Source organism: Streptomyces sp. NPDC007983 (assembly GCF_042958345.1).
Lineage (GTDB): Bacteria > Actinomycetota > Actinomycetes > Streptomycetales > Streptomycetaceae > Streptomyces.
In genome coordinates this window covers 379,824-437,494 of record NZ_JBIBJI010000005.1, presented here as the reverse complement: position 1 = coordinate 437,494, position 57,671 = coordinate 379,824, and the positions used below count along the sequence as shown (strand labels likewise).

17 protein-coding genes and 7 pseudogenes (1 of these 24 only partly in view) are annotated in these 57,671 nt (G+C 72.5%); 10 read left to right on the top strand and 14 right to left on the bottom strand.

Going from position 1 to position 57,671, the window contains the following annotated elements; translation table 11 throughout:
• Positions 1–98, bottom strand: partial view of an ankyrin repeat domain-containing protein gene (locus tag ACFZCY_RS18775; RefSeq protein ID WP_391174208.1) — the 5' end (the start) only. 514 nt of this gene lie to the left of the window's left edge; the window shows 98 of its 612 coding nt (coding positions 1–98); it begins with the start codon at positions 96–98; its stop codon lies beyond the left edge, outside the window.
• 720 nt (positions 99–818) lie between these two features.
• Positions 819–1,166, bottom strand: a pseudogene (locus ACFZCY_RS18770) (transposase); the annotation flags it as partial.
• Between the two features lie 923 nt (positions 1,167–2,089).
• Here ACFZCY_RS18770 and ACFZCY_RS18765 point away from each other — a divergent pair.
• The 3 genes and pseudogenes from ACFZCY_RS18765 (at position 2,090) to ACFZCY_RS18755 (ending at position 4,121) form a co-directional block, all read left to right on the top strand.
• On the top strand, positions 2,090–3,205 hold the full coding sequence (locus ACFZCY_RS18765) for a zinc-binding dehydrogenase (protein ID WP_391174212.1): 1,116 nt from the start codon (positions 2,090–2,092) through the stop codon (positions 3,203–3,205).
• A 24-nt stretch (positions 3,206–3,229) separates the two neighbouring features.
• Positions 3,230–3,816, top strand: a pseudogene (locus ACFZCY_RS18760) (helix-turn-helix domain-containing protein); the annotation flags it as partial.
• Positions 3,786–4,121: a hypothetical protein gene (locus ACFZCY_RS18755; RefSeq protein WP_391174449.1), complete on the top strand. Its 336-nt coding sequence runs from the start codon at positions 3,786–3,788 to the stop codon at positions 4,119–4,121. The pseudogene ACFZCY_RS18760 and the gene ACFZCY_RS18755, both read left to right, overlap by 31 nt.
• Before the next feature lie 15 nt (positions 4,122–4,136).
• Here the strand turns inward: ACFZCY_RS18755 and ACFZCY_RS18750 are convergent.
• Positions 4,137–5,186, bottom strand: a pseudogene (locus ACFZCY_RS18750) (lyase family protein); the annotation flags it as partial.
• Positions 5,187–5,235: 49 nt separating this feature from the next.
• Between ACFZCY_RS18750 and ACFZCY_RS18745 the strand changes: the two are divergent.
• Positions 5,236–6,618, top strand: coding sequence for an FAD-dependent oxidoreductase (locus ACFZCY_RS18745; protein ID WP_391174215.1), 1,383 nt, complete (start codon positions 5,236–5,238; stop codon positions 6,616–6,618).
• 29 nt (positions 6,619–6,647) lie between these two features.
• Here ACFZCY_RS18745 and ACFZCY_RS18740 read toward each other — a convergent pair whose 3' ends face one another.
• A complete protein-coding gene (locus ACFZCY_RS18740) occupies positions 6,648–7,598 on the bottom strand; it encodes a WYL domain-containing protein (protein ID WP_391174218.1) in 951 nt (316 codons plus the stop codon).
• Positions 7,599–7,661: 63 nt separating this feature from the next.
• On the opposite strand from ACFZCY_RS18740, the gene ACFZCY_RS18735 reads away from it, so the two are divergent.
• On the top strand, positions 7,662–9,896 hold the full coding sequence (locus tag ACFZCY_RS18735; protein WP_391174220.1) for an ATP-binding cassette domain-containing protein: 2,235 nt from the start codon (positions 7,662–7,664) through the stop codon (positions 9,894–9,896).
• Positions 9,897–9,949: 53 nt separating this feature from the next.
• Here the strand turns inward: ACFZCY_RS18735 and ACFZCY_RS18730 are convergent, their stop codons facing one another.
• On the bottom strand, positions 9,950–10,687 hold the full coding sequence (locus ACFZCY_RS18730) for a winged helix-turn-helix domain-containing protein (RefSeq protein ID WP_391174222.1): 738 nt from the start codon (positions 10,685–10,687) through the stop codon (positions 9,950–9,952).
• A gap of 383 nt (positions 10,688–11,070) precedes the next feature.
• On the opposite strand from ACFZCY_RS18730, the gene ACFZCY_RS18725 reads away from it, so the two are divergent.
• The 4 genes and pseudogenes from ACFZCY_RS18725 to ACFZCY_RS18710 form a co-directional block, all read left to right on the top strand.
• Positions 11,071–11,568 (top strand): hypothetical protein, encoded by a 498-nt coding sequence (locus ACFZCY_RS18725; RefSeq protein WP_391174224.1) that lies wholly within the window; start codon positions 11,071–11,073, stop codon positions 11,566–11,568.
• 821 nt (positions 11,569–12,389) lie between these two features.
• Complete coding sequence (locus tag ACFZCY_RS18720) at positions 12,390–13,430, top strand: aldehyde dehydrogenase family protein (protein WP_391174227.1); 1,041 nt, start codon at positions 12,390–12,392, stop codon at positions 13,428–13,430.
• Positions 13,431–13,661: 231 nt separating this feature from the next.
• The gene (locus ACFZCY_RS18715; RefSeq protein WP_391174230.1) at positions 13,662–15,071 is read left to right on the top strand and encodes an amidase family protein; all 1,410 of its coding nucleotides are present in this window, start codon (positions 13,662–13,664) and stop codon (positions 15,069–15,071) included.
• Between the two features lie 163 nt (positions 15,072–15,234).
• Positions 15,235–15,352, top strand: a pseudogene (locus ACFZCY_RS18710) (transcriptional regulator); the annotation flags it as partial.
• Between the two features lie 56 nt (positions 15,353–15,408).
• On the opposite strand, the pseudogene ACFZCY_RS18705 reads toward ACFZCY_RS18710, so the two are convergent.
• Together ACFZCY_RS18705 and ACFZCY_RS18700 are read right to left on the bottom strand one after the other, a co-directional pair.
• Positions 15,409–15,974: pseudogene (locus ACFZCY_RS18705) on the bottom strand (aldehyde dehydrogenase family protein); the annotation flags it as partial.
• A 138-nt stretch (positions 15,975–16,112) separates the two neighbouring features.
• Positions 16,113–16,583: a DJ-1/PfpI family protein gene (locus ACFZCY_RS18700; protein WP_391174232.1), complete on the bottom strand. Its 471-nt coding sequence runs from the start codon at positions 16,581–16,583 to the stop codon at positions 16,113–16,115.
• Between the two features lie 96 nt (positions 16,584–16,679).
• Between ACFZCY_RS18700 and ACFZCY_RS18695 the strand changes: the two are divergent.
• Positions 16,680–17,651 (top strand): annotated as a pseudogene (locus ACFZCY_RS18695) (integrase).
• Here ACFZCY_RS18695 and ACFZCY_RS18690 read toward each other — a convergent pair.
• The 7 genes and pseudogenes from ACFZCY_RS18690 to ACFZCY_RS18660 form a co-directional block, all read right to left on the bottom strand.
• Positions 17,635–19,974 carry an ATP-binding cassette domain-containing protein gene (locus ACFZCY_RS18690; protein ID WP_391174236.1) on the bottom strand — a complete coding sequence of 780 codons (2,340 nt, stop codon included), beginning with the start codon at positions 19,972–19,974 and terminating at the stop codon, positions 17,635–17,637. The pseudogene ACFZCY_RS18695 and the gene ACFZCY_RS18690 overlap by 17 nt on opposite strands.
• A gap of 129 nt (positions 19,975–20,103) precedes the next feature.
• Positions 20,104–20,274: pseudogene (locus ACFZCY_RS18685) on the bottom strand (electron transfer flavoprotein subunit alpha/FixB family protein); the annotation flags it as partial.
• Between the two features lie 58 nt (positions 20,275–20,332).
• Complete coding sequence (locus ACFZCY_RS18680) at positions 20,333–20,488, bottom strand: hypothetical protein (RefSeq protein WP_391174239.1); 156 nt, start codon at positions 20,486–20,488, stop codon at positions 20,333–20,335.
• Between the two features lie 356 nt (positions 20,489–20,844).
• Positions 20,845–24,270 (bottom strand): ACP S-malonyltransferase, encoded by a 3,426-nt coding sequence (gene fabD / locus ACFZCY_RS18675; protein WP_391174242.1) that lies wholly within the window; start codon positions 24,268–24,270, stop codon positions 20,845–20,847.
• Positions 24,267–26,426 carry a beta-ketoacyl synthase N-terminal-like domain-containing protein gene (locus ACFZCY_RS18670; protein ID WP_391174245.1) on the bottom strand — a complete coding sequence of 720 codons (2,160 nt, stop codon included), beginning with the start codon at positions 26,424–26,426 and terminating at the stop codon, positions 24,267–24,269. The genes fabD and ACFZCY_RS18670 overlap by 4 nt, the downstream gene beginning before the upstream one ends.
• Complete coding sequence (locus tag ACFZCY_RS18665) at positions 26,423–48,262, bottom strand: amino acid adenylation domain-containing protein (protein WP_391174248.1); 21,840 nt, start codon at positions 48,260–48,262, stop codon at positions 26,423–26,425. Before ACFZCY_RS18665 ends, ACFZCY_RS18670 begins: the two co-directional genes overlap by 4 nt.
• A gap of 77 nt (positions 48,263–48,339) precedes the next feature.
• The gene (locus ACFZCY_RS18660) at positions 48,340–57,444 is read right to left on the bottom strand and encodes an SDR family NAD(P)-dependent oxidoreductase (RefSeq protein ID WP_391174441.1); all 9,105 of its coding nucleotides are present in this window, start codon (positions 57,442–57,444) and stop codon (positions 48,340–48,342) included.
• Between the last annotated feature and the right edge of the window lie 227 nt (positions 57,445–57,671).

Genomic DNA, 57,671 nt, shown 5'->3' with positions numbered 1-57,671 from the left:
ATCGGGGCATCCACCTCGGCACCGGCACCCAGCAGGTGCGCGACCAAAGCTACGTCGCCATCGCCTGCAGCTCGTGCCAGCTGATCCGCTATGTCCATACCTTGATCATGCCTGGCCTCCAACTTCGCTGACGAACGGTCCGGGCTCGATGGCACAGGACACTTAGCACGGACGCCGTGCCGTGGACACCGACCTGCTGCCCAGCGCGCGAGGGTTCGTACAGCACTCCTGCGAGTGAACGAGGGCCCGAGTAAGCCGTGGGCGAGGCCGAATCACCGGTACCGTACGGAGCAGGAGCCGAGACAGCCATCCCGGGATCGTTGTCCCTGCCACCCCAACGCGCGGAGGGCCATCAATATCCGCGGCACGGAACGACCCCCGCCGACAGAATCACGTTGTGGGGCCATCGCCTTGGAACCGAAGGAGCCGCCGTTGCGACCGCAGGCATCGGCGATGCTGCGGGTGGTGGTGACGTTCCCGGTGAGGCCGCCGTCGGCGGCGTCGGGCATCGGCATCAGCACGATGTTGCTCCGGCCGGCCCTCAGCATGCGCGCCGAGCCGTGCGGGGAGTAGCCCAGTTCGGCGACCGCGCTCAGCACCCGGGACTGGCGAATGGTGCCTGTTCGAGCTGCCTGCGGAGGATGTCCTTGCGCGGTGGCCCTTCCACGGGCCTGACGATTTCCGTTGCTCCACGCCCGCATTGGGCCCAGGCCGTGGTGCTCATCAGGACGACGAGACAAGAGATCCCTCGGGCAGCCTGTCTGCATCCTCGACCAGTTCCCGGCCGAAGCCGGCCGGCGCCGGTCACGCCGGTGCGCGAGCACCACAGCCAGACCGGTTTCGGGGTTGCCGGAGTCCATGACGATCAGGATCTCGGGATCTCCCGGCTCCCACTGCCCGGCGTGGATCAACCGCTCGACAGCATCGCGGGCTGCCATGACGGCGGTCGCGTCGTCGGTGGGCCCAGGACGCACGGCGTCCAGTAGCGCGACCCAGGAGGTGCGGCCCGTTTCCAGGGCGGCGACGAAGGAGTACGGCCATCCCGGCACGAACTGGTCCCTGCTGCGGGCACCGCGTCCGCAGACGTGGCAGAACAGCCGGTCGTCGCTGGTCGGGGCGCCCCGGTCCAACGCCGCGTACGTAGCACCGTGCCCACGCCGGTGCTCAACCGCCGGCGGGGAAGCGCGACAAGGCGTCCAACGCCTCGCCTGCGGGCCCTGGGACGGGGAGACTCATACGCAGCGGCCGTTCTCTCATGCTTCGTTACTCGACATCTCGAAGCGTGGAGAACGGCCGCCTCCGCTGTCGCGGAAAGAACCGCAGATCAGCAGGTCGGTTGACAGGCGAGGCTGAACGTCAGGCTCAGGCAGTCAGGCGAAAGCCGCCAACTCGCGAGGCCGGCAGCCGTGCATGGATGCACCCCCGCCCGGCCACCGTTCGGTGCACGGCACCGCCAGGACGCATCCGAAGGGGGGTGGGCGTGACGCGATCCTGCCCCGGTATACGCGGTTCGCTCCGGGGTAGACGCGGGGCAAATGCCGCTCAAGGGCGGCGAGTGCGATGAAAGAGCCCTACATGGTCATTCCACTTGAGAATCAGGCGGCAGACGAGCAGGGCCTGGGTGAGCACGCCACGCTGCGCTCTGACGTGGCCTGGGACAGCGGAGTGGCCCACGCCGCTGAGGCACGCCGCGTTGTGCGCGCCTTTCTCGCCCGCGTCCCGCTGAGCGGCCCGCCCGCCCGTGCCGGCCTTTCTGGCCCTGGACGCAGAACTCGTCGTCAGCGAACTCGTCACGAACGCGATATGTGCACCCGGCCCATGCGGGCCGATCCTGCAGTTGTGTGACCGCGAACTGGCGATCACCGTGTGAGACACCTCCACCGCCGAACCGACGGTGAACCAAGGCGACCGGCACCGCTTCGGCGGTCACGGACTGCACCTGGTGCACGCCGTCAGCGACAGAGCCGTCCTCGCATCCCGTGCCCCGGGAAAGCGGATCACCGCCCAGACGCTGCCCCGTTCCCACAGGGCCCAGGAGGCAGGCCCTCATCCCATCCACGTGTAACGCAGCAGAGAACAGGACGAGCAGATGACCAGAACCTTCGCCGCCGTTTTAGAGGCACCATGTGCCGCTTTCGCTCTCCAGGAGATCCAACTCGACGAACCGCACCCGAACGAGGTGCTGGTTCGCATGGTCGCGGCCGGGCTGTGCCACACCGACCTCACCGTCCAGGCCGGCCACCTCCCGTTCGCCCTTCCCGGTGTGCTCGGTCACGAGGGTGCCGGAGTGGTCGAACTCGTCGGCGGCGATGTGAACCGAGTCAGGCCGGGCGATCATGTCGTCCTGTCCTTCACCTCCTGCGGGCGGTGCTCCCACTGCCGCGCCGGCCACCCCGCCTACTGTGCGACCTGGATCCGTGCCAACATCTTCAACGGCGGAGTCCGCACCGACGGAACCCATCCGCTGAGTCGCGACGGGCAGCCGATCGGCGGGCGATTCTTCGGCCAGTCCTCCTTCTCCACCCATGCCCTGGCCGACGAACGCAGTGTCGTGCGTGTTGACGACGACATGCCGTTTGAGCTCCTCGCCCCCTTGGGCTGCGGTATCCAGACGGGTGCCGGGACCGTGCTGAACGTCCTCAAGCCGTCTCCCGGCAGCTCGCTGGCCATCTTCGGAGTGGGCGCGGTGGGCCTCGCGGCACTGATGGCGGCAGCCCTCAATCCCCTGGGTACCGTCGTCGCCGTGGACAGGGTCAAATCCCGCCTGGCCCTGGCCGAGGAACTCGGGGCGACGCACACGGTGAACGCGGCCACCGACGACGTGTCCGCGGTGCTGCGGGAAATCACCGGCGGAGCGGGCCTGGACTACGCGATCGACACCACGGCGAACATGACCGTCCTGCGCTCCGCGATCGACTCTCTCGGCCCCCTCGGTACCTGTACCGTAGTCGGCGCGGCTCCCAAGGGGACCGAGCTGCCCGTGGACGTGACCGACATCCTGGCCGGCAAGAAGATCGTCGGAGTGACGGAGGGCGACGCCGATCCGGAGGCTCTCATCCCGCTGCTCATTGGCCTGTACCGGCAGGGCCGCCTGCCCCTGGACAAGTTGGTACGCCAGTACTCCATCGCCGACATCAACACGGCGGCGGCCGACGTGCACCACGGCGAGACCATCAAGCCGGTTCTGGTCTTCGACCACGAGTGATCGGCCGGGGCGTGCCCTGAGCCTCAGGGCAGGAAGAAGCTCACCCGGGGGCGGGAGACATACTCCCGGCTCATGCAGCAGGGTGTGAGCAGCCGGGAAGCGCGCCGGATCGTCGGGATCGGCAAGCGGAGCGGCCAGAAGTGGCACAACGGGCGTCACGCATACGGAAACCGGAAGGCGCTGCCACCGATCAACGCGGCGGCAGCGCCTTCCGGACCGTCCCGATAGTTACGCGAGGAAGACCGCATTCACATCGCCGACCGGCCGCGGGAGAAGGCGACCGTGCGGTCGATCGCCGCGGAGCTGGGGCCGCAGCCCGTCCACGGTCAGCCGGGAGATCCGCCGTAACCGGCACCCGGCAGGCGGCCACTGCCGCCCTCACACGGCCCGGGCCCGAGCCGATGCCCACCGGCCCCGTCCGAAGCCCGGAAAGACCGGCCAGAACCCGCAGCTGCGGGACTTCATCCGTCTGCCAGGCTCTCTACGTCCAGGGCCGGGGTGAGCTGCGCGGCGAACTCACCCGCGCTCTGCGCACCGGACGGGCCCGACGCCAGGCCCAGCAGCGCCACATGATCAGTGAATGGCCGACGGAAGCGGCGGATCGGGCCGTGAGCCATTCCACCCGTCCGGGCTGGACCTGTCCAGCTCTGCCCTGCGCTTCCTAACTGCTCGTCTGCGGGAGCACCGCCGCGTGCTCGGTACCCGCTGGCGGCGCCTGAGCACCGGCTGGCAGGCCCTGCTCACCCTCGCCCACCTGACGTTCGTCCTGTGCCTGCGTATCCTGCAATCCGCCCTGGTCTATGTGAACCCCCTGATGCTCCAGGGCATCCTCGGCGAACCGGAGTGGCCGGACCTCCTCACCCCTGCCGACCGGCGCGGCCTGACCGTCCGCTTCGAACCCATCGCCGCGGCTTGAGCCGGGGGCCTCACGTCATTCTTGTGTCAGCCCCATCCCGGTCCGAGAGGTCATGCAGTTGGCGAGGAGGGCCGCGAGTTCTTGTGCGGCGAGCAAGGTCGGATAGCGGTCCTTGATCCAGTGAGGGCGGAGCCGGACGCGGGCGACTTCGGCGAGGATGTCGAGCCCGGTCTCCTCCCTCCTGCCGTTCGGAGTCGGGGCCGGCATGCCCTCGAAGCTTTGGGCCCAGACGAAGCAGGCGTGTGCCAGGGCGGTGCGGCGGGGCCCGGGAGCCGCACCGAACAGTTTGTGCAGCAGGCCGAAGGCGGTGCCGTCGGCGGGGGTGCCGTGAAGCATCGCGGCGATTTCCTGCTCGGCACCCTGGGCTTGCTGTCTGATGCGCTCGGTCAGCTGGTCGAGCGCACGGTCGAGGAGTGTCCGGTCCGGGGCGGGGCTCGTGAGGAGTTCGGGATCGCACAGGATGTGCGCGGTCGCTGGGTCGGCGATGTTGAGTTCGACCGTTGCCTCTTCGATTGTCCGGCCGGTGGCTGCTGCGAGGTGGGCGACCCGGGCGCCGGCTTCGTGGCCGTAGAAGGCGGCGACGATTGCGGACAGGCCCAGGGAGCGTTCTGGTTCCATGAGGTGGTCAGGGCGCATGCCGTGCACGCAGCGGTCGGTGAGCAGACGGGCGGCGGCGGTGAGCAGGCCGCAGGAGTCCAGAAGGTTGGCGGCGATGACGGTCTCCCAGACGTTGAGGTCCGGATCAGCGGCGGCCATGGTGGCTGTGACCGCTTGGTCGTTGCCGCGGACCTGGAAGCCGATCTGGATCACGGTCTCGGGGACGGCGGGGTTGACCTTGCCGGGCATGATCGAGGAGCCGTCTTGGAGGGCTGGTAGCACCAACTCGCCGAAGCCGCCGCGCGGGCCCGAGGCCAGCAACCGGAAGTCCTGGGCGATCTTCGCGAGCTGGACAGCAGCGTTCCTGATCGTCGCAGCAGTGCTCAGGTGGTCACCGTGCTGTAACTGGGCCAAGGGGGCGGGGTGGGCGCGTACCGGTAGCCCGGTCACCTCGCCGAGGTGTCGGTGTACGGCTTCGTCGAATCCCGGCGCGGCGCCGACGCCGGTGCCGACGGCCGTGGCGCCGAGCGGTCACGTCGTCATCGTGGGGGCGGGTCTGGCCGGCCTCGGCGCCGCGTACGAGCTGACCAAGCAGGGCACGCGCGTCACGGTGCTGGAGGCGTCCGGCCATCCGGGTGGCCGGACCAGGACCCTGCGCGCCCCGTTCGCCGACGGTCTCCAAGCCGAGGCCGGCGCGATGACGGTGACGAACCAGTGCGACGACTACACCGTGCACTATCTGCGCGAGATGGGGGTCGAGACCGAACCGAGCGACCTCGTCGGCACGGACTTCTCGTACTACCGCGACGGCACGCGCATCCGGCCGGACCAGACGGCGGACCACGCCGCCCTCCTGGGCCTGCACCCGGACGAGCGGGACCTGACCATCGAGGAGATGGTGGCCAGGTACGTCACAAAGCCGAACAAGGACATCGGCCCGGAGGTCCTGGCGCCGGTCTGGAGCCCGTCGCCGCGGCTGCTGGAGCTCGACCAACTCTCGGTGCGCGAGGTGCTCCAGGCCCGGGGCGCCTCCGCCGCCGCGATCAGCCTGATCGAGCCGTACTTCCTGGAGATGCGCGGGAACGAGCTGGGGACCGCGTCGGCCATGGCGTGGGCACGCTACGAGTCGGGCCCCTGGTCCCTGTCGGCGCCGGGTGCCGATTGGCGCAAGATCAAGGGCGGTACGGACATGCTGGCCCGGGCCCTGGCCGACAGGGTCGCGGATCATGTCCTCTACCGGGCGCCCGTGATGCGGATCGCGCAGGACGACCACGAGGCGCGGGTGACCTTCCTCGACCGCAACCGGCTCCAGACGCTCACCGCGGACCGCGTCATCGTCACCGCGCCCTTCGCGAGCATACGCCACATCAACCTGGGGATGGCCCGGCTGTCCCCGGAGAAGCACGCGGCCATGCGCCGGATGCGGTACGTGTCGGCCACTCGCGTCTTCCTTCAGATGCGCAGGCAGTTCTGGCCGGAGAAGCAGCTGATGCTGTCCACCGACGGCCCGGTCCACACCGTGCGTGACGCCATGCCGCGGCGGCCGGCGGGACGGAAGATTCTCGAGTGCTGGTTCAGTGGTTGGTCCGCTCAGGCGGTGGCGAGCATGGGCCCGGAGGAGCGCGTCGATTTCGCGCTGGACGAGGTCGAGCCGCTTCTCCCCGGCACGCGCGCGAACTTCGAGCTCGGCACGTCCTTCTCCTGGGACAACGAGCGGTACATAGGGGGTGCGTACGTGCTCCCGGAGCTGGGCCACCACGCGGTGATGGAGCACGCACGGCGCCCGGAGGGACGGATCCACTTCGCCGGCGAGCACACCTCCTACGAGCCCAATGGCGGGTCCATGAACTACGCGCTGGAGTCCGCCGTCCGGGTTCTCCTCGAACTGTCGGGCTCGTGATGTCGCGCGCCGCCGGGACGGCGGGCCGGTCACGCACGGCCGAGGCGGGCGCCGAACCGCCGCAGCACCTCGCGGAACTCCGCGGGCTCCTCGACGCGGAAGTCGGCGTCGAGGAAGGCGAGACGCGGCAGGAGCCACTGCCAGGAGTCGAGCATGAGGACGGCATGGGTCCCGCCTCCGGCGGCCGCCGTGAGGTCGATGTCCTCATGCGCGAACGCGTCCGCCACCTCCGTCATCGGGGCGTCGATCGTCACCACCACACGCTGCCGGTTTCTGTTGATGCCCTGGCGGAGGTAGTCGACGCCGGTCCCCGCGGGCAGCGCGTGCGGTGCGAACGTCCTGCTCTGCGCCTGGAGTTCACTGACGCGGTCGATGCGGAACACACGCCAGTCCTCCTTGTCCGTGTCCCATCCCAGCAGGTACCACCTCAGGAGCAGGTGGATCTGGCGATAGGGCTCGACCCTGCGCGAGGTGGCCGTCCCGTTCGCGTCGACGTAGTGGAACGTCACGACGCGCTCGTGCGTGATCGCTTCGGCGAGCGTGCTCATCGTCTCCGCGCTGATGCTCGGCGTCGGCGTCGGCGTCGTCTCCAGGCTGGTGCGCAGCGCGGCCACGCGGGGGCGCAGCCGCTTGGGCAGGTACTGATCGACCTTGCCGTAGGCGCGGATCGCCGCGTCGTCGACGCTGCCCTCGCGCGCGTTGCCGGTCGCGCCGAGGGCGGCCAGGCCCAGGAGGGTCGCGATGGCCTCGTCGTCGTCGAGCAGCAGCGGGGGCATGGTCCGCCCGGCCGTGAGCCGGTAGTAGCCGCCCGGGCCCGGCTGCGTCTCGACCGGGTATCCGTAGCCGCGGAGCCGGTTGATGTCGCGCCGCAGGGTGCGCGGGGGGACGTGCAGCCGGGCCGCCAGCTCCTCACCCGTGAACGTCTTGCCCGACTGCAGCACCACCAGCAGAGCGAGGATGCGTTGCATGACATCGGCCATGACCGCATCGTCGCAGACAGTCGCGGCCACTTTCCGTCCACATCTCACGGTACGGTCCTGAATATGTCCAAACGAGCGATCCAGATCAGGCGAGCCCGTACCCACAACCTGCAAGACCTCGACGTGGACGTGCCCCGCTCACAAGTCGTGGTCTTCGTCGGCGTGTCGGGCTCGGGCAAGTCGTCGCTGGTGTTCGACACGATCGCGGCGGAGGCGGGCTACCAGCTGCACGAGACGTTCCCGCCCTACATCCGCAACCGGCTGCCGAAGTGGCCCCGCCCCGAGGTCGGCGAGATCGAGGGGCTCTCCCCGGTGGTGGTGATCGACCAGCGGCGTCTGGGCGGGAACGCCCGCTCCACGGTCGGCACGATCACGGACACCTGGACCTACCTCCGGCTGCTGTTCTCCCGGGTGAGCACACCGCACGTCGGCGAGTCCAGCCACTTCTCCTTCAACGACCCGGCCGGCATGTGCCCCACCTGCTCGGGCATCGGCGAGGTCGTGGCCAGCGCCGTCGACCGTTTCATCGACCTGGACAGGTCGCTGAGCGAGGGCGCCGTCCTGCTGCCCGGGTTCGCCGTCAGCGGTTACTGGTACACGAACTTCGCCGACATCGGCGTCTTCGACGTCGACAAGCCGCTGCGCCACTGGAGCCGGACCGAGCGGGACGCGCTGCTGTACGGCATCGGGTCCGCCGGGTCGCTGGCGAACCGGCTTCCGAAGGGCTACCAGGGCATCGTCGAGCGGTTCGAGCGCATCTACCTGCGTACCTCCGACGACATGAACGACCGCAAGAAGGAAGCCCTCGCCAAGTTCACCCGTTCCGAGGTGTGCCCGGACTGCTGCGGGGACCGCCTCAACAAGGCGAGCCGGGCGGCCACGGTGCTCGACCACACCATCGGCGAGATGGCGCGGATGGAGGTCGATGAGCTCGCGGAGCTGGTGACGGGCGTGACCGACGCAACCGTGGCACCGGTGGTGGCCGCGCTGACGGAACGGCTCCAGGCGATGATCACCATCGGGCTCGGCTACCTCCACCTCGGCCGCGCCACCACGACGCTCTCGGGGGGCGAGTCCCAGCGGATCAAGACCGTCAAGCACCTGGGCAGCAGCCTCACCGAGATGCTCTACGTATTCGACGAACCCACCGTCGGACTGCACCCCCACGACATCGCCTCCATGACCGAGCTGCTCAAGCAGCTCCGGGACAAGGGCAACAGCGTCCTCGTGGTCGAGCACGACCCCGCCGTCATGGCCATCGCCGACCAGATCATCGAGGTCGGGCCCCTCGCGGGCGCACACGGCGGAACGCTCGTCTACCAGGGCAGCTTCCGTGGCCTCCGCACGGCCGGCACCGCCACGGCGGCGGCGCTGTCACAGCGCCGCCGCGTCAAGGACGATCCCCGGACGCCGCGGGGACACATCACCGTGGCCGACGCCACGCGCAACAACCTCAAGAACGTGACCGTGGACATTCCGATGGGTGTGACAACCGTGCTCACCGGCGTGGCCGGCTCCGGGAAATCCAGTCTCGCGAGCGAACTCGTCGCCCAGCACGACGCGGTCGTGATCGACCAGAAGCAGGTCAGCACCAACCGCCGTTCGACCCCCATCACCTACACCGGGATCGCGACCCCCATCCGTAAGGTTTTCGCACGCCACAACCAGGTCCCAGCCGGCCTGTTCAGCGCCAACTCCGATGGCGCCTGCCCCGAGTGCAAGGGCCTCGGGTTCGTCACCACCGACCTGGCGTTCATGGAGGATCAGGAGACGGTCTGCGAGACCTGCCAGGGGCGCCGGTTCACGCCCGAGGTCCTGAAGTACCGGGTCGACGGGCTGTCCATCGCCGACATCGACGACCTCACGATCACCGACGCCATCGACCGGCTCTCCGATCGCACGGTCACGAAGGCGCTGCGCCACCTCGACGAGGTCGGCCTGGGCTATCTGCGGCTCGGCCAGCCCCTCACGTCTCTCTCCGGAGGTGAATGCCAGCGCGTGAAGATCGCCAAGGAGCTCCGGGACTCCACCGGGCCGACCCTCTACATCCTCGACGAGCCCACTACCGGCCTGCACCTACGCGACATCGACACCCTGCTGAGCCACCTCGACAGCCTGGTGGACCACGGGCACACCGTCGTGCTGATCGAGCACAACCTCGACGTCATCCGACGGGCCGACTGGATCATCGACCTCGGCCCCGGTCCCGGGAAGCACGGCGGGCAGATCCTCTATCAGGGGCCCGTCGCCGGCATCACCTCCACGGCCACCGCCGACGCGCTGTACGAAACCGTCTGACCCCGTCGCCACGGCACCGCCCGGGACCACTGCACGACCCCGAAAAGGGTCTTCTAGTCACCTGTTCTCAACTCACCCGATATCATCTCATTGCAGAATCTGAAGCCGATCCCGCGCACCGTGACGATCCACTGCGCAGAACCGAGCTTCTTGCGGATGCTGCTCAGGTGCGTGTCTATCGTCCGGCTGGCCAGCGACGTCACTTCCGGGTCCGTGTTGTCGTAGGCCCACACGCGCCGCAGCAGCTCGGACCGGGAGAAGATCTTCCCCGGCTCGCCCGCGAGAAGGTGGAGGATCTCGAACTCCGTGCGGGTCAGTGCGATGAGTTCGCCACCGACCCGGACCTCACGCAGGTTGGGATCGATCTCCAGTTGGTCAGCGACCAGTAACGGTTGGGGTTTGGCCCGCACTCTCCGCAGCAGTGCTTCAAGACGCGCCATGAGCTCGCGACTGGGATAAGGCTTCGTAATGCAGTCGTCACACCCTATTTCCAGAGCGAGCACCCGGTCGAGCTCGTCCTTGGAGAAACCGATCATCGGGACGTGACTGGCCTCGCGGATCCTCTTGCACAGCGTGAGTCCGTCGAAATCCTTGAGGTCGAGATCAATGAGAACGACGTCGAAGTCGTGGGCGGTAGCCATTGCCTGTACACCCGTCTCAGCCGCTTCGGTACCGAAACCGTGGCGTTCAAGGTCCTTGACCATCACCTCTGCACCTTCGCAATCCGCAACGACCAGTAATCTCACTTCTTGGTCGATCAACACTTCCTCCTGTCTCGTCGATGCGATCATGACGGACCGACCCTCTGACATCGGGTTCGCGGCACGCGATGATCGCGGCCCAATGACACGTACCCCGCCTAGCGGATTTCGAACAATCCCGTCTGACCGTGCGTTTCTTGCCACCCTGACGCGCCATATTCCAAGATCTCTTGCCGCAATCGACAGCCAGTGGAGGAACGTGAACGGCATCGGAAGATTAATTGATCACGGACACACTTCCGTTACGAGGTGCACAATGGCGACACGAACGCACACTTTCCAAAAACGCATTCTCGCGACGCAAAGACGGTTGCTTCTCCAACCGGGCCAGCGATAAGCTATCACTGGCATCAGGATGGACTCCGGCCAGGCATGGAAGAAACTGACTTCAACTGTCGGCCTCATAACCACTCTTGACCAACGAGGCGTCAACATCATGTCGGCTGAGTGGTCCTACTACGTCAACAAGAACCCCTCTCTACGTATCCGTTGCGCACAGTCCGCGTGCCGACACGCGCGCAGCCCTGGAAGCCGGCGGTGAATTCGGGCTGACACTCTGCTCGGCGGGCCAGGCGGCCCTCGCCGACTTCGCCGGCAGCTTCTCGACGCCCGATGTGGACAAGTCAGCCGGCGAGCTGATCAGCTTCGGGCAGCCCGCCGGCACCGCCACGCCCTGGACCCAGGGCGTGGCGGTGCCGGCACTGGAGTGCGACGAGTGGCACGTGTGGCTACTGCCGCCGGACCGCACAGAAATCGACCTCGGCACGCATCCGTCGCCGGCGTACGGAGACTTCCTCGGCGATTTACCCCTGCCGACTTCCCCTGACGCCCAGCCGGGCACCCGGATCCGGGTGGAACGCCCGGGCGCGCAACCCGGCTACGCCACCTTTGGCCCTTTAAGTCACGGCTGACCGAAGGCGGGTTTGAGCCTTGTCGTGGCAACACTGTCACGACTTTGTCAGCGCCGTCAGGCCGCTCGGCATCCTGTGAAGGTTGCCGGTGAACTCCCGGACCCTGCGGATACGATTGAGAGATCTACTGATGGAAGAATTCGAGGCCACATCATCCGCACATCCATGATGCGCTCTCAAGAGGAAAACCACAGACCAGGACGGCTCAGCAGCAGGGATAATTCTCTGTAGCCGTTGACAGGTCAGAGTCGCGGCAGAGGAGAAGAGAGACATGGCACGACCACATTATTTTTTGGCGTATCTTATTTCTTTACACCTCAGGCCTGACATATTTTTCTTGAGGCTAGCTCCTCCCACTCTGCCAGGTCAATCTTCAATCAAGATGTTGGCTTGGATTGTTCGCCTGCACTCAACCAACGGAGCTTCTCCAGTTGGTGCAGAACCTCAACGACGCCCGCCATGAAGGGCGGCCTCACCCCGATCAACCTGATGAGGACCGCCTGGGGCACCCGTGTGACGCGACCGATGTCGAGCGCCGCGCACCAGCTCACCGGCGGCGCCGACGACCCGATCCCCGTCGAGTCCCGGCCGCATCGACCAGTCCTTGGCGACAACCAAGTACTGGAAGGCAACTGTGACCACCTTCGACCTCGATGGCCACACCCGCCCGGATGATGACCGCCCCAACATACGGAGTCCTGCCATGAGCCGCACCGCCCTCCCCCTGCCCGTGCGCCATCTGGCCCAGATCCACGCCGACGGCACGTGGAAGACCGCCACCAACACCGAGACGTCACCCTGCTGGACCCGGTTTCTCCCTGATGAACAATGTCGACGCCCCGGCGATGGTCCTCCGCTACTACGCGGGCCTGTCCCGTGGGCTGGAACAGGAGGAGACCCGCATCTCCGTCGGGCCCGGCAGCCGGACCGTCGTACGGCGTGAGCCGATCGGCGTGGCGGCTGTCATCCCGCCGTGGAACTACCCGGTGTTTCTCGCCATCACCAAGATCGCACCGGCGTTGGCGGCAGGCTGCACTGTCGTCTTCAAGCCCTCGGTGGAGACCTCGCTGAGCGGCGCCCTGCTGGTCCGGATCGCGCAGGAGGCCGGGCTGTCGGCCGGCATCGACAAGGTCGCCTTCACGGGCGCCACCTCCACCGGCCGCCTCATCGGTGCCGAGTGCGGCGAACGCCTCATCCCGGCCAACCTCGAACTCGGCGGCAAATCCGCGGCGATCGTCCTCAACGACGCCAACCTGGAACACACCCTGCAGGGGCCGGCGTTCCTGTCGTTCCTCAACACCGGGCCCGGCCGCTACGACCGGATCCTCGACGGTCTCGTCGAGATCACGCAGCAGCAGGTGATCGGCGATCCCCTGGGCCCGGCGACCACGACCGGACCGCTGATGAGCGCCCGCCGGCGCGAGAAGGTGGAACAGCACGTGGCTTTGGGCGTTGCGGAGGGGGCCAGGCTGGCGACCGGGGCCGCCGCCCGGACAGCCCGGCCACGGGCTGGTTCTACGAGCCGACCGTCTTCGGGCACCTTCGGAGTCAACGGATACCCGCCCGACATCGTATCCAGGGTTGCTCACACCAGTGACCACGTCCACGACCACGGCGGTGATGGCCGACGGCGCCGGTGCCCTCCTATGGCGCAGGAAGAGGAGCGGGAGGGTGCGATCGTCGGCCTGGTGACGCGGTTCTGCGACACGTCCTGGACGGCTGTCAGCCATGCCGCCGGCAGCTGTGACCAGTGGGACATAAGCGCGACAGCAGTGCGGGTGCCGATAAATCATCCACGCAGCTCAGGCCGCGTGCTGGTACTCGTGGAGTGCTCCGCCGAGTCGCGGCCTGGCGTCGCCTGAGCAGTTCACGATGCCAGCGCAACACCGTGTCGGGCCGGACCAGCAGCAGGAGGTGCCGCAGCCTGTCTCGGACCTGCTCTCTTTCGGACCCGACTGGGATGGTTTCGCGGAGGACCTGAAGGCCCGAGCCGCCCGCCTGGAGAGCTGAACTCCCCGACCGGTGCCGAAACGGCCGCGACCGGCCATCCTGCGGGTACCTTGATCTTGGCGGCTGGTGGAAGGGGCAGGTAGATGTCCGAAAGCGACATCTGTTATCTGGACGCGACCGCGTTGGCGGAGCTGATTGCCACGCGGCAGGTCTCCGCGGTGGAGGTGGTGCGGGTCTTCCTGGCTCGCATGGAGGCAGTCAATCCGCAGGTCAACGCCGTGGTGACGGTCCTTGGCGAGCAGGGGCTCGCCGCGGCACGCGCCGCGGACGAGACCATGGCGGCCGGCGACGCGGTGGGTCCGTTGCACGGTGTGCCGTTCACCGTCAAGGACTCGCTGGACGTGGCGGAAGCGGTGACCACGCGCGGCTCGGCACTGTTCCGGGACCATGTCCCGGTGGCGGACGCCACCGCGGTGGCCCGGCTACGGGCGGCCGGTGGCATTCCTCTGGCCAAGACGAACCTGCCCGAGTTCTCCTACTGGACCGAGACCGACAACCTGATCGTCGGCAGGTCCCGCAATCCGTGGAACGGCGAGCGGACTCCGGGTGGCTCCAGTGGCGGTGAGTCAGCCGCCATCGCCGCCGGGATGTCGCCGCTGGGACTGGGCAGTGACGTGGCCATCTCCGTGCGCGGCCCGGCCCACGACACCGGCATTCTCGCCCTCAAGGCGACCAGGGGCCGGGTACCGATCACGGGGCACTGGCCCCGGGTTCCCAGCCGCTACTGGCACGTCGGCCCGATGGCGCGCAGTGTGCGGGACATCGCCACCGCGTTTCGGATTCTCGCCGGGCCCGACGGTGTCGACGGTCACGTACGGCACTCGCCGCCACACGCGGAGGGGCCGCGGGCCCTGGCCGGGTTGCGGGTGGGCTGGGCGGGCGAGCCCGCGTTCGGCCCGGTGGACCACGAGGTGATGGCCACCGTCACAGCCGCCGCCGACGCGTTGCGGGAGCTGGGCTGTGCGGTCGACCCCGCACCGCCGGCCGGGCTGGAGGCGATCGACGCGACCGAGTTGAGCGCGGTGCTGTACACCGCCGAGGTGGCGCCGTACTTCCGGCAGGTGGTTGCCGACCGCGAGTCCGAAGTACACCCCGTCATCCGGCGGACGATCAGCGCCCCGGAGGTGGCACCCGCCGACTACGTCACCGCACAGCAGCAGGTCGACGCGCTCAGCTCGCTGTTCGCCGCATACTTCGAGCGCTACGACGTGCTGCTGTGCCCGGTGTGCCCCGTCCCCGCCCCACCGCATGCCCAGTCGACGTTCCGCGTCGGAGACGTGACCGTTCCGGCGCGCGGCATCATGCGCGCGACCGTTCCGTTCAATCTCACCGGCCTGCCCGCCCTGTCGTTGCCGTTCGGGACCACCACCGACGGTCTGCCGATCGGTGTTCAGCTCGTCTCGCGCTGGTATGACGAGGCGAGCGTCCTGCGCTTGGGCGCAGCTTTGGAGACGATCAGCCCCATCCGTCACCGCCGTCCTGACCTGGGCTGACGTGGGGACTGTGGCGTCGCGCGCCACCGCGAGGAGGCACTCCTGGACAGGCCCGATCTGTGGGTGGGACCATCGCACCCACCCACAGGTTCGTCCTCCGGACCAGCCTTCCCGTTGTGAAAGCGAGAACCAACTCGGCGACTATCTGCGCGCCCGCCGTGTGATGACGTTGCCGCGGGATGTCGGGTTCCCTGACGGCGGTTCCCGCCGAGTTCCCGGTTTGCGGCGGGACGAAGTGGCATTGCTCGCCGGGGGGCACTGACTACTACATCCGGCTTGAGTAGGGCCGCGAGCGGAACCCCTCTGACCAGGTGCTCCAGGAGATCGCTCGGGCGGGCGTGGACCCGGTGAAGGACAGTTTGCGCAGCCTGCGGTCCTGGAAAAGGGGCTCGGTGACAGCGGCGGCACGGGTGGTGGGGATGACGTTGAGGACGCCGTCGGGCAGGCCCGCGTCGGTGAGCACACCGGCGAGTGCGGCCGTCGTGAGCGGTGTCTGCGGGGCGGGTTTGACGATCATGGTGCGGCCGGCCGCCACCGCCGGTCCGATCTTGCGCGCGGGCATGGCCAGTGGTGCGTTCCACGGTGTTATCAGCAGGTGCCTGCTCGGGTGATCAGCAGCGCGAACTCCTCCTTGCGCTCCAGCAGGAGGTCGTGAGCCTGGCGCAGTATCTGCCCGCGGCGACGCGGCGGAACGCAAGCCCATGCGGACTGCGCCGCATGCGCGGCATCGAGGGCGGCTGCCGCATCGACCGGTGAGACGTCAGCCACCTCGCACAGCGTCTGGCCCGTCGCGGGGTCCTCCACCGCGAACTTCGGGTCTCCCGCTGCCGGCCGCCACTGGCCGGCGATGAGCAGCCCCTTCTCCACACGACCGATGACGTCATGCGGTGCGGTTGTTTCCATGGGACGCTTCTTTCTGGAATCGAGAGGGTGATTCCGCCAGTGACGCTTGAAGAATGGGCCCTCGCGGGGGCAAGGGCGCACTCGTGTGTCCGGGCAGCTCAGATGGTGCGAGGTGCGGACGGCTGATGCGGAGCTGTGTCAGCGGAGCGCGGCGATCATGTCCTCGGCCATCTTGGCGCTGGAGGCGGGATTCTGGCCGGTGAACAGGTTGCCGTCGGTGACGTTGTGCTGCTGGTAGGCCGTACCACCGGTGTGGATCGCGCCCATCTCCCGCAGGCGGGAGGCGAGCAGCCACGGGGCTCCTTCGGCGGTGCCGAACAGCTGCTCCTCCTCGTCGGTGAACGCCGTCATCCTGCGGCCGGCGAAGAGCCAGTTGCCTTCCGCGTCCTTGGCGCTCAGCAGTGCGGCCGGACCGTGGCAGACAGCACCGATGAGCTTGCCGCCCTTGTCCGCCTGAGCCAGCAGCCCGCCCAGGTGGGCGTCATCGAAGAGGTCGACGACCGGGCCGTGACCACCGGGCAGAACCACCGCAGCGTAGTCGTCGATGTCGACCTCGTGGAGCTTCAGCAGCGGACCGAATGCCTTCAGCGCCTGCTGGGCGTGCTCCACGTGGCGGCTACAGTCCTCTCCGGCGACCTGTGCCGCTCGAAAAGTCATCGCCGCAGCTGAGCGGGGTGCGGTCAGTTCGTTGAGATTATGCCTTGCATGATCGTGTCCTTGTTGTACAAGGTGACCCGGAAGCTGCTGACGGTTCCATCGGTACTCCTCCGCCGTGGGACGGCGAAGGACGCCGAACTGTTGGTGCTGCGGCACGGGAACGCGGTCCCGCGCCGCCAGTTGTTCGCCGTCCTGTCCGGGCTGATACCCCGACGCCACTGGCTCAAGGTCTTCCCTGTCACCCCCGGAACCGTGCTCGCCTGACACCGCAGGTTCATCACCGCGAAGTGGGACTACACCGCGCGCCGTGGCACCGGACGCCCGCCCACCCCGCAGCGGTTCAAGAAGCTCGTCCTGCGGTTGGCCAGGGAGAAGCCGAGTCGGGGACACCGGCGGATCCAAGGGGAGTTGACCCGACTCGCACACCGGATCGCCGCTTCGACGGTCTGGTAGATCCTCAACGCGACCGGCATCGCCCCCGCGCCACGTCACTCAGGCCCCAAGTGGCACGAGTTCCGGACCACGCAAGCCGAGGGGATCATCGCGGCAGACTTCTTCCACATCGACACCGCCCTCGGCAGGCGGTTGTACGCGCTGATGTTCCTCGAGCACGGCACCCGGCGACTGCACATCACCAAGGTCACAGCCCGCCCGACGCGGGACCGGACGGTGCAGCAGGCGCGGAATCTCACGGCCGGCCCTGGCATACGCATCGAGTCCCTGCGCTTCCTGCTGCGCGACCGCGATGGCAAGTACGGCGAGGCCTTCGACGCCGTCTTTCGGGCCGATTGGAGGGAGATTCTCAACAGTGCGCCACAGGCTCCCCGCATGAACGCGCACTGCGAACGCATCATCGGCAGCATCCGACGCGAAGCCCTCGACCACATCCTCATCACGGGTGCCGAGCGCGGCTTGCCCGGGCCTGCCGCGAAAGCATGGGGCGGGCACGACGGCAATCGCGTCCGCACGGGGCGGAAGGCGAACGTCACCGGGCGGGCCGCTGTCAGTCTACCGGCGTGATCATCCGAGCCAGGTACGGTCCGGTCACGCTCCCCTCCGCCCGGGCCACCTCGGTCGGCGTTCCCGCCGCCGCGATCCGCCCGCCCGCGTCACCGCCGCCGGGTCCCAAGTCGATCACCCAGTCGGCGCCCGCGACCACGGCCATGTCGTGCTCGACGACCACCACGGTGTGCCCGGCGTCGACGAGGGCGTTCAGCTGGTGCATCAGCACCTCCACGTCGGCGGGGTGGAGGCCGGTCGTGGGCTCGTCGAGGACGTACAGGGTGTGGCTGCGGCGCCCGTGACGCAGTTCACTGGCCAGTTTGATGCGCTGGGCCTCGCCGCCGGAGAGCTCGGTCGCGGGCTGTCCGAGACGCAGATAGCCGAGGCCCATCTCGAGCAGGGTGCCGAGACTGCGGGCTGCCGCCGGAACGTCCTCGAAGAACTCCGCAGCCGCCTCGACCGTCAGGTCCAGCACCTGCGCGATGGTCCGCCCCCGGTAGCTCACCTGTAGTGTCTGCGAGTTGTAACGGGCGCCACGGCACTCCGGGCAGGGCGTGTACGTGCTCGGCAGGAACAGCAGCTCCACGCTCACGAAGCCTTCGCCCTGGCAGGTCTCGCAGCGCCCGCCCGCCACGTTGAACGAGAACCGCCCGACACCGTAACCACGTTCGCGCGCCCCGTCCGTGGCCGCGAACACCTTGCGTACGACGTCGAAGAGGCCCGTATACGTCGCCAGGTTGGAGCGAGGCGTACGGCCGATGGGCTTCTGGTCGACCGACACCAGCCGTCCCACGCCCGCCAAGTCCTCGCTGATCTCACCGATGAGCGTGGATTTCCCGGATCCCGATACCCCGGTGACCGCGGTGAGGACGCCCAGCGGGAATTCGGCCGTCACCCCGCGCATGTTGTGCCGGGTCACCGGTCCGACCTTCACCTGTCCCCGAGGGGAACGGACGTGGCGTGCCGGTGTGGGGGAACGGCCGAAAAGGAAGCGAGCCGTCACCGACTCCGCGACCTCGGCCAGCCCCGCCACCGGCCCGCTGTGCAGCACACTGCCGCCGTGCTCACCGGCGAGTGGCCCCACGTCCACGAGCCAGTCGGCGCCGCGCATCACGTCAAGGTGGTGCTCCACCACGAAAACCGAATTGCCCGCGGTCTTCAAACGGTCCAGCACGGCGAGCAGGGCTTCGGTGTCCGCCGGGTGCAGTCCGGCGGAGGGTTCGTCGAGGACGTACACCACGCCGAACAGCCCGGATGGCAACTGCGCGGCCAGCCGCAGCCGTTGCAGCTCCCCCGCCGACAGGGTGGGCGTCGCACGGTCCAGACTGAGATAGCCGAGTCCCAGTTCGAGGACCGGCTCGATACGGGACCTGAGATCGTCGGTGAGGACACGTGCCGTCGAAGAGGTGCCCGCCGGCAGATCGGCCAGTTCCGCCAGCGGCAGCGCGGCCAGCTCGGCGATCGTGTGGCCCGCGTAGGTCACCGCCAGTGCCTCGGGCCGCAGCCGGCTCCCGCCGCACGCTGGGCAGGGCGCACTCTCCAGGAAACGTTCCGCCTTCGCCCGCAGGGTCGGGCTCTTGGTGTCCGAGAACGTCTTCAGCACATACCGCCGGGCGCTCATGTACGTGCCCCGGTACGGCCGTTGGATGCGATGGGCCTCCCGCACCGATTGCACCGTCACGACCGGCTGCTCGTCCGTGAACAGGATCCACTCCCGCTGTTCGGCGGGTAGTTCGCGCCAGGGCCGACGCACGTCGTATCCGAGCGCATCGAGGATGTCGCGCAGGTTCTTGCCCTGCCACGCACCGGGCCACGCCGCGATGGCGCCCTCACGGATGGACAGTGAGTCGTCCGGGACCAGCGCTTCCTCGGTCGTGTGGTGCACCCGGCCGAGCCCGTGGCACTCCGGACAGGCCCCGGCCGCCGTGTTCGGGGAGAAGGCATCCGAGTCGAGGCGCTCCGCGCCAGGTGGGTAGTGGCCCGCGCGGGAGAAGAGCATCCGCAGGGAGTTGGACAGGTTCGTGATCGTCCCGACCGACGAGCGGGACGTAGGCGCGGCGCGGCGTTGCTGCAGCGCGACGGCGGGCGGCAGGCCGGTGATCTCAGCGACCTTCGGTGCGCCGACCTGGTGAATGAGACGACGGGCGTACGGCGCCACCGACTCGAAATAGCGGCGCTGTGCCTCGGCGTAGATCGTGCCGAACGCCAGCGACGACTTGCCGGAGCCGGACACGCCGGTGAACACCGCCAGCACGTCGCGCGGAATGTCGACGTCCACGCCCTTGAGGTTGTGCTCGCGGGCGCCGCGGACGCGGACGTACGATGCGTTGGGACCGGACACGGTGGAGAACTCCGTACGGGTCGTGCGCTGAGCAGGGACAAACCCCGCGATTTCCTGCGAGGGGCACGCGACCATTCGGGCGTCCCGGCCGGCGGCCAGGGCGGCGGGCCTGGTAGCGCCTGGGCGGGATCAGCCGTTGCGGGTCTTGATCTCGTCGGTCAGCCGGGGGACGACGTCGAAGAGGTCGCCGACGACACCGTAGTCGACGAGGTCGAAGATCGGGGCATCGGGGTCCTTGTCGACGGCCACGATCGTCTTGGAGATCTGCATGCCGGCGCGGTGCTGGATGGCGCCGGAAAGATGCACCAGGCCGCACGACAAGCCGACCGGGACCCCGACCGGATCTCCTTCAACCCGCTCACTGCGCGTGGTGCGCCGCCAGGTCACCGACCAGGCGGCGTTGCCCCCCGGCCGACTCGCCCGCGCGATCAAAGCCACCCACGCTGGACTCCTCGAACGCCTCCTGCCGGAGCGACGCCGCCGGATCGGCCGCGCCCAGGTTCCCGGTCGTCACCCTCCGTCGAGCCGGTGTCGATCCCCGGCGGGCACCGGGCCCGGGTCGCCACCAGGGTTCGTCCCTGGGGCAACGGGACGGCAGCCCCGGGATCGTTGTCGGTGGGTGCCGATCGGCATCCGCTGCGGCGAAGGAGTTGGCGATGGTGGATTTCAGGATCGAGGTCGTGGTCGTCCCGGTCTCGGGCCGTGCACTGGGCAAAGGACTTCCATGGCCTGTGGGTGCCGGAAAGTATGTCACCTGGCCTGACCTGCTGGTTCGAGTTTGCCAGAGCTCGGGTAGCCGCAGAGCGTTCTGGGGGAGCATGCGGTCGTGGTGATACGGCCAGTATTTCCGGCACCCACAGGGGCCGACCGCTATCCAGCGGCCAGGAATGATGCGCTCCGCTGCTGCAGCAGCCGGGCGGTCTCCGACAGGAGCCGGTCGGCCACCGCGTCCACGTTCCGCGCCTGCCACGGTTCCAGGCCGGTGCCCTTGACCCAGTGGTTGAAGGCACCCATGGCCGGCCCGCAGTACACCAGGTAGTCCACCCGCCGCCCGGGGGTGCCGGTGCGGGCCAGCTCGAATCCGCGGTCGAGGTAGGACCGGAAGGCGAGGGCGAGCCTGCGCTTGGCGCCCACCTCCTGGCCGTCGGCCGCTGCGGGAGCGTCCTGGGCCAGGGCGTCGCGCCAGGCATCCTCGAAGGGGCGCCGCAGGTAGGTTTCCTCGATCTGCCGCCGTGTCCCGGCGTCGATGTCGGCGAACGAGTCGTGCAGGCGCCACAACTGGTACAGCCGGTCGGCGCGGGCCGGGAGGAATACACCACGCTTGACCACCCTGGCCCGCACGCCGAGTTCGAACATCTCGCTCCACGGCGCCGGCTCGGTGTCCTGTACGTCGAGGCGCTGGAGCATGTCCTTGACCTCGGTGCTCGTCGCCGCCTCCACGGTGCACTGGTTCACCGAGCCGGTGACCAGGAATTCGGCCCCCAGGACGATGGCGGCCGCCGCGGCCTCCGGCGTGCCGATGCCACCCGCCGCGCCCACGTGCACCCGCGGCCACGGTCCGGCCAGGGTGTCGCGCAGCCGCAGCACGGCCGGCAGCAGCGTGGCCAGGCCGGCCGCGTCGGTGTGCCATCCGGCGCCGGCCTCGACGCACAGGTCGTCCGCCATCGGTAGCCCGGCCGCGCGGGCGGCCTCCTGCTCGGTCACCTCGCCCCGCTCGGCGAGGCCTCGCACCACCTCGTCGGGGGCGGGCCGGAGGAACGCCTCGGCGGTGTCCGTACGGGAGACCTTGGCGATGATCCGGCCGCCCTTCAGGCGGTACTTGACCAGGGCCGGGGTGATCCTGAGGAAGCCGGACGCCTCGATGGTGCCGATGCCCAGCCGTAGCAGCAGATCGACCAGAGCCTGCTCCTGCTGGGGGTGTGCGTTGCGGTGCAGCAGGTTCGCCCCGAACGGCCCGTCGGGGCCCAGCTCGGCCTGGATGCCGCGCAACCCGGCCTCGACCTCCGCGAGCGGCAGCCCGCCGGTGCCGAAGAAGCCCATGCCGCCGGCCTTGCCGAGCCGCGCGATGAGCGCCTCGGACGATATGCCGCCGTACATCCCGCCCGCCAGGTAGGCCAGGCGCAGACCGTAGCGGGCGCGGAAACCGGCCGCCCCCAGGTCCTCGGCGGCCGGCGCGCGCCGGACCGTGGGCGCCGGGGCGGGAGTTGCGACGGGGGCCGGGACGGCAGGGACCACGGGCACAGCGGCGGTGGCCGCCGGTGCGTCCGGGGCGGGTACGACTGGTGCCGGCACCTCCGGGGCCCGGACCACCGCCGCGGCGGCCGGGGGCTCGGTACGGACCGGGGCCGCCACGACCGCGGCCGGCACGGCGGCGGGCCGGGGCACAGCCCGGGGCGCCACGTCGGGCTCGGTCAGCGGCAGGGGGGTCGAGCCCTCGCGGATCTTCCGGGTCATCTTGGTCAGTGCCCGGCCGGGGCCCAGCTCCTCGAACTCGAAGTCCCCCTGCGCCATGAGACGGCGGACGGTATCCACCCACCGCACCTGCCCCACGATCTGACCGGCCAGCGTCTCCCGCACCCGGTCCGGGCGGTACGGGCGGGCGTCCACGTTCGCGATCACCGGGATCCGCGGCGGCCGCAACTCCGCGCCGTCCAGCAGCTCCCGGAATTCCTCGGCCGCGTCGCGCATGTAGCGGGAGTGGAACGGGGCGCTCACGTTGAGCACCACCACCTGGGCGCCCCGGCCCTCGAACACCGCACGGGCGCGGTCGATGTCCGGCGTGGGACCGGCCAGCACGATCTGCTCCGGGGCGTTGTGGTTGGCGATGTCCAGGGCGGTCAGCCCGGAGTCCGACAGCGCCGACTTCACAGCTTCGAGGCCCAGGCCCAACACGGCGGCCATGCCCCCGCCGGTGGCCCGGCCCATCAGCTCGCCGCGCCGCTGGACCAGGCGCAGCCCGGTGGCGAAGTCGAAGACGTCCGCGGCGAAGAGCGCCACGTACTCGCCGAGGCTGTGCCCGACGAGCCAGTCCGCCGGGCGCGGATCCTGGCGGCTGCGCCGCTGGTACGTCAGCGCCTCGACCACGTACAGCGCGGGCTGGGTGTACTCGGTGCGGCGCAGGCGGCCTTCGGGGTTGTTCAGGCACAGGTCGCGGATGGAGTAGCCGAGGATCTCGTCCGCCTGGGCGACCAGCTCGGGGAACTCGTCGAACAAGTCCGCACCCATGCCCTTGGCCTGGGAGCCCTGGCCCGGGAAGCCGAACACCTTCATTGTGTCTGCGCCTTTCGCGTGGGGTGTCGCAGGAGCGGGTGCGGGCCGGCTGCCGCCGGTGCCCGCGCAGTCCCATGCCCGGGCCAGTTGCCGGGTGTCCCGGGCGAAGGGAGTGAGCAGCGCCAGCGACTGCGACCGCGAGTCCGGCACGGCGGTGAGGTTGGCGCGTACGAAGTTGTGCAGCGTGCCCGACGGCCCGGCGTCGAGGTAAAGGTGCGGGCCCTGCGACTCCAGCGCCCTGACCGTCGCGGCGAACTCGATCGGATGCCGGGCGACCCGCCACAGGTGTTCCGCGGTGACCGCGCGCACCGGACCGGCGGTGGCGCTGGAGATCAGCGGGATCCGGGGCGGTCGCAGCTCCACGTCCGCCCACAGGGCGTCGAACGCCGCTCGTGACGGGTCCATCAGCCCGGAGTGGAAGCCGTGCGACACCGGCACCCGCTGGTACGCCACCTCACGGGCGGAGAGCAGCGCCTCGGCCCGGTCCAGGGCGTCCAGCGTCCCGGACACCACGAAGTGGGCGTCATAGTTGCGGGCCGCCAGGTCCAGGTCCCGGTGCAGGTCCGGTTCGCGGTGGTACAGGGCCGGTTCGGCGAGCACGGCGAGCATGCCACCGGGGGCGCAGTCGCCCGCCGAGCGGGCCATCCCGACGAGCCGGCGCAGGCAAGCGCCCGGCTCCATGACACCGGCCAGCACCGACGCCGTGTACTCGCCGAGGCTGGCGCCCAGCAGCAGATCGGGCGTCACACCGTGGGACATGAGGGTCTCGGCCAGCGCCAGCTCCACCATCACGATCGCCGGATGGGTGACGACGGTGTCGGTGAACGGCGCCGCAGCCGGGCGGTCCGGATCGTACAGCCGGGCGATGACGGAGCCGCCGACGTCCGGCGCGACGAGGTCGTCCAAGCGGCGCAGGGCATCCCGGAAGACCGGCTCATGGTCGTACAGCTCGCGGCCCATCTGGTAGTACTGCGAGCCCTGCCCGGAGAACATGAAGACGGTTCGCCGCCCGGTCCGCGGGGTCATCGGTCATCCTTCCCGAACGGGTAGCCGGGCAGCGGTATCCGCCCGGCTCCGCCGCGCCGGTGTGCGGCGCGCCAGTCCACCGGCACCCCGTTCACCCACAGCTCCGCGACCTTGTCCAGCTTTCCGAGGTCCAGCCACTTGCCGACCACCTCGCCCAGTTCCGGGTCGCCCGCGAACAGGCCGGCCACGGTCCCGGCCCCGGACGCCGTGCCCCGGTGACAGCCCTCCGCGGCGCTCTCCCCGGCGGCCAGCGCCTTCAGCCCGGCGATCAGTCCGGCGAGGTCACGTACCACGAACGCGGCCCGCTCGGTCATCGCCGCCCGGCCGTGCTGCAGGGTCCGGGCCACGGCGGCGAGGTCCGGCCCCGCCGCCCGGCCGGCGGCGTCACGCCCCGGCTCCTCGGTGGCGAGCAGCCGCGCCAGATCGGTGAGCGAGCGGGCCCGGTGGGCGACGGCCGGGTCGTACGTCCCGCCGGATTCGGCCTCGAGCAGCTCGCCGAGGCGGGCGAGGTGGCTGGGCTCCACACCGATTCCGGAAAACGGTTCGTCCTCGCCGATCTGGCCGGACTCCACCTCCAGCACTCCGGCCAGCAGCTCGCGCAACCGGGCCGGTGCCACCGGCTCCCGGTGCTCCGGGGCCGCCACCGGTGTCCGGGCCGCGGCGTCCTCCAGGAAGGCCGCGAGCCGGTCCGCGTACGCGCGCAGCCGCTCGGGGCTCTTCGCCGACAGCGGTACGAGGTGGTGCTCCGGTCCGCCCGCCGGGGACCGGGCGGGACGCTGCCCCTGATCCGCCGGCAGATGCTCCTCGACCACCACATGGACGTTGGTACCGCTGTGGCCGACGGAGTTGACCGCCGCCATCCGGGGGACGCCGGGCACGGCGGGCCATGGCCGGGGCACGTCGTCCAGTACGAACGCCGAACCGTCGAGTTCGATGAGCGGGCTGGGCTTGTTCAGCGTGGGAAGGCCGGCATGGAGGCCGTGCCGCATGGACAGCAGGATCTTGATCAGCCCTGCCGGGCCGGCGGCGGCCCGGGAGTGGCCGATGTGTGACGTGGCGCTGCCCAGAGCGCAGTAGCCGCTCTTGTCGCTGAACCGGCGGTAGGCCCGGGCCAGGGCGTTCGCCTCGGCCGGGTCGCCCAGGGGGGTGGCGGCGCCGTGCGCTTCCACGGCGCCGATCCGCTCCGGGTCGATTCCGTACCGCTGGTAGACCTCGCTGATGAGCTGCTCCTGTGCGGCGCCGTCGGGCGCGGCGCCGCTGGTGCCCGCCCCGCCCTGGTTGACACCGGTGGCCCGGATCACGCCATGGATGTGGTCGCCGTCCGCGATCGCGTCGGCGAGCCGCTTCAGCACCACCACGGCGACAGCTTCGGAGAAGACCGTGCCGTCCGCCGACGCGTCGAAGGTGCGGCACTCGCCGGAGGGCGAGAGCATCCCGCTCTCCGCCGCGGTGTCCAGCGCTTCTGGTTCCAGCCCGGCGTGCACACCGCCGGCCAGGGCCAGCGACGACTCACCACTGAGCAGGCTCTGACAGGCCAGGTGAAGGGCGACCAGCCCGGACGAGCAGGTGGTGTTCACCACCAGGGCCGGCCCGCGCAGGTCCAGGACGGCCGAAAGCCCGGCGGCCGCCTGGGCGTCGGTTGCGCGACCGGGTGACTCGTGCGGGTGGCCGGTGGGCTCGGCGCCGATGAACATGCCCGTACGGCTGCCGCGCAGCGTTCCCGGGTCATGACCCGCGTCCTCCAGAGCGTGCCACGCTTCCTGGAGCAGCAGCCGCTGGTGCGGGTCCATCGAGTCGGCCTCGTGCGGGCTGATGCCGAAGAACGGCGCGTCGAAGCCGTCCCGGTCCGGCAGGGCGCCGCCCCAGCGGTAGCCGGGCCCCTCGGCGCGGAGGTAGTGGGCCGGGAGTTCACCCACGGTGACACGGCCGGCCTCCAGGTTGCGCCAGAACTCCCGTACGTCCGAGGCGCCGGGAAACCGGCCGGCCATGCCGATGACGGCGATGTCCATCGGTGCCGACCGGGACGGCCACTGCCGCGGGGCAACCGAAGCGGCGGGCGGCGGCGCCGAAGCCTCCAGCAGGTTCCGGGCGCGCTCCCGGTCGAGGTTCCCGTTGGCGTAGAGGTGCAGTACGGACCGGAAGTCGGTGTTCGTCATCGGTGAGCTCCGTCGGTCGAGCCGGCATCCAGCAGGTCCAGGACGTCCTGGGCGGACAGTTCACCGGCCCGGAAGCGAGCCTCCAGGTCGGCCACCTGGCCGGGCGGCAGCGGCCCAGGGGGCGCGGGTGCGGCCGTCGGCGGTGTCGCGTGCGGTGCGGGTGCGGGTGCGGGTGCGGCCGGGGACGCGGTCACGGGCGTCGTGGCGTGGGCCGCCGCGGGCAGTGCGCCGGGGTGCCAGTGGCGCTCGCGTGCGAACGGGTAGGTGGGAAGCGGCACTCGGCGCGGCCGGGCGGCCGTCCACAGCCGCTGCCAGTCGAGTGCGCCGCCGGCCGACCAGTGGTCGGCCAGCTCCCGCAGCCGCCGCTGCGCGAGCCACCGCTCGACGGTCTCCGGCGCGGCGGGCGTGGCACCGAAGTCCCACGGGCCCGTGGCCGTGCCCGGTGTCCGCGCCCCGGTGAGGTAGGTGTCGAGATGGCGGCGCAGTTCGGCGGTGTCCGCCACGACGAAGGCCACCCGGCTTGCCATGGCGACCCGTCCGGTCTGCAGGGTGTGGGCCAGTTCCGGCAGCGACACGGGCGCCGTGCCACCGCCGCCCTCGCCGCCTTCGCCGTCTTCGGCGCCCAGGAAGGCGAGCAGCCGCCCCGCCAGGGCCCGCAGCCGGTCGTCGTCGCGCGCCGAGAGCGGGACGATCTGCGGCCCGTGGTCCCGGTGTTCCGGGCGTTCGGCGGCCGGTACGTACTCCTCCAGCACGATGTGGGCGTTGGATCCGGTGGCGCCGAAGGAGCTGAGACCGGCCCGCCGTGGCCCGCCCGCCGCCGGCTCGGGCCACGGCTCCGCGCGGTGCTGCAGGCGGAAGGGTGTGTTCTCCAGGTCGAGCAACGGATTGGCGGTCGTGGAGTGCAGGGAGGGCACCAGGGTGCGGTGGTGGAGCTGCAGCGCCGCCTTGGTCAGCCCGGCCAGCCCGCCCGCCGACTCGGCGTGGCCGATGTTGGACTTCACCGACCCCAGGGCGCAGAAACCGTTGTCGGCGGTGTGCCGGCGGAACGCTCGTAGCAGGCCCTGGACTTCGATGGGATCGCCGAGCTTGGTGCCCGTTCCGTGCGCCTCGACGCAGCCGATGGTGCGCGCGTCGACGCCGGCCCGGTCCAGGGCCTCGGAGATGACCGCCGCCTGGGCGGTCGGGCTGGGGACGATGGTTCCGCTGGTGGCGCCGACGTGGTTTACGGCAGTGGACCGGATGACGGCGTAGATGTGGTCGCCGTCCTGCTCGGCCCGGTCCAGCGGTTTGAGCACCACGGCGCCGACGCCCTCGGCCGAGACCCACCCGTCGCCCCCCGCGCCGAACGACCGGCAGCGCCCGTCGGAGGAGTGCATGTCGACCGCGCCGTAGGTCTGGTACTTCGCCGGGTGCAGCGACAGGTTCACCCCGCCGGCGATGGCCACCTCGCTCTCCCCGCGGGCCAGGCTCTCCACCGCGAGGTGCACGGTGGTCAGCGACGAGGAGCAGAGCGAGTCCACGGACATGCTGGGACCGTTGAAGTCGCAGAAGAACGAGACCCTGTTGGCGATCATTCCCTGGTTGAGGCTCACCGGGAGCGGCTTGCCGCCCACCGGCGCCGCCTGCGCGGCGATCAGGGAGTAGTCCTTGTGCATGGCGCCGGCGAAGACGCCGACCCGGCGGCGCTGTTCGGGCCCGCGCGGCGCGGCCAGCGCGGCCGGGGTGTAACCCGCGTTCTCGATCGCCTCCCAGCAGGTCTCCAGGAACAGCCGTTCCTGCGGGTCGGTGATCTCCGCCTCGGGCCGGGAGATACGGAAGAACTCGGAGTCGAAGCAGTCGGCGTCGGCGACGAAGCCGCCCCATCGGGACATCGGCACGCCGGTCCCGCCGGCCGTCTGCCACGGCCAGCGGTCGGCGGGGACCTCCGTCACCGCGTCACGGCCCTGGAGGAGGTTCTGCCAGTAGGCGTCGAGGCCGTCGGCTCCCGGATACCGGCCGGCCATGCCGATGACGGCGACCGGGACCGGCGGGGTCCCCGGGGCGGCGGTCCCCGCGGGAGCGGCCGCGGCGGCGGCGGCCGGGGCCGTGGCCGGGGGGCCGGTGAGCGTGCGGCGGGCCAGGGCGGGCCGCTCCAGCTCCGGGCGGCCGGTGGCCGGGCCGGTCCAGCCCTCCAGCACCGCGTGGGCGTTGGTGCCGCCGTCGGCGAAGCAGCTCACCGCCGCCACGAGCGGTGCGTCGGGCCACGGGTCCAGGCCGCGGGCGAAGGTGAACGGCGTGGCCGAGAGGTCGAAGTGCTCCGGCGGCTCCTGCCCGGACAGGAAGGGCACCAGCCGCCGGTTGCGCAGCATCAGGACGACCTTGATGAATCCGGCGATGCCCTCCGCGCACTGCGGGTGTCCGATGTTCGGCTTCACCGACCCGACGCTGCACGGGGCCGTGGAGGAGCCGCGGTAGACGGTCCGGATCGCCTTGAGTTCGGTCAGGTCGTGCACCGCCGAGCCGGCCGCGTTGGCCTCGATATGGGTCACCTCGTCCGCGCGCCTGCCGCTGCGTTCCAGTGCCTTGGCCATCACCGCCTGCTGCGCGGCCAGGCTGGGCGAGGCAGGGCCTGCGGTGCGGCCGTCGTTGTTGACCGCGATGCCCTTGAGCACCGCCTGGACCCGGTCGCCGTCGGCGAGTGCGCGGGCCAGCGGCTTGAGAACGACCACCCCGGCGCCCTCGGAGAGGACGATGCCCTGGGCCCGCCGGTCGAAGGCGTGGAACGCGGGATCCGGGCTGAGCAGCCCGCGCTGATCGAACAGCCGGTGGCCCGCGTCGTCGGCGAGCAGGGTCGCTCCGCCGACGACGGCCGCGTCCGCGTCACCGTCGCGCAGCGCCTGGGCGGCGGCCCGCATGGCGACCAGTGCCGAGGAGCACGCGGTGTCCACCACCACGCTGGGCCCACGCAGGTCGAAGAAGCGGGAGACGTTGGCCGCGAGGTAGTTCTGTCCGACGGCCACGATCGGGTTCCGGGTCCGGCTCAGCGTCGCGTCGTCGGGGAGGTGACGGCTGCGGGCGCCGATGTAGACGCCGACGTCCCGGCCCTTGAGGTCGGCCGGCCGGTAGCCGGCGTCGCCGAGGGCGAACAGCGTCTCCTCCAGGAGAACCAGCGCCTGCGGGTCCATGGCCGCGGCGTCCTCGTCGGAGAGCAGGAAGAAGCCCGGGTCGAAGCCGTCCCGGTCGATCAGCCCGGCGATCAGGCCGTCGCCACCGTCCCAGCGGTGCGCGGGGACGGGGGCGATGGCGGAGCGCCCCTCGCTGAGCAGTCGCCAGTACGCGGCCAGGTCCGGCGCTCCGGGGAAGCGGCAGGACATGCCGATCACGGCCATGTCGTCGGGTCCGGCGGCGCCTTGGGGCGCGTACGCGGGAACGTCCGCGGGCTCGGTGACGGACGTGGCCCCCCGGACGGGCACGGGCTCCGGCGCGGGTACGGGCTCCGGCGCGGGTACGGGCTCCGGCGCGGGTACGGGCTCCGGCGCGGGTACGGGCACGGGCTCCGGCACGGGCTCCTCGGCGGGACCGGTGCCGAAGGCCGCGGTGAACTCCGCCGGATACGTCTGTGCGAGCCAGCCCACGAAGGACTCCACCGTGGGGTGCTCGATGAACGCGGAGGGGTCCAGTTCGGCGCCCAGCCGCTTCCCGACGCTGCGCAGCAGCTGAACCATCATGATCGAGTCGGTCCCGTAGTCCTCGATCGGCGTGTCGGCCGCGAGCCTGTCCGGGTCGAAGTGCAGGTGCTCGGCGAGGAGGCCGAGCAGCCACGAGACAGCGGTCTCGGCGAGCTCCCCCGAGGGTCGTGGGCCGACCGGCTCGGCGGCCGGGGTGGGCTCCGCGGCCGGGGCCGGGGCGGCGGCCGGGACGTCGATACGGCGCCGCATCAGCAGTTCGGGACGCCAGACGGCGGAGTCCCGGACCACCGCGGGCAGGACCGCGGGTCCCGCGTCGTGCGTCACCAAGTGGTCGAGCAGGGCAGTCCCCTCGGACTCGGACAGACTGCCCAGGCCGGTGCGCAGGTAGCCGGGGCCGGGTTCCGCGTCGCCCATGCCGACACCGCTCCAGGACGGCCACTGCACGCTCAGCAGCGGCAGGCCGTGCGGCCTGGCCGCGGCCAGGTAGTCCGCGTAGGCGTTCGCCATGGCGTAGTCGCTCTGGCCCACGGCCGCGCTCGGCACCACGGCGGCGACCGAGGAGCAGACCACGAAGAACCTCAGCGAGCGGCCCGCGAAAGAGTCCACCAGTGCGTCCAGACCGGCGACCTTGGGGTCCATCACGCCCCGGACACCGGCGGCCGGCTTGCCCACGAAGGCGAGGTTGTCGCGGTCGGCGAACCCGGCGCTGTGAATGACACCGCCGACCGGGCCCAGGTCACGCTCGGCCTCGCTCACGGCGCGGGCCAGGTCGCCCGAGGCGGAACCGTCCAGCGGCAGCGACAGCACACGCACCTGGGCACCGGCCCGCTCCAGGTCGATCAGGGCGCCGAGCCTGCGGCCGAGCGGACCATCGTCGACGTGGGCCTCCCAGTCGGCCCGGTCCGGCAGTCGGGTCCGGCCGGTGAGCACCAGTCGGCGCACCCCCCAGTGCCGTACCGCGTGCCGGGCGAAGGCGAGGCCCAGGCCGCCGGTGCCGCCGGTGATCCACAGCACCGCGTCCTCGGGGAACGGCAGTACGCCGTCACCGCGCCCGGCTCCCACCGGGGTCTCCCGCAGCACCGCCCGGTAGCGCCGGCCGGCGCGGTGGCACACCTCGGCGTCCTCGCCGGTGTCCGCGAGTTCGGCGGCGATCTGCCGTATCACCGTCGGATCGTCGTCCGCGGGGTCCACGTCCACATGCCGCGACCGCACCTTCGCGTACTCGCTCTGCAGCATCCGGTACAGGCCGGCCCGCGCGGCGCCGGCGAGGTTGACCGGCTGCCGGCCGGTGTCCGCACCGCCGGCGGGCGGGGTCTCAAGGCCCCGGGTGACGCCGAGCAACAGCACCGGCTCCGCCGCCGAGGCCCGGGACACCAACTGCTGCACCCAGGGCAGCCAGTCGGCGGGGTCGTCGTGGATGCGGCGGGTGTCCTGCCCGGCGGGTGCGCACCCGGTCAGGTCGACGCACGCCTGGAACCGGCCCGGAGCGGGCATCCCGGCCAGGTCGGCCGGTTCCAGGACCTCCACCCGCGGCAGTTCACGGGCGAGCCGGTCCGCCAGCGCCCGGGTCCGCGCGGTGGCGAGGACGGCGACCGAGCGCGGCAGCGGACCGCCGGTGCCCGGTCCGGCCGGCTCCCAGCCCTTGGCGAGCAGCCGGGTGCCGTCCGGGGCCGGTACCGGCCCGGCCGGTACCGGCCCGGTGCGCTCCGCGGCCGGGACAGCGGGAGAGCCGGTCGCCGCGGCGATGTCGCCCAGGGTGCCGGGGTGGTGCTCGTCCAGGTAGGCGGCCAGATCGCGGATGGTCGTGTACTCGAAGAGGAGCGTGGGCGGCAGGTCCCGGCCGACGGCCTGCTCCAGCATGGTGACCAGATCCAGGACGCTGACCGAGTCGATGCCCAGCTCGTAGTAGCCGATGGCGGGGTTCAGCGTCTCCGGGGCGAGGCCCAGCCGGTCCGCCATGAGTCGGCGCAGCCGTTCCTGGGTGGGCGTCAGCGGCGCACCGTCCGGCCCCGCCGGGGGCCGGGGAGCCGGTGACGTCCGCGGAGCCGGGGCGGACAGTCCGGGCAGGGTGCCGGAGCGGATCAGCTTGCTGGACAGGCCGCGCAGCTCGGCGAGGATGCGCCCGTCGCCGTCCAGGAACTCGATCGTCAGCCTGGCGAGTTCGTCCCGAAGGCTGAGCGACGACCGGCGGACGCGGGCCGTGCACGGCCCGGTCAGCGGCGCCACCGCCCGGAACGACTCCACGTACATGGGCAGGAAGAACGCACCGTCCCGGCCGCCGCCGGACAGCAGCGAACCGGCCGCCACCGCTGCGCCGAGCAGCAGCGCCGGGTGGAACAGGTGGCCACCGGTACCGGCGCCGGACGGCGGTGTGAGTTCGGCGGTCAGTTCCTCGGCGTCCTCCCACACCCGGCCGCCGGCCCTGACGGCGCCGGAGTAGACCTGCCCGACGCGGCCGTCCCGGTCGTAGACGGCGCCCAGGTCCTCGGGCACGGCGGACGGTGCGGGGGCGGCGGGCCGCCGCGGGCCGGCGAACCGGACCGGGCCCGCCGACACCATCTCGGCCGTGGCGAAGGGCGTCGCGTCCGGCTGGGAGCGGTCCACGATCCGCACCGCCCAGCGGCCGGGGGCCAGGGGCCGGCCGTCCAGCGCGATCCGGGCGGGTTCCTCGGGCGTCACCACCAGCGGGCGCAGCACCGTCAGATCCCGCAGCTCCAGCTCGTCATGTGGCTGTCCCTGCCGGCGGAACACCTGGTGAATGAGGTCGATGTAGGCCAGGGCGGGAAGCAGCAGGTGCCCCGCGACCTGATGGCCGGCGATGACCGGGGTATCGGCGGAGAGAGTGATCTCCTCGTACATGGTGGTTCCTTGGGTTACGGCGGTTGCCCCGTCCGAGGGCCGCCGAGGCTGCCGCGACTCGGCGGGGGCGGCGGGGGCGGCGGACGGGCCGGGGTCCGGGGCGTGGTGCGGGGCGTGGTGCGGGAGAGCACTCCCGGGCGCCGCGAACCAGCACCTGTCGCGCGCGAACGGGTAGCCCGGCAGCTCCACCCGGGCCGGCGGCGGCCCGTCGTACAGCATCCGCCAGTCGACGGGGGCTCCGGCGGTCCAGGCGGCGGCCAGCGCCTCCGGGTCTGTCTCCGGGCCCGTCTCCGAGTCTGCCTCCGGGCCCGTCTCCGGGTCTGCCTCCGGGCCCGTCCCGGGCCGCGTACGGCGCGGTACGGTCCCCGTCCACACGCCCGGTGTGCTGTCCCGGCCGGCCAGGTACTCGCCGATCCGGGCCAGCAGTTCGGCGCGGTCACGGAAGACCACGGCCAGCCGGTGGGCCATCGGCTCCCGGCCGGACTGCAGGGTGTGGGCCAGCGCCGCGGGATCGGTGTCCGCGCCGTCGGTCCGCAGGAAGTCCGCCATGCGCCCGGCGTACGCGTCGAGCCGTGCGCGGTCCCGGGCCGAGAGTGCGAAGACGAACGGAGCGCGGGCTTTCGCCGTCGGAGGTGAGGGGGGCGGCACGTACTCCTCCAGCAGAACATGGGCGTTGGTGCCGCCCGCGCCGAACGCGCTGACCGCCGCGGTCCGCGGCAGCGGCCGGCCCGCCGCGTCGGTGCGTGGGGGCCATGCGGCGAGTTCCCGTTGCACCCGAAGCGGCGCCGCGTCGAAGTCGATGTTCGGGTTGAGCGGTTCGGCGTGCAGGGACGGGGCCAGCAGGCCGTGCCGGAACTGCAGCAGCACTTTGGTGACGGCCGCCATGCCTGCCGCCGACTCGGCGTGCCCGATGTTCGACTTCACCGACCCGATCGGAATCTTCCGTCCGTTCAGGTCGTGGCCGCGGAAGGCGCGCAGCAGCCCGCTGACCTCCACCGGGTCGCCGAGCGCGGTGCCGGTGCCGTGGGCCTCGATGTAATCCAGATCGCCCGGTGTCCAGGCCGCGCGGGCCAGCGCGTCGGCGATCAGGGTGCCCTGGGCCTTCGCGTTCGGCACGCTGAAGCCCTTGCCCGCGCCGCCGTGGTTGACCGCGGACCCCTTGATCACGGCGAGGATGCGGTCGCCGTCCGCCTCCGCGGCCGACCGGCGCTTCAGCAGCACCGCACCCGAGCCCTCGGCGGGCACATAGCCGTCCCCGTCCTCGCCGAAGCTGCGGCAGCGCCCGTCGGTGGACAGGAACCCGCCCCGGCTGAGCTGCAGATACTTCAGCGGATGACTGGAGACGTTCACCCCGCCGGCCACGGCCGTCTCGCAGTCCCCGCTCCGGATGGCCTGGCAGGCCAGGTGGATGGCGGTGAGCGAGGACGAGCACATGGTGTCCAGGCCCACGCTCGGCCCGCCGAAGTCGAAGAAGTACGACACCCGGTTGGCGACGGAGGCGTACGAGGAGGAGGTCGCGATGCCTTCACCGCGCAGCGCCTCCTCGACGCCGTAGAGCTGGTAGTGGCCGTACATCATGCCGACGAAGACTCCGGTACGGCTGCCCGCCATGGCCTCGCGGGTGAGGCCCGCGTCCTCCAGCAGGTGCCAGACCGTCTCCAGGAAGATCCGCTCCTGCGGGTCGATGTGGTCGGCCTCCACCTGCGACATCCGGAAGAACATCGGGTCGAACCGGTCCACGTCCCGCAGGAAGCCGCCCCACTTGGAGTACGACCTGCCCTGGGCCTCCTTGTCCGGGTCGAAGTAACGCGCGTGGTCCCAGCGGTCCTCCGGGATCTCCTCGACGCAGTCCCGGCCCTCCCGCAGGTTGTGCCAGAACTCCCGCAGATCGTCGGCGCGCGGGTAGCGGCCGCTCACGCCGGTGATGACGATGTCGTCGTCCGGGCCGCCCGGTGACGTGGCCGGTGCTTCCGGCACGGCGGCGGTGACGGCGGAGCGGGCGGCGGCGGGTACGGCGCTGCCGGGCACAGCGGCAGGAGCGGCCCCGTTCACCGGAGCGGGCACGGTGGCCACCTCCGCGGACGTCCCGGCCGCGGGAGCCCGCGGCACATCCTCGGCCGGCGGGTCCGGCTCCGCGACGCCCAGCACCCCGGGCAGCCGCCCGGCGTGTTCGGCCAGGAAGTAGCCGGCCAGTTCGGCCACCGTGAAGTACTCGAAGAACAGCGTCTTCGACAGCGTCCCGAAGTGCTGCTCCAGCGCCCGGGTCATGCTCATCACCAGCAACGAGTCGACGCCGTAGCGCTCGAACTGCTCGTCCGGCCGGATGTCCTCGGCCGGCATCTTCAGCTCCGCGGCGAGGAGTTCCCGCAGGAACCGCTCGGTCCTGCCCCGCAGATCGGGCAGGCCGTTCACGGGCCGGGCCGGCGCGCCCGGCTCACCGCGCGGTGCGGTGTGACCTGCCGTCAGGGCCCGCTCGATCACGGTGCCGTCGCCGGTGGCGAGCAGCAGCCGGGGCGCCCGGCCGGCCAGCGCCCGCTCCAGTCCGTCCAGCGCGACGTCCGCGGGAAGCGGGCTGAAGCCGAGCTCGCGCCGCATGGCCTGCTGGGCGGCGGCGTCCATGGCGATCCCGCCGTCCCGCCACAGCGGCCAGTTCACGGCGAGGCTCCGCCCGGTTCGGGTCCCGGCCTCGCGCCGCTCCTCGCGGCGCAGCACGAAGTGGTCCAGGAAGCCGTTGGCGAAGGCGTAGTCGGACTGCCCGACGCTGCCCAGGGCCGCCGCCGTCGAGGAGAAGGCCACGAAGTACTCCAGCGGCTCGTCACGGGTCTCCTCGTCGAGCCACAGCGCGCCCCGCACCTTGGGAGCGAGCACCGCCTCGGCGTCCGCGCGGGTCTTCCTCAGGACGAACCCGTCGCGCAGCACCCCGGCCGCGTGAGTGACGCCCGCGATCCGCCCGAACCGCTCGCGTGCGGTGCGGACCAGCGCCGCCACGTCCTCCCGCCGGGTCACATCGGCGCGTACGTGCGTGATCCGGGCACCGCCGTCCGCCAGCCGGGCGATCCGGGCCCGGGCCGCGGGCGACGGCTCCGACCGCGAGGCGAGCACGACGCTTGCGCCGCGCGCCGCGAGCCGCTCGGCGAGGTGCAGTCCGATGCCGCCGGTGCCTCCGGTCACCAGGTGCGCGCCGGGAGCCGCGAACGGCGAGGGCGCCGCGGCCTGCGGCAGGGCGGCCGTCCGCCAGGCGCCGATCAGCCGCCGCCGCCCGTTCGTCCGGACCTCTGCCACCGGCTCGGCGGTGGTCAGCTCGGCCCGCACCAGGGCGGGCAGGTCGGTCTCCTGGGCATAGGCGACGGCGGTCACCAGCAGGCCCGGATACTCGGCGTGCACCGAGCGGGCCAGGCCGCTCATCGCCGCGTGCGCGGGCCCGGCCGCCGTGCCGTCGGTGTGGAGGTAGAGGTAGCGGGCCTCACCGGCGCGCCCGGCTATCCAGGCGCGGCAGAAGCCGAGCGCGGTGTGGAAACCGCTGTCGAGCGCCTGCCGGATGTCCCCGTCCCGGGCGGGCAGGTGGACGATGCCGACCGGTCCGTCGCCACGCCCCGTCAGGTCGTCGGCCAGATCGGTCACGAGCCGTTCGAGGTCGGGTTCCGCGGTCAGGTCCACGTGTACGGTCCGGGCGCCCATGCCCTCGGCCGCCCCGGCGCCGAGCGCCTGACCGGTGCCGTCTCCGGTGCCGTCGAGCAGCACCAGGGTCTTCGGCGGCCGTGTGCCCTCCGCCCCGGCCGTGCTCTCCCGCCAGTACGGTTCGAAGCACAGCAGCGGTTCGGTGACGCCGCCGGGCGGGTTCGCCGCCCCGGGCAGGGCGCGGAGCGTGAACCGCTCGATGCGGGCCAGCTCGGTGCCGTCCTCGTCGGCCAGCAGGATGTCGAAGACCTTCAGACCGGCTGTGGAGCCGTCGTCCGTGCGCCGGGCGTAGGCGTGGCAGGCGTCGGGGAGACGGTCGGCGGTCAGCTCCACCGCGCCCACCGAGTACGGCAGGTGGGCGGGCCGGTCGGGATCGTCCGGGCCGGCGAGGATGCTGCCGGCCGTCTGCAGCGCGGCGTCCATCAGCACGGGGTGGAAGCGGTGGTCACCGGCTCCGTCGCGCAGGTGTGACGGCAGCACGAGCCGGGCCAGCGCCTCCCCTGTGCCCGTGGCCAGCCGCTCCACGGCCTGGAAGGACGGCCCGTAGCGGAAACCGGTCTCCTCGACACGGCGGTAGTAGTCCTCGCCCGTCGACTGCCGTGGGCAGCGTTCCCCGATGGCGGCCAGATCCAGCTGTCCGGCCGGGGCGGTCCGGCCGGCCGGCCGGGCGACCAGCACGCCGCTCGCATGGGGCCGGACGCCACCGCCGTCGGCGGTCCGGATGTCGAAGCCGGTGCGTTCCGGCCGCTCCGGATCCCGGTCGAGCCGGATCCGCAGACTGACGGCGGCCGGCGGCGCGGCCGCCCCGTCGGAGCCGGGCCGGGCGCCGCCGACCTGGACCGGGGCGGCCCAGGACACCTCCTCGACCCGGTTCACCGGCAGGCCGTCGCTCCGTGACAGCTCGTCCGCCGCACGCGCCATCTCCAGCAGGACCACGCCGGGCAGGATGGGCGTCCCGTCGGCCACATGGTCCCGCAGATAGAACTCCTCACCGGTGAGCCGCTTGACGAACTCCCCCTCCCCCGCCACGGAGCCGTCGGCGTCCAGGAGCGGGTGCGGCCCGGCCTGCTGCGCCGGGGGCGCCCCGGCCCGCGGGCGTCCGGCGCCGTCGGCGACCCAGTGGCGGGTGCGCTCGAACGGGTAGGTGGGCACGCGCACCCGGCGCGGCGGCCGGGCGGCCTCCTGGTACAGCGCCCGCCAGTCGATCTCCTCGCCGGCGACCCACAGGTCCGCCAGCGTGTCGAGGTCGTGATCGGCCAGCAAGGCCGCCACGTACCGCTGCCAGGCGGCGCCGCGCGGCCGGGCGCCCCGCGGGGCGGCCCCGGCCCGGCCATGGACGGCACCGGTCGTGCGGTCCGGGGCCGGGCCGCCGGCGATGAACGCCTCCAGCAGGCCGAGCGCCTGCTCGCGGTCCTCGGCGACGACCGCCAGCCGCTCCGGCATCGGCTCGCGGGCCGTCTGGAGCGTGTAGGCGATGTCCGCGATGTCTGCCATGTTCGCCGGGTCCGCCGCGGCCGTCTCGCCGTCCTGCCGCCGCAGCAGGGCGGCGAGACGCTCCGCGTAGGCGGTCAGGGCCGACCGGGTGTGCGCCGACAGCACCAGCAACGCCGGCCGTCCAGGCCGGTGTCCGGTCTCGGTGTCCGTGGGTGCGACGGCCGTGGCGGGCGCCTCCTCGAGCACCAGGTGGGCTCCGGCTCCGCCGAACCCGAAGGAGCTGAGGCCGGCCCGCCGGGGCAGCGGCCGTCCCCGGTCATCGCGGTGGTGCCGCCAGGGGACGGTCTCGGTGGCGATCCGGAAGGGGCCGCCGTCCAGGTCGAGATAGCGGTTCTGCTGGACGACGTGCAGGCTGGCCGGGATGGTCCGGTACCGCATGGCCAGGACCACCTTGAACAGACCGGCCATACCCGCCGCCGCCTCCAGGTGGCCGATGTTGCTCTTCACCGAGCCGAGAGAGCAGGCCGGGCTGTCCGGCAGCTCCCGGTCGGCCTCCTCGTACAGCCGGGCGAACGCGGTCCGCAGCCCGGTCACCTCGATCGGGTCGCCCAGCGCCGTGCCGGTGCCGTGCGCCTCGACATAGCCGACGGCGGCCGGGTCGGTGCCCGCCAGCCGGTGGGCCCGCGCGATGACGTCCGCCTGCGCTTCGGGACTGGGGGCGGTCAGCGAGTTGGTCCGGCCGCCGTGGTTCACGGCGGAGCCCCGGACCACGGCGTGCACCGGGTCGCCGTCGCGCGCGGCCGCCGCGAGGTCCTTCAGTACCGCCACGCCGACGCCCTCACCGCGTACGTATCCGTTGGCGCGGCTGTCGAACGCCTTGCAGCGGCCGTCCTCGCTGAGCATCTCGCTCTTGCTGAGGGCGATGTACAGCGACGGATCCAGGATGAGGCTCACCCCGCCGGCGATCGCCAGGTCGCAGCTGCCGTCGCGGAGCGCGGACACCGCCTGGTGGATCGCGGTCAGCGAGCTGGAGCAGGCGGTGTCCACGGCCACACTGGGGCCGCGCAGGTCGAGCAGGTAGGACACCCGGTTGGGGATGACGGACAGCGCGGCGCCGGTGATGGTGTGGGGGTCGGTGCCGCGCCCGGAGGCGCGCTGCACCTCCAGGTAGTCCGAGTTGGTGACGCCGAGGAAGACCCCCACTCGGCGGCCGGCCAGTTCGGACGGCCGCAGACCGGCGTCCTCCAGCGCCGTCCAGACCGCTTCCAGCACCAGGCGCTGCTGCGGGTCCATCAGCTCCGCCTCGCGCGGGGAGATGCCGAAGAACGCGGCGTCGAATCGGTCCACGTCCGGTACGAACCCTCCCCAGCGCGAACGGGAGTGCTCGCCCTCGCGCGGATCACCGGCCAGGTCCCGCCAGTCCCACCGGTCGGCCGGGATCTCCTCGATCAGGTCGTGCCCGCCGGCCAGATGCCGCCAGAAGGTGTCCAGGTCCGGCGACTGCGGGAGCCGGCCGGCCATGCCGATGACGGCCACCCCGCTGTCGCCGGCCGGGTGACCGGCGGTGCCGGACGTGGCCTCGGGCCGCGTGACCCCGGCGGAGGCGGCCTGGACGCTCACCGCCGCGGGGGGCAGGGCGGGCGTGGTCCGGGCGGAGTGCCCCCCGTAGCGGGCCCGCAGCGCCGGGTGGGAGTGCAGCAGGTGCCGCGCCATGGCGGAGAGGGTGGGGTGCTGGTAGAAGGCGGTCGGGTAGACCTCGATGCCGAAGACGTTGTCGATCCGGGTGCTCAGCGCGGTGAAGCCGACCGAGTTCAGGCCGAGTTCGCCGAGCGGCCGGTGCCGGGGGACCCGGTCCGCCGCCACCTGGGCGACCTCGGCCACCAAGCCTGCCAGCTCGTCCGCCACCCGGGCGGCGGTGTCGTCCTCGGTCGTGGCGTCCGCCGCCGGCCGGCGCGGCCGGGGCACTTCCGGGTCCTGCCGCGCGTCCCCGAAGACCGCCCGCAGCTCGTCGAGCGGCGCGGAACCGAGCCGCTTGCGGTCGGTCTTCTCGTTCAGCGTCCGGGGGAACTCCTTCAGCGGCACCAGGACGTCGGGAACCATGTACTCCGGCAGCCAGGTGCGCAGCGGCGCGGGGTCGACCGCTGCGGCGTCCGGCCCGGTCCGCTCCGTGTAGAAGCCGCGCAGCGTCAGGCCGGAGCCCCCGGCCGAGGCGGCGGGCACCACCACGGCCTCGGCCACCCCGGCCAGCCGGCGCATCGCGGCCTCGACCTCACCGGTTTCGACCCGGTAGCCGCGGACCTTCACCTGGGCGTCGGTGCGCCCCAGATACTCCAGGCTGCCGTCGGGCAGCGCCCGCACGAGGTCACCGGTGCGGTACAGACGCGGCGACGGCACGGTGTCGAACGGGTTGGGCACGAACCGCTCGGCGGTCAGCTCCGGGCGCCCCACGTAGCCGCTCGCCAGGCCCTCGCCCCCGATGTGCAGTTCTCCCGGAACGCCCGGCGGTACCAGCCGGCCGCGCTCGTCGAGTACGAGCAGTTGGGTGTTGGCGACGGCCCGGCCGAGGGTCACCCGCTCCCCGGTGCGCAGCCGGCTGACGGCCGACCAGATCGTCGTCTCGGTCGGCCCGTAGAGGTTCCACGCCGCGCCGGTGCGGGAGGCCAGGACGTCCGCGGTGTCCTGGTCGAGGGCCTCGCCCCCGCACAACGCGGTCAGGGTCTGATCGCCCTGCCAGCCCGCGGCCAGCAGCATCTTCCACGTGCTGGGGGTGGCCTGGACGACGGTGGCGCCGCACGCCTCCAGATGACGGCGCAGCTTCAGCCCGTCCTTGGCGACCTCGGCGGGGGCGATCTCGACCCGGCCTCCCGCCACCAGCGGCAGATACAGCTCGAGGGCGGCGATGTCGAAGCAGACGGTCGTCAGGGCCAGCAGCGTGTCGTCCGGGCCGAAGCCGGGCGCTTCCCGCATCGAGGACAGGAAGTTGACCAGAGCGCGGTGCTGGACGGCCACGCCCTTCGGACGGCCGGTGGATCCCGAGGTGTAGATGATGTACGCGGTGTCCTCCGGCCCCGCCTGCCGGACGGGCCCGGCGTTCCGGGGGGCGGCCCCGGCTGCCTCGGCGAACTGGTCCAGCCTCACCCTCGGGACGTCGATGCCGCCGAGTGCGGCCTCCGCCGCGGACGTGGTGACGATGAGGTGCAGCCCCGCGTCCTCGGCCATGTAGGTGAGCCGGTCGACGGGGAAGGCCGGGTCCAGCGGCACGTAGGCGCCGCCCGCCTCCAGCACGGCGAGAAGGGCTTCGGGCAGCAGTGACCGCTCCACGAGGACGCCGACGGCCCGGCCGGGCGCGACGCCGAGTCCCCGCAGGTGCCCGGCGACCCGGTGCACGCGCTCGATCAGTTCGCCGTAGCTCAGCGACTCGTCGCCGGAGGTGACGGCGATCGCTTCCGGACGCCGGGCGGCCTGTTCCCCGACCAGGTCGGTCAGGGTCGCCCCGCGCGGGTATTCCCGCCGGTCGCGCTGCCACTGCGCCTCCAGCCGCCGCCGCTCCTCGCCGGTGAGCAGCGGCAGCTCGCCGAGCGGCCGGGCCGGTTCCCGCAGGGCCGACCGCAGCAGCTCCAGGAAGTGGTCGCCGAGCCCGCGTACGGTGCCCTCGTCGAAGAGGTCGGGGTCGTACTTCAGGGTGAACGTGCAGCCGTCCGCGCCTTCGACGACCTCCAGGGTCAGATCGAACTCACCCTCCTGGTGAACCCCTTCGAACACCCCGCGCACCGGCTCCCGGCTGCCGGATTCCACCCAGTTCTGGAAGTAGAAGGCCACCCGGAAGAGTTCCGCGGTGTCGGTGCGGCCCGCCTGACGCATCGCCTCGGTCAGGGTGATCAGCGGGAAGTGAGCGTGCTCGAGCGCCTCCAGCACGGTGCGGTGCACCTGACCGGTCAGGGCACCGAAGTCCTGGTCCGGATCGAGGTCCGTCTGCAGGACGACCATGTTCATGAAGTAGCCGAGCGTGTCGTCGAACCGGGTGGAGGGCCGGCCGGCCGCCGGCGTGCCGATCCTGATGCCGGGCTGCTGGGTGTAGCGGTGCAGCAGGGCGATGTACGCGGACAGCACCACCGCGAACAGCGAGGTGCGCCGCTCGGCGGCGAACTCCCGTGCCGAACCCGCCAGTTCGGCGTCCATGTGGCCCTCGACGGCGGCGCCGCGGTGACCCGGCAGCTCAGGCCGCGGCCGGTCGTACGGCAGTGCCGGCGGCTCGATGCCGGCCCGCAGGCGCCGCAGCCAGTAGCCGCGCAGCCGCTCGCCCTCGGGTCCGGCGAGCATGTCCTGCTGCCAGGCCGTGAAGTCGGCGAAGGTCGCCGTGGGCGCCGGCCCGGTGGGCAGGCGCCCGGCACTGGCGTCCCGGTAGCCGGCGGTCAGCTCGCGCAGGAAAGCGGCGATGGACACCCCGTCGAAGATGATGTGGTGGAAGGCGAGGAGCAGCACCTGCCCGCCGTCGCCCCGGGTGAACAGCGTGACCCGCAGCAGCGGGCCGCGCTCCAGGTCGAAGGGGCGCCGGGCCTCCTCCCGGACCCGGTCGCGGACCGCCTCCTCGTCCGCGACGGCCAGGTGGCGCTGCTGGAAGTGCAGCTCCTGCCAGGCGGCCACGGTGCGTACCGGGCCGTCGTCGGTGGTGCGGATCGTGGAGCGCAAGCTGTCGTGCCGGTCCACGATGCTCTGCAGGGCCACGCGCAGCGCGCCGACGTTGACTTCCGGGTCGAGCCGGAAGGCGAGCGGCAGGTTGTAGGCGTACGTCCCCGGGGTCATGCGCTCGATGACCCACAGCGCGCGCTGGCCCTCCGACAGCGGATGGTCGGCCGACGGTTCGCCGGAGACGGTCACCGGGGTGCAGACGACGGGCGACCCGGCCGGGACGGGGGCGGCGGCGGACGCGAGGGGGGCGACGGGCGCGGCGGGCGCGGGATCGGAGACCGGGGCGGACGCGGGCGCGGGAATCCGGGCCTGCGGCCGGGATCCGAGGGTGCCGATGTCAGCGTAGTGCTGCGCCAGTTCGCGCAGCGTCGGGTGATCGTAGAAGTCGCCGAGCGGCACCGTCACGCCGAACTCGTCGGCGATCCCTGAGACGATCTTCATGCCGGTGAGCGAGTCGAATCCGTAGGACGCGAGCTGCCGGTCGGGGTCCGGTTCCTCGTCGAGTTTCAGGCACCGCGCCACGATGACCCCGAGCCGGTGCCGCAGATCCTCGGAGGGCGCCGGCCCCGCCGGGGCCTCCTCCGCGTGACCGGTTCGCGCCGGGGTGGCGTCGACGTCCCCGCCCTGCGGCACGGCGGGGGCGTGCGCGGTGCCGCCGTGCGTGGCGGGCCGCAGCCCGTCGCCCTCTCCGACGATCACGTGCTGACCGCGCGGGCGGCCGTCCGGGCCGGTGCCGCCGGTCACCGTCACATCGCCGAAGCCCGCTTCCCGCAGCAGCCGCCGCCAGGTCGCCGGGGCGGCCAGCGGGGAGTCCGGCAGGCGCAGGTCCCCGTCGTCGAAGAGCCACCATCCGTCCAGCAGCCCGCCCACGACCGTGGTGGCGTCCCGCACCTCGGTGAGCTCGTTGAGCACCAGCCAGCCGTTCGGCCGCAGCAGGTCCTTGGCCTTGCCCAGGGTGGCGCGCAGGTCGCGGGTGGCGTGCACGACGTTGGTGGCGAGCACCATGTCGTACGTGCCGGGGGCGAAGCCCTGCTCCTCCAGCCCGCGTTCCAGGTCCAGAACGCGGTAGTGGAGGAAGTCCGGGGCGCCGTACGCGGCGCGGAAGCGGGCCTCGGCGTGTTCCAGGAACATCGGGGAGATGTCGGTGAACCAGTAGGAGACCAGGTCGGTGTACGGCGCCAGCGCCGGCAGCACCGTCTCCGTGGTGGCCCCGGTGCCGGCTCCCAGCTCGACGATGCGCAGCCGCTCACCGGGAGCAAGCTGCCCGATGCGGTGCTCCAGGTAGGCGTCCACGGCGTCGCGGACCAGCTCGTTGAAGGAGTCGGTCAGCGGGTTGGCCTTGTAGAAGTCCTCCACCAGCGCCAGTGAGGAGTCGGGGAACATGATCTCGGTGGCGCGTGTCTCGCCGCGCAGGATCCGCGGGTAGGAGAGCAGGAACAGCCGGGTCAAGGTCACTGTCGAGGCCAGATCGGGATGGTCCGCGGCGATCCGGTCGAACTCCGGCTCCATCGCCTCCGGCTCGTACGGCCGCGACGGGGCGGCGCCGGGCAGCAGGCGCACCCGCCCGCCGTCGAACGCCACGTACCCGGCGTCTCGCAGGAGGTTCAGCAGCGCCTCGCACAGCCGCCGGTAGGCGGGCACGATGCCCAGCCGCTCGGCCAGCTCCTGCCGGTCGTGGCTGTCGCCCGGGCTCAGCAGAGCGCCCATCTGCTGGAACACGCCGAGCACCGCGGGGCGGCAGATCTCGGAGAGCCGCTGAAGGCCGGTGATCACGCTGCCGGCGCCCGGGGCGTCCCCGGTGCGCGGCCGCAGCAGTGCGCGGGAGGCCGCCCGCAGGGTCGGCGCGCCGTCGCCGGGAACCGGCTCGGCGGGCGGCGCGGAGGCGGCGCCCAGGGCGGCCAGGGCGACGCCGTCGGCGCTGATCGGCATGATCTGCGGCAGCCGGTTGCCCAGCACCCGGCTGACGGCGGACAGCCCGTCGGCGACGGAGAGTTCGCCGATGCCGAGGCTCTCGAAGATCTCCCGCAGGCCGGGCCGGGCACCGGAGCCGACCTGGCCCCAGTACCCCCAGTCGATGACCCGGACCGGGTAGCGGCGCCGGTGGCCGAGGTGCAGCGCGAAGGCGTCCTGGAGAGCGGCCGCGCAGCTGTACGTGCCGTTGCCCGCGGTCCCCGCGAGGGCGCCCACGGAGGAGAAGAACACCAGGAAGTCGAGCGGTTCGGCGCCGAAGACCTGGTCGATCGCCACACTGCCGTCGGCCTTCACCGCGAGTGCGGCGCCGAACGCCTCCTCGTCGAGCGCGGCCAGTGGACCGGGGTCGAAGGTCATGGCCGCGTGGACGACCCCGTGGATCGCGCCGAAGCGTGTCTTCACTTCCGCGGCGGCCCGCCGCAGGTCCGCGACGTCGCGGCAGTCCGCGCGCAGGTGCAGCACCTCGCCGCCGAAGCCGCGGGCCCGGTCGGCGCAGGCGCGCTGCTCGTCGCCGAGCGGGCCGCGGCTGATCCACACCACCCTGGCCCGGTAGCGCTCGGCCAGATGGAGGGTCAGCTCCCGTCCGATGCCGCCGGTGCCACCGACGATCACGTACACGCCGTGTTCCCGGTACGGCGGCTGCTGCGGCTCGGGGAGGGCGACCGGCTGGAGCGCGGGCGCGTAGCGCACGGTGTGCCGCAACAGCACCGTACGGCCGGTGGAGTCGCAGGGCTCGGCCAGTACGGCGGCCAGCAGGCCGTCCCAGGCGGCCTCGTCCTCGGCCACCTCCTGCCGGGAGAAGTCGAGGCATACCGCCTTGATCTCCGGGCGCTCCTTGGGCAGGACCCGGGCCAGCCCGTGCAGCCCGGCGGCGAAAGGATTGGTGACGGGATCGCCGAAGGCCGCCGCGGCATCGCTCGTGACGATCTTCAGATGCACCCGGCGCCCGTCGTCGGCCAGGTACCTGACCACCTGGAACAGGGCCAGCACCCCACGCCTGCGGCTGTCGTGGAGTTCGCCGGGCTCCCCTTCCTCGCCCGGGACGTGCGGGCGGATGCCGCCGAGGTGGTAGACGCGGTCCACCGGACCGGCCTCGGCCAGCGCGCGGACCAGGTCGTCGTGGTCGAGGTCGATGATCCGGGTGTCGTCGCCGCGGTGGTGCCGGGCGATGCCCTCCGCCAGCCGGCCGGCGTCGTCCGAGCTCAGAATCAGCACCCGGGAGGCGCCCGTGCCGCCCGCGCCGGAATCGGACGCGGGCCGCTGCTCGGGCACCCAGGCCGGGCGGTAGCAGCCCATGGCGGACGGTTCCGCGGCCGCGTTCGCCACGGGCTCCGCCCCGGCGGCGGGGTGGGGCGGCGACGGCAGCCAGTACCGTTTGCGGGCGAAGGGGTAGGTGGGCAGGCCCACGCGGCGCACGGTTCCCTCGGGACGCAGCCGGCCCCACTCCACCTCGGCGCCCCGTGCCCAGCACTCGGCCACCGTGTGCAGATCGCCCTCGTCAAGGGCCCGCGCCAGTCGGTCCCCGTCCTCGCCGGAGGCCCGGCGGGCCGTGACCGTGCCCGTGACGACCCCGGCGGCCGGGCCCCCCGAGGCGAACGCGCGCAAGCGGTCGCGGGCCTCGGCCAGATCGGCCGCGGGGAACGCGAGCCTCGCCTCCATCGCCTGACGCCCGGTCTGCAGAGTGTGGGCGAGATCGGCGAGCGAGACCGGCTCCGGCCCGTCCGCCGCGCCCGCCCCCACCGCATCCGCCGCGGGCCCGGCCAGCAGCCGGGCGACCGCTTGGACGGTGGTGCTTTCGGTGAGGGGCGTTTTGCCGGGCCGCTCGCCGAACGCGGCGTCGAGTTTCCCGGCGAGGACCATCAGTTCCGCCGCGCCGATGCCGTATTCGCCGAACGGCGTGGCCGGGTCGAGGTCGTCGGTGTGGACCTGAAGCACCTCGGCGACCAGCCGCAGGCACTCGGCCTCCGCGTCCGCGACCTGCCCGGCGTCGGGGGTCGGGCGGTGCCCGGCCGCGGCGGGCTCCTCCAGGAAGGCCGCGAGCCGGGCGGCCGACGCGCGCAGCCGTTCCTCGTCGCGCGCCGACACCACCACCAGCTGCGGGCCGGCCGCCACCGGGGCCGCCGGCCGCGGCGCCCCGGCGTCCGCCCGGTACTCCTCCACGATCAGGTGGACGTTGGCCCCTCCGCCGCCGAAGGAGCTGATGCCGCCCCGGCGCGGCAGCTCCACGCGCTGCCCGTCTTCGCGGGCCACGACCGGCCGCGGCCAGGAAACCGGCTTCTGCGGGACGAAGAACGAGGTGCCGGTGAGGTCGATGTCCGGGTTCAGTTCGGCGGAGTGCAGCGACGGCGCGATGGTCCCGTACCGGAACTGCATCAGCATCTTCGTCAGGCCCGCGATGCCGGCCGCGGACTCCAGGTGACCGATGTTGGACTTCAGCGAGCCGACCGCGCAGCGCTCCACGCCCTGGGCCAGGCCGTCGTCGATCCGCTCGCGGAACGCCTCGGCCAGGCCGGAGATCTCGATCGGGTCGCCCAGCGGCGTACCGGTGCCGTGTGCCTCGACGCAGCCGATGGTGCGCGGGTCGATTCCGGCCCGGCGCAGACTCGCCGTGATCACCTCGGTCTGCGCCCGGGGGCTGGGAACCGTGTATCCCCCGGTCTTCCCGCCGGAGTTGACGGCGGACGCCCGGATGACGCCGTAGATCCGGTCGCCGTCGGCGACCGCCTGCCGCAGCGGCTTCAGCAGCACCGCGCCGACGCCCTCGCCGTCCACGAATCCGTCGGCGCCCTTGCCGAAGCTGCGGCAGCAGTTCCCCGGCGAGGTCATGCCGTTGTCGGACAGGGTGCGCAGGTGCGACTCGTGCAGGATCAGGTTCACGCCGCCGGCGACCGCCGCCGAGCACTCCCCCGCGCGCAGGCTCTCGCAGGCCAGGTGAAGGGCGGTGAGTGAGGCTGAGCACGCCGTGTTGACGGTGAGGCTGGGGCCGCGGAAGTCCAGCGTGTACGAGACCCGGTTGGCCAGGGACCAGTGGTTCGAGCGGGCCGTGTTGGCCGCACCGAGGGCCGCGGCCTCCCCGCCCATCCACTCGTAGTCGCTGTTCATCACCCCGGCGAACACGCCCACCGGGTTGTTCTCCCGAGCCAGGCGGCGCGGCGGGTAGCCGGCGTCCTCAAGGGCCGCCCAGACGGTCTCCAGGAAGATCCGCTCCTGCGGATCGATGCCGTCGGCCTCGACGGGGGCGATGCCGAAGAACAGCGGGTCGAAGGCGTCGGCGTCGTCGATCAGCCCGGCCCACCAGCGGCGGCCGTCCGGCGGGCCGCCGCCGGGGCGCGGCGCCCGCGCTTCCCGCGGCCCCCGTACCGGCGGGAACTCCTGGACGCAGTTCTCGCCGTCGCGTACCCGCGCCCACAGCTCGTCCGGAGTCCCGGCCCGCGGGTACCGGCCGGCCAGGCCGATGACGGCGATGCCCTCCACGGTCTCCGGCCTCGCCTGCGCACCCCGCAGCAGCCGCAGCAGTGCCTTGCGCTTGTCGTCCATGTCCGAACCCCTGCCTGTCGCCGGCCGCGCCGCGGCACTCGCCGTACCGGGCTGTTCCGCCCCGGCCCCACTCGTCGTCATTCCGTCACCGTCCGGTCTCCCGCCGCCCCGTCACCGGGCGTGTCCAGCAGCCTCAGCAGGTCGTCCACCTCCGCGTCGGAGAGCGCGCCGACCATCCGTTCCAGCTCCCCCGTGAGCGGCGGCGGTGGATGCTCGGAGCGCACCGGCACCGCGGGCACCGGTTGTTCCGGCCCGGTGCCGGGCGCCGCCGCCCGTGGCGCGCCGTCCGTCGTCCCCGGCGCGGCGCCGTGCAGGGCACGGGCCAGGGCGTCCGGGTGCTCGGTGAGCAGCCAGCGGGCGAGCTGGGCCATGGTGATCTGCTCGAAGAGCAGCGTCGCCGGGACCCGGCCCACATGTTTTTCCAGCGCCTTGTTGATCTGGAGCGCGACCAGCGAGTCGACGCCGTAGTCCTCGAAGGTCGCCTCCACGTCGAACTGCTCCGGGGACATCTCCAGCACCTCGGCGAAGACCTCGCGTACGAAGTCCTCGGCGGCGGCGTACCGGTCCGCGGCCGGCCGCGCGGCGGTGTCCGCCCCGGACGTCCCGGACGCCACGGACGCCACGGACGCCACGGAAGGGGCGGCCGAGGCGGCCTCGGCGCCGGCGCCGTCGAGGGCCGGCACACCGGAGGCGGCGGCGGGCTCGTCGGCCGTGGCCGCATGGACGGCCACGCCGTCGCTCTCCGCCACGATCAGGCTCTGGGCGGCCGCGCCGTCCTGGGGCAGCCCGTGGAACGCGATCCCCCGGAAGCCGCAGCCGGACAGCACGTCCCGCCACGCCCGCTCGTCCAGCAGCGGGGCGCCGGGGATCCGGAGCTCCGGATCCCGATACGCCCACCAGCCATCGGTGAGGCCGAAGATGAGGGTCATCGCGTGGTCCACCCGCGTGCCCTCGTTGGCCAGCAGCAGCCCGTTCGCCCGGAGCAACAGCTTGACCTGTTCCATGGTGCGGTGCATGTGCCGGGTGGCGTGGAAGACGTTGGTTCCCAGCACCACGTCGTAGGCGTCCGGTTCGAAGCCCTGCGAACCGAGATCGCTCTCGACGTCCAGGACGCGGAACTCCGTGAACGGGTAGGCGTCGGCGAACTGTTTGCGGCCGTGCCGCACGAACCCGCCGGAGATGTCCGTGTACGTGTACCGGATCCGCTCGGCGAAGGGCTCCAGCGCCGCCAGCACCTCACGGGTCGTGCTGCCGGTGCCCGCGCCCACTTCGAGCACCCGGATCAGGGCATCGGGGTCGGTGGCGAGCCGCTCCCGCGCGTACCTCGACACGATCACCCCCATGTGCTCGCTCAGCCGGTCGGTGAGCGGGTTGCCCTGGTACACGGCGGTCACCGCGTCCAGGGATCCGTCGGGGAACAGCACCTCGGTCGCCGAGGTGGTACCGCGGAGCACCCCGGGCAGCTCCCGGGTGCAGCGCAGCAGCAGGTCCGCCACGCCCGCGGTCCACGGCTGCCCGGCCGGCAGCGCGGCGCGGGCAGCCTCGGGGGCGGCGACGGCCCGGCGCGTCTCCTCGTCCTCGACGGCGGGCAGGGCCACCACCTCGTCGCCTTCACGTCGCACCAGGCCGCCCAGCGCCAGCACGTCGAGCAGCACCTCGTAGAGCCGGTGGTGGCGGGAGACCACGCCGAGCGCGCCGCGCAGTTCCGTCGCCGTACGGCGCTCACCGGCCCGGAGCAGGGCGCCGGCGTGCTGGAACACGCCCAGCAACCGCAGCCGGCCGAGCCGCTCCAGGGCCCGGGAGCCTGCCCGCTGCCCGCTGATCCGTGCCTCGTCGGCGGCGCTGACCAGGATCGGCTCGGCGGCCGGCCGGTGCGGCCGCGACGGGGGCCTCGTCCCTCCGGGCCGGGGCCGCACCGTTACGTCCGGGTCGACGCCCAGCGCCTCCAGGATCGTGTCGGAGGCCCGGGTCGCCAGGATCTGCGGCAGGCCGGAGGCGAGGAAACGTTCCACGGTCTCCATGCCCTCGCGGGCCCCGATCGGCCGGATGCCCGCGGCGACGAGCCGCCGCAGGATCTCCTCCCGTTCCCGGTCGCCACCGGCGTGCCAGTAGCCCCAGTTGACCGTGCGGACGGGGAAGCGGGCGGTGCGGTCCAGATCCCGGGCCAGGGCGTCGGCGAAGGCGCACCCGGCGGCGTATCCGGCCTGGCCGGCGTTGCCGGCGAAGGCGACACCGGAGGAGTAGAAGAGCAGGAAGTCCAGCGGCTCGTCCCACACCGCCCGGGCCAGGTTCCACGACGTGTCGGTCTTGGCGGCGAGGACCGCCTCCAGGGACGGCTCATCGAGTTCCCGGATCGGTGCGGCGCCCAGCAGCATCGCCGAGTGGATGACGCCGTGCAGTGCCCCGAAACGGTCCTTCGCGCGGGCGACGGCGTCCTTCAGGGCCGCCGGGTCCGCCGCGTCGCGGGCGAGGTACAGCACCTCGCCGCCGCATCGCTCGATCCCGGCGAGCTGCTCCCGGCGGCGCGTGTCGGGCTCGGCGCGGCCGACCAGCACCAGCTTGGCCCGGTGCGTGCGCGCCAGGTGCAGGGCCGTTTCGTAGCCGACCATGCCCAGCCCGCCGAGGATGAGGTACACGCCGTTGTCGCGGAAGGGGGTGGCCTCGGCCGGCGGCAGCGCGACGGGCTCCTGCCGCAGCGTGTACCGCATCCCGCCGCGGAGGGACACCGCCCGTGCCTTGGCGGAGAACGGCTCGGCCGCCACAGTCGCGGCCGCGGCGGCGGTCTCCTCGCCCCGGATGTCCACGTAACCGACCCTCAGGTGCGGGAACTCCTTGTCCAGCACGGAGCAGTAGCCCCACAGGCCGGCCGCCCCGGGCCGGGACCGGTCGTCCTCGCCGAGCGGGAAGACGTCGGCGGTGACCACCTTCAGGTGCGTGGTCCGTGGCCGTACGGTGCCCTGGCCGGGCCCGGGCGGTCCACCGGTGAGCGCGCCGCGCCGCAGCAGGCCGTGCACCAGACGGTGCAGCGCCAGGACCTCACGGCGGGCTTCGTCGGCCGTGTCCCCGGCCGTACCGCCCACGAAGGGTGCGCCGCCGACGGAAGGTGCGGTGCCGGCGGGTTCGTGCCGGGCGCCGCCGAGGAAGTACACCAGGTCGGGCAGTGGCCGGCCGGCCAGCTCGCGGTCCATGTCCTCCGGGGACGCGCCGGCCTCCGCCAGCCACAGGTGGCCGACATCGGCGCCCCGGCCGAGGTGGGCCCGGCCGAGCGCCTGCGCCAGGACTCGCGCCGACTCCGGCGCCGCGACCAGCACGGACGTGGTCTGCCCGGCGGGGGTGTCCGCTTCCGGTTCCGGGTCGTCCCCGGCGGGGACGGGCACCCAGCGGGGCCGGTAGCCGAACTGCTCATGGCCGTCGTGCGGCGCGCCGATGCCCACCGACGGCCGCGCTGCGGGGCCCGGTTCCGGTTCCCGGATCCGGCGGTAGGCGAGGTCGTGGAAGCGGACGCACACCCGGCCGGTGGAGTCCAGCAGCGCCACGTCGTATCGATGTCCGCCGAGGGCCGTCACATGCGAGAAGCCCTCGGCCGGAACCGGCCGCAACAGCTCCACCCGCTCGGCGGCGAAGGGCAGCAGCAGGCCGTCGTCGGGGCGGAGCATCGCCGCGACGGTGTGCAGCGCGGCGTCCGCCATACCGGGGTGCAGGGCGTGGTGACCGGTCTCGGCGCGGTGCTCGGCGGGCAGCCGGAGCCGCCCCAGCACTTCGCCGTCACCGACCCATGTCCGCTCGACCGCCCGGAAGTACGGCCCGTACCGCAGACCCCGGCCGGCCAGCTCCCCGTACAGGTCGGCGCCGGTCCGGGTGGCCGGGCAGCGGGCCCGGACACCTTCGACATCCACGGTGCCGGAACCGTCCGACGGTTGCCCGGCGGCGGTCGCCGTGCCCTCGGAGTAGCGGACGGCGCCCACCGCGCTGTCGCCGCGATGGCCGTCGTCCTCGCCGCACAGCTCGTACCGCGTCGTGGAGCCGTCGTGCCCGGTGCGCAGCACCACCACGGCGGGCTCGCCGTGCACCGCGACGGGCGACAGCCAGCGCACCTCACGGAGCTCGCGGGGCCCGGCCGTCGGGCCGCCGAGCGCGGAGAACACCAGGTCCAGATGGGCGACCCCGGGCAGCACCCGGCGCCCGCCGACGATGTGGTCGCGCAGCACCGGCTCGGCCGGGTCCAGGGCCCGCCGGTGGGTGACCGGCGGCCGCCCATCGGCTTCGCCCGGAGCGGAGACCGGAGCGGAGACCGGAGCGGGGGCCGGAGCGGGGGCCGGAGCGGGGGCCGGAGCGGGGGCCGGGGCCGGAGCGGAACCCGCGGGGCGGCGCTCGATCCAGTGGCGCTCCGGCGCGAAGGGGTAGGTCGGAAGCGACACCCGCCGGGCCGGGCGGGGGCGCGCCTGCTGAAGGACGTCCGGGTCCAAGGCCAGGCCGGAGGCCCACAGCCGGCCCAGCCGGTCGTGGTCGGCCGCGGCGGCCAGAGCCAGCAGCAGGTCCCGGCCCTCCGGCAGCCCGGTGAGCAGGTCGCCGATGGCCGCGTTGTCCTTGGCGCCGCCCCGGGTCACCCGGTCCCCTGCCTCGCCGCGGGCGAACGCCTCCAGCACCTCGGCGGCCTCGTCCAGCCCGTGCACGGTGACGGCCAGCCGCTCCTGCATCGCCTCCCGGCCCGCCTGGAGCGTATGCGCCATATCGGCGAGCGTCAGGGCCCGGGCCGGTGCGCGATGGTCGGCGGCGAGCTCGCGGCGCAAGCGCGCGGCCAGGTTCGCCGCGTAGGCCCGCAGCCGCTCCTCGGACCGGGCGGACAGCAGCAGCAGCTCCGGCCGGCCCGGCTCGGGCTCCGCACGGTGGTCGTCGTCCGGACCCTCGATGTACTCCTCGAGGATCACATGAGCGTTGGTGCCGCCCGCGCCGAAAGCGCTCACGGCTGCCCGGCGCGGCTGCTCCGCCGGGACGCCGCCGTCGGGCAGCGGCAGCCGGGGCCATCCGGCGAGTTCGCGCTGCACCCGGAACGGCGACCGCTCGAAGTCGATCACGGGGTTGAGCTGCTCCGCGTGCAGCGACGGGGCGAGTTGGCCGTGCCGCAGCTGCAGCACCGCCTTGGTGACCCCGGCGATGCCCGCGGCTCCTTCCAGATGGCCGATCGCCGACTTCACCGAGCCGAGGGCGCAGAAGCCCACGTCCTCGGTGCGGGAGCGGAAGGCCCGCTCCAGGCCGGTGTGCTCGATCGGGTCACCCAGTTCGGTGCCGGTGCCGTGGGCCTCGACGTAGCCGATGGTGCGCGGATCGACACCGGCGCGGGCCAGGGCCTCCTCGATCACGGCCTGCTGGGCGCGCGGGTTGGGCACGGTCAGTCCGCCTGTCCGCCCGCCGTGGTTGACCGCGCTGGCCTTGATCACGGCGTGGACGCGGTCACCATCGGCCACGGCCTGCGACAGCCGCTTCAACATCACCGCGCCCACGCCCTCGCCGGGCACATAGCCGCTGCCGCCCGCGCCGAAGGACCGGCACCTGCCGTCTTCGGCGAGCATCGTCTTGCGGCTCAGGTGGACGTACTTGTCGGGGTGCACGGCGATGTTGACGCCGCCCGCGATCGCGTAGCCGCACTCCCCGCGGCGGATGCTCTCGCAGGCCATGTGCAGCGCGACCAGCGAGGAGGAGCAGGCGGTGTCCACCACGACGCTCGGTCCGCGGAAATCCCCGAAGTACGACACGTGGTTGGCGATCGAAGACCGGTTGGCCGGGACGGTCACATGGTTGCCCCGGAACGACTCCTCCGCGGCGAGCACCGCGTAGTCGCCCCACATCACTCCGACGAACACGCCGACGTCCCGGCCATCGGCCGAGAAGCGTGGTCCCGGGAGGGCGCCGAGGGGGTACCCGGCGTCCTCCAGCGCGCCCCAGGCCGTCTCGAGGAACAGCCGCTCCTGCGGGTCCATGGTCTTGGCCTGCATCGGGGAGATCCGGAAGAACAGCGAGTCGAAGGCGTCCACGTCGTCGAGGAACCCGCCCCACCGGCAGTAGCTCCGGCCGGCGGCCGCCGGGTCGGGATCGAACAGCGCGCCCGCGTCCCACCGGTCGGTGGGCACCTCGGTGACGCAGTCCCGGCCGAGCCGCAGGTTCTCCCAGAACTGATCGAGGTCGCGGGAGCCGGGGTAGCGTCCGCTGATCCCGATGATCGCGATCTCCTCGCCACCGTCACCGCCGCCGTCATCGGCGGGCGGCGGCAGTGCGCGGGCCACGGCCGCGGCGGGCGGGGCGGAGGCGGCGGGGAGTGCCGACGGCACCTGCCGGGCCTCGGTCCGGGCCTGGCCCTGGGCCTGCGATGGGGTCAGGGCCCGGCCGAACAGTCGCGCCACGGCGTCGGAGTGTTCCCGGACCAGGTACTCGGCCAGGTCCTCCACCGTGCGGTACTCGAAGAACAGGGTGCCGGGCAGGCCGGGGAAGTCCTTGCCCAGCAGGGTGTTGGCTTCCATCACCATCACGGAGTCCAGCCCGTACGTGTCGAGCGTGGTGTGGCTGTCGAGCCGGGCCGTGGGCAGCTTCAGCACCTCCGCGATCCTCTCCCTGAGGTGTTCGAGCGTCCGCGTCCGCAGCCGCGCGGCCACGGCACCGCCGTCCACCGACGGGACCGGGGACGGGGACGGGGTCTCGGCAGGGTCAGGGGCAGGGGCAGGGGCGGGGGCGGAAGCGGAGATGCGGTCGGCCTGCCGCACCCCGAGCACGCGGTCGATCGTGGCCCGGTCGCCGACGGCCGGAATGAGCGCCGGCGAGCCGTGGGCCCAGGCGCGTTCGAACATCTCCAGGCCGTCGGCCTCGTTCACCGGCCGCATTCCGGTCGTCTCCCGGAAACGCCGCAGCCCGGTTTCCCCGAGCGAGGTGTCCACGCCGCCGATCGCCCACAGCGGCCAGCCGAGTGAGAGGGTGCGCCCGGGCCGGTGCCCTTCGCGGGCCAGCAGGCCGCGCCGCTCCGCGTAGCCGTCGAGGAAGCGGTTGGCCGCGGCGTAGCTGCCCGCGCCGAAGTCGCCGAGGACGGAGGAGACCGACGAGAACAGCACGAAGAGGTCGAGCGGCTCGTCACGCGTGAGCAGATCGAGGTTGACGGTGCCGTGCGTCTTGGCGGCCAGCACCCGTTCGAACCGCTCATGGTCCGCGTCGGCCAGCGGCGTCGGGTCGTACACCCCCGCCGCATGGAAGACGCCGTCCAGCCGCCCGAAGCGCGCCTTTGCCTCGGCCACCGCCCGGCGTACGTCGTCGGGCACCGCGACATCGCCTCGCACCGGGAGCACCTCGGCCCCCAGTGCGGTCAGCCGGCCCACCTCCGCCCGGACCGCCTCGCTCAGCGGTGAACGGGCCAGCAGCACCAGCCGTGCCCGGTGACGCCCGGCCAGATGACGGGCGAAGGCCAGCCCGATGCCGCCGGTCCCGCCGGTCACCAGGTAGACACCGCGCTCCTTCAGCGGAGCGGCGGCCGGTCCGGCACCGGGGCCGGGCGGTGACGCGTAGTCGATCCGGCGTTCCAGACGCCGGCCGGACCCGTCGTAGCGGACCTCCATCGTCCGGACCTCCATCGTCCGGGCGGCCACGGCCGCCGGGACGCGGAGCTCGTCCAGCAGGGTCCGCGCGAGCCGCCCCGACTCGAGCGGGACACCGTCGTACCGCACCGCACGGAACCACAGGCCCGGCAGGCCGGTCGCGGCCCCTCGGATCAGGCCGGCGAGGGCCTCGTGTTCGGGGCGGGCCTGCCCGCCGGGCGCGGCGTGCCCGTACAGCAGCCGTACGCTCTCGTGGCCGCCCGCGGCGGCCCGCTCGTGCAGGCCCCGCAGGAGATGCCGCGCCGCGAACAGCCCGGTGCCGAACGCCGCGTTCAGCCGGGCGCATTCCTCTTCGGGCTCCGTGGGTGCGGGCTCCGGTACGGCGGAGGAGGCCGGCTGCCCGCCGCCGAGGTCCCACAGATGGACGATGTCCAGTCCGGGCCGCGCGGCGAGGTCCGCGACCTCGGCCAGCAGCCGCCGGTAGTGCCCGGGGTCCGATGGGTCGATGGTGTACTCGCCGGGGCCGTCGGTGTGGTAGCGGTCGCCGACCAGCACCCTCACCACGCGGTCCCACCGACCGGACCGGGCCAGCAGCCGGGCCGGTTCCGGCTCGGCGGCGAAGACCAGCAGGGTCCCCGCGTCGGGCCTCGTCTCCTCGGCCGGGGCGGGCAGGTCCGCCGGCTCCCACCCGAACGCGTAGAACAGCGGCCCGTCGGCGTCATCCTCGCCCGGCGCCGCGGCCGCCGCGGCGCCCGCGGCCGTCAGCACGCGCCCGGCGAAGTCGCGGACCCGGACCAGTTCGGTGCCCCGCTCGTCGGTGACGACCACGTCGAACCGTTGGACGGCCGACGCCCGGGAGCCGGTGCCACGGGCCGGCACCGCGTGGGCGAAGCAGACCGGTGGAAGCCGCGGCGTGAGGATCTCGATCTCTCCCAGTGAGAACGGCACCACCAGATCACCGGCGTCCGGGGCGGTGTCGCGGTTCATCCAGTGCACGGACCTCAGCAGGCCGTCCAGCAGGGCGGGATGGAGAGTGAAGGCGCCGGCGTTTTCCTGCCGCGGCTCGGGCAGCCGTGCCTCCACCAGCACCTCGTCCGTACCGGTCCACACCCCCCGCATGACCTGGAAGGACGGGCCGTAGTGGAAACCGGCCCGCTGGTAGTCGGCGTAGACGTCGGCTCCATCGCGCGGTGCGGCGCAGCGATGCCGCACCGCCTCAAGGTCGAGCGGCGGCCCTGCCGGGGCGGCCCCGGCGGTGCCCGCGACCCCCCGTACATGGGTGACCCGGCCGGTCTCGGCCGCCTCGCTGAACACCTCGAACGCCACGTCTGCGGGCACCGCGCCGCGCTCGGCGTTCTCGGTGCGCAGTCCGACGAACACCGGCAGCGTGCCGTCCACGGTCTCGACCGGTCGTCCCCACACCACGTCGCGCAGGCGGCCGGGCGCCCGGCCCGCCGCCCGCTCCACGGCGGCCCGGGCCATCTCCAGCAGGGCGGTACCGGCCAGCAGCCGCCGCCCGGCCACTTCGTGGTCGCGCATCATCGGGTCGTCGAGGTGCAGCGTGGTGCGGAAGCGGGTCTCGGCGAGGGTGGACTCGTTGGCGTCCAGCAGCGGGTGGAGCGCACCGCCGGCCGCCGCATCCGGCTCGTCTGCGGGGGCGTCCAGCCAGTACCGCTCCCGGGCGAAGGGGTAGCCCGGCAGCGGGACGCGGCGCGGCGGCCGCCCGGCGTGGGGGGGGGGGGGCGGGCCCGGCGCCCCCGGGGGCGCCGGGGGGCGGCCCCCGCGACCGCCCGCCGCCCGCGCGGGCCGGCGGGGGGGGGGGGGCGGGCGGGGCC

Coding starts and splice junctions, on each gene's coding strand:
- ACFZCY_RS18765 (WP_391174212.1), top strand. CDS start 2,090: ATGACCAGAACCTTCGCCGCCGTTTTAGAGGCACCATGTGCCGCTTTC.
- ACFZCY_RS18755 (WP_391174449.1), top strand. CDS start 3,786: ATGGCCGACGGAAGCGGCGGATCGGGCCGTGAGCCATTCCACCCGTCC.
- ACFZCY_RS18740 (WP_391174218.1), bottom strand. CDS start 7,598: ATGGCCGATGTCATGCAACGCATCCTCGCTCTGCTGGTGGTGCTGCAG.
- ACFZCY_RS18735 (WP_391174220.1), top strand. CDS start 7,662: ATGTCCAAACGAGCGATCCAGATCAGGCGAGCCCGTACCCACAACCTG.
- ACFZCY_RS18730 (WP_391174222.1), bottom strand. CDS start 10,687: ATGATCGCATCGACGAGACAGGAGGAAGTGTTGATCGACCAAGAAGTG.
- ACFZCY_RS18720 (WP_391174227.1), top strand. CDS start 12,390: ATGAACAATGTCGACGCCCCGGCGATGGTCCTCCGCTACTACGCGGGC.
- ACFZCY_RS18715 (WP_391174230.1), top strand. CDS start 13,662: ATGTCCGAAAGCGACATCTGTTATCTGGACGCGACCGCGTTGGCGGAG.
- fabD (WP_391174242.1), bottom strand. CDS start 24,270: ATGACCCCGCGGACCGGGCGGCGAACCGTCTTCATGTTCTCCGGGCAG.
- ACFZCY_RS18670 (WP_391174245.1), bottom strand. CDS start 26,426: ATGACGAACACCGACTTCCGGTCCGTACTGCACCTCTACGCCAACGGG.
- ACFZCY_RS18665 (WP_391174248.1), bottom strand. CDS start 48,262: ATGGACGACAAGCGCAAGGCACTGCTGCGGCTGCTGCGGGGTGCGCAG.